Annotated in this window: 45 protein-coding genes, 2 tRNA genes and 1 pseudogene; 44 read left to right on the top strand and 4 right to left on the bottom strand. The window is 67.4% G+C overall.

Going from position 1 to position 49,505, the window contains the following annotated elements:
* Positions 1-440 precede the first annotated feature (440 nt).
* From IPJ78_19655 to IPJ78_19555, 21 genes are all read left to right on the top strand, one after another.
* Positions 441-647 (top strand): hypothetical protein, encoded by a 207-nt coding sequence (locus IPJ78_19655; GenBank protein ID MBK7908743.1) that lies wholly within the window; start codon positions 441-443, stop codon positions 645-647.
* The gene (locus IPJ78_19650; protein MBK7908742.1) at positions 644-1,687 is read left to right on the top strand and encodes a hypothetical protein; all 1,044 of its coding nucleotides are present in this window, start codon (positions 644-646) and stop codon (positions 1,685-1,687) included. Before IPJ78_19655 ends, IPJ78_19650 begins: the two co-directional genes overlap by 4 nt.
* Entirely contained in the window at positions 1,684-2,214 is a 531-nt protein-coding gene (locus tag IPJ78_19645) for a hypothetical protein (protein ID MBK7908741.1), read from the top strand. Before IPJ78_19650 ends, IPJ78_19645 begins: the two co-directional genes overlap by 4 nt.
* A gap of 11 nt (positions 2,215-2,225) precedes the next feature.
* Entirely contained in the window at positions 2,226-2,654 is a 429-nt protein-coding gene (locus IPJ78_19640) for a hypothetical protein (protein MBK7908740.1), read from the top strand.
* A 33-nt stretch (positions 2,655-2,687) separates the two neighbouring features.
* Complete coding sequence (locus tag IPJ78_19635; protein ID MBK7908739.1) at positions 2,688-3,005, top strand: hypothetical protein; 318 nt, start codon at positions 2,688-2,690, stop codon at positions 3,003-3,005.
* Positions 3,006-3,021: 16 nt separating this feature from the next.
* Positions 3,022-4,233, top strand: a complete 1,212-nt coding sequence (locus IPJ78_19630) for an acetyl-CoA C-acetyltransferase (protein MBK7908738.1) — start codon at positions 3,022-3,024, stop codon at positions 4,231-4,233.
* 342 nt (positions 4,234-4,575) lie between these two features.
* Positions 4,576-5,019 carry a hypothetical protein gene (locus IPJ78_19625; protein MBK7908737.1) on the top strand — a complete coding sequence of 148 codons (444 nt, stop codon included), beginning with the start codon at positions 4,576-4,578 and terminating at the stop codon, positions 5,017-5,019.
* Positions 5,020-5,062: 43 nt separating this feature from the next.
* Positions 5,063-5,914, top strand: coding sequence for a 3-hydroxybutyryl-CoA dehydrogenase (locus tag IPJ78_19620; GenBank protein MBK7908736.1), 852 nt, complete (start codon positions 5,063-5,065; stop codon positions 5,912-5,914).
* A complete protein-coding gene (locus IPJ78_19615) occupies positions 5,914-7,071 on the top strand; it encodes an acyl-CoA dehydrogenase family protein (GenBank protein ID MBK7908735.1) in 1,158 nt (385 codons plus the stop codon). Before IPJ78_19620 ends, IPJ78_19615 begins: the two co-directional genes overlap by 1 nt.
* A 147-nt stretch (positions 7,072-7,218) precedes the next feature.
* Entirely contained in the window at positions 7,219-8,295 is a 1,077-nt protein-coding gene (locus IPJ78_19610; GenBank protein ID MBK7908734.1) for a Glu/Leu/Phe/Val dehydrogenase, read from the top strand.
* A gap of 2 nt (positions 8,296-8,297) precedes the next feature.
* Positions 8,298-8,741 (top strand): ribose 5-phosphate isomerase B, encoded by a 444-nt coding sequence (gene rpiB / locus IPJ78_19605; GenBank protein ID MBK7908733.1) that lies wholly within the window; start codon positions 8,298-8,300, stop codon positions 8,739-8,741.
* Positions 8,738-10,015: a serine hydroxymethyltransferase gene (locus tag IPJ78_19600; protein MBK7908732.1), complete on the top strand. Its 1,278-nt coding sequence runs from the start codon at positions 8,738-8,740 to the stop codon at positions 10,013-10,015. Before rpiB ends, IPJ78_19600 begins: the two co-directional genes overlap by 4 nt.
* 90 nt (positions 10,016-10,105) lie before the next feature.
* A complete protein-coding gene (locus IPJ78_19595; GenBank protein ID MBK7908731.1) occupies positions 10,106-10,492 on the top strand; it encodes a hypothetical protein in 387 nt (128 codons plus the stop codon).
* A gap of 16 nt (positions 10,493-10,508) precedes the next feature.
* Positions 10,509-12,044: an NAD(P)H-hydrate dehydratase gene (locus IPJ78_19590; protein ID MBK7908730.1), complete on the top strand. Its 1,536-nt coding sequence runs from the start codon at positions 10,509-10,511 to the stop codon at positions 12,042-12,044.
* Positions 12,041-13,000 (top strand): thiamine-phosphate kinase, encoded by a 960-nt coding sequence (thiL, locus tag IPJ78_19585; protein MBK7908729.1) that lies wholly within the window; start codon positions 12,041-12,043, stop codon positions 12,998-13,000. Before IPJ78_19590 ends, thiL begins: the two co-directional genes overlap by 4 nt.
* Positions 13,001-13,005: 5 nt before the next feature.
* Positions 13,006-13,746, top strand: a complete 741-nt coding sequence (locus IPJ78_19580; protein MBK7908728.1) for a 1-acyl-sn-glycerol-3-phosphate acyltransferase — start codon at positions 13,006-13,008, stop codon at positions 13,744-13,746.
* Positions 13,747-13,785: 39 nt separating this feature from the next.
* Positions 13,786-15,075 (top strand): phosphopyruvate hydratase, encoded by a 1,290-nt coding sequence (eno, locus tag IPJ78_19575; protein MBK7908727.1) that lies wholly within the window; start codon positions 13,786-13,788, stop codon positions 15,073-15,075.
* A 9-nt stretch (positions 15,076-15,084) separates the two neighbouring features.
* Positions 15,085-15,474: a septum formation initiator family protein gene (locus tag IPJ78_19570; GenBank protein MBK7908726.1), complete on the top strand. Its 390-nt coding sequence runs from the start codon at positions 15,085-15,087 to the stop codon at positions 15,472-15,474.
* A gap of 68 nt (positions 15,475-15,542) precedes the next feature.
* On the top strand, positions 15,543-21,692 hold the full coding sequence (locus tag IPJ78_19565) for a hypothetical protein (protein MBK7908725.1): 6,150 nt from the start codon (positions 15,543-15,545) through the stop codon (positions 21,690-21,692).
* 50 nt (positions 21,693-21,742) lie between these two features.
* Positions 21,743-21,816 (top strand) — tRNA-Met (locus tag IPJ78_19560).
* Positions 21,817-21,919: 103 nt separating this feature from the next.
* A tRNA-Met gene (locus IPJ78_19555) sits at positions 21,920-21,993 on the top strand.
* 439 nt (positions 21,994-22,432) lie between these two features.
* On the opposite strand, the gene IPJ78_19550 is transcribed toward IPJ78_19555, so the two are convergent.
* Positions 22,433-23,086 (bottom strand): hypothetical protein, encoded by a 654-nt coding sequence (locus tag IPJ78_19550; GenBank protein ID MBK7908724.1) that lies wholly within the window; start codon positions 23,084-23,086, stop codon positions 22,433-22,435.
* A gap of 488 nt (positions 23,087-23,574) precedes the next feature.
* On the opposite strand from IPJ78_19550, the gene IPJ78_19545 reads away from it, so the two are divergent.
* From IPJ78_19545 to IPJ78_19475, 15 genes are all read left to right on the top strand, one after another.
* A complete protein-coding gene (locus IPJ78_19545; GenBank protein MBK7908723.1) occupies positions 23,575-24,831 on the top strand; it encodes an ISL3 family transposase in 1,257 nt (418 codons plus the stop codon).
* 226 nt (positions 24,832-25,057) lie between these two features.
* Positions 25,058-25,519: a hypothetical protein gene (locus IPJ78_19540; protein ID MBK7908722.1), complete on the top strand. Its 462-nt coding sequence runs from the start codon at positions 25,058-25,060 to the stop codon at positions 25,517-25,519.
* Between the two features lie 111 nt (positions 25,520-25,630).
* A complete protein-coding gene (locus tag IPJ78_19535) occupies positions 25,631-26,077 on the top strand; it encodes a hypothetical protein (protein MBK7908721.1) in 447 nt (148 codons plus the stop codon).
* Between the two features lie 346 nt (positions 26,078-26,423).
* On the top strand, positions 26,424-27,002 hold the full coding sequence (locus tag IPJ78_19530; protein MBK7908720.1) for a hypothetical protein: 579 nt from the start codon (positions 26,424-26,426) through the stop codon (positions 27,000-27,002).
* A 203-nt stretch (positions 27,003-27,205) separates the two neighbouring features.
* Complete coding sequence (locus IPJ78_19525) at positions 27,206-27,634, top strand: carboxypeptidase regulatory-like domain-containing protein (protein ID MBK7908719.1); 429 nt, start codon at positions 27,206-27,208, stop codon at positions 27,632-27,634.
* Positions 27,635-27,833: 199 nt separating this feature from the next.
* A complete protein-coding gene (locus IPJ78_19520; protein ID MBK7908718.1) occupies positions 27,834-28,316 on the top strand; it encodes a hypothetical protein in 483 nt (160 codons plus the stop codon).
* A gap of 143 nt (positions 28,317-28,459) precedes the next feature.
* Complete coding sequence (locus tag IPJ78_19515; GenBank protein MBK7908717.1) at positions 28,460-29,002, top strand: hypothetical protein; 543 nt, start codon at positions 28,460-28,462, stop codon at positions 29,000-29,002.
* Between the two features lie 143 nt (positions 29,003-29,145).
* Positions 29,146-29,565: a hypothetical protein gene (locus IPJ78_19510; GenBank protein ID MBK7908716.1), complete on the top strand. Its 420-nt coding sequence runs from the start codon at positions 29,146-29,148 to the stop codon at positions 29,563-29,565.
* Between the two features lie 268 nt (positions 29,566-29,833).
* Complete coding sequence (locus tag IPJ78_19505) at positions 29,834-30,250, top strand: DUF2314 domain-containing protein (GenBank protein MBK7908715.1); 417 nt, start codon at positions 29,834-29,836, stop codon at positions 30,248-30,250.
* A 533-nt stretch (positions 30,251-30,783) separates the two neighbouring features.
* On the top strand, positions 30,784-31,434 hold the full coding sequence (locus tag IPJ78_19500; protein ID MBK7908714.1) for a hypothetical protein: 651 nt from the start codon (positions 30,784-30,786) through the stop codon (positions 31,432-31,434).
* 170 nt (positions 31,435-31,604) lie between these two features.
* Positions 31,605-31,862, top strand: a complete 258-nt coding sequence (locus IPJ78_19495) for a hypothetical protein (GenBank protein ID MBK7908713.1) — start codon at positions 31,605-31,607, stop codon at positions 31,860-31,862.
* Positions 31,863-32,089: 227 nt separating this feature from the next.
* On the top strand, positions 32,090-32,362 hold the full coding sequence (locus IPJ78_19490) for a hypothetical protein (protein MBK7908712.1): 273 nt from the start codon (positions 32,090-32,092) through the stop codon (positions 32,360-32,362).
* Between the two features lie 157 nt (positions 32,363-32,519).
* Positions 32,520-33,149, top strand: coding sequence for a hypothetical protein (locus IPJ78_19485; protein MBK7908711.1), 630 nt, complete (start codon positions 32,520-32,522; stop codon positions 33,147-33,149).
* Between the two features lie 513 nt (positions 33,150-33,662).
* Complete coding sequence (locus IPJ78_19480) at positions 33,663-34,118, top strand: hypothetical protein (protein MBK7908710.1); 456 nt, start codon at positions 33,663-33,665, stop codon at positions 34,116-34,118.
* Between the two features lie 60 nt (positions 34,119-34,178).
* Entirely contained in the window at positions 34,179-35,237 is a 1,059-nt protein-coding gene (locus IPJ78_19475) for a hypothetical protein (GenBank protein ID MBK7908709.1), read from the top strand.
* Between the two features lie 195 nt (positions 35,238-35,432).
* Here the strand turns inward: IPJ78_19475 and IPJ78_19470 are convergent, their stop codons facing one another.
* On the bottom strand, positions 35,433-37,763 hold the full coding sequence (locus IPJ78_19470) for a hypothetical protein (GenBank protein MBK7908708.1): 2,331 nt from the start codon (positions 37,761-37,763) through the stop codon (positions 35,433-35,435).
* Positions 37,764-38,201: 438 nt separating this feature from the next.
* Between IPJ78_19470 and IPJ78_19465 the strand changes: the two genes are divergently transcribed.
* Positions 38,202-39,995, top strand: a complete 1,794-nt coding sequence (locus IPJ78_19465) for an AAA family ATPase (GenBank protein ID MBK7908707.1) — start codon at positions 38,202-38,204, stop codon at positions 39,993-39,995.
* Between the two features lie 923 nt (positions 39,996-40,918).
* Here the strand turns inward: IPJ78_19465 and IPJ78_19460 are convergent.
* Together IPJ78_19460 and IPJ78_19455 are read right to left on the bottom strand one after the other, a co-directional pair.
* A pseudogene (locus IPJ78_19460) lies at positions 40,919-42,097 on the bottom strand (IS3 family transposase).
* 417 nt (positions 42,098-42,514) lie between these two features.
* The gene (locus tag IPJ78_19455; GenBank protein ID MBK7908706.1) at positions 42,515-43,393 is read right to left on the bottom strand and encodes a hypothetical protein; all 879 of its coding nucleotides are present in this window, start codon (positions 43,391-43,393) and stop codon (positions 42,515-42,517) included.
* Between the two features lie 26 nt (positions 43,394-43,419).
* Here IPJ78_19455 and IPJ78_19450 point away from each other — a divergent pair, with 26 nt between their 5' ends.
* The 7 genes from IPJ78_19450 to IPJ78_19420 form a co-directional block, all read left to right on the top strand.
* Positions 43,420-43,857: a hypothetical protein gene (locus tag IPJ78_19450; GenBank protein ID MBK7908705.1), complete on the top strand. Its 438-nt coding sequence runs from the start codon at positions 43,420-43,422 to the stop codon at positions 43,855-43,857.
* Positions 43,854-44,519 (top strand): energy transducer TonB, encoded by a 666-nt coding sequence (locus tag IPJ78_19445; protein ID MBK7908704.1) that lies wholly within the window; start codon positions 43,854-43,856, stop codon positions 44,517-44,519. Before IPJ78_19450 ends, IPJ78_19445 begins: the two co-directional genes overlap by 4 nt.
* Positions 44,520-44,564: 45 nt before the next feature.
* On the top strand, positions 44,565-45,035 hold the full coding sequence (locus tag IPJ78_19440) for a hypothetical protein (protein MBK7908703.1): 471 nt from the start codon (positions 44,565-44,567) through the stop codon (positions 45,033-45,035).
* A gap of 275 nt (positions 45,036-45,310) precedes the next feature.
* A complete protein-coding gene (locus tag IPJ78_19435; protein ID MBK7908702.1) occupies positions 45,311-46,483 on the top strand; it encodes a 6-bladed beta-propeller in 1,173 nt (390 codons plus the stop codon).
* Positions 46,484-47,133: 650 nt separating this feature from the next.
* Positions 47,134-47,697 carry a hypothetical protein gene (locus IPJ78_19430; GenBank protein MBK7908701.1) on the top strand — a complete coding sequence of 188 codons (564 nt, stop codon included), beginning with the start codon at positions 47,134-47,136 and terminating at the stop codon, positions 47,695-47,697.
* 148 nt (positions 47,698-47,845) lie between these two features.
* Positions 47,846-48,811 carry an FRG domain-containing protein gene (locus tag IPJ78_19425; protein ID MBK7908700.1) on the top strand — a complete coding sequence of 322 codons (966 nt, stop codon included), beginning with the start codon at positions 47,846-47,848 and terminating at the stop codon, positions 48,809-48,811.
* Positions 48,812-49,024: 213 nt separating this feature from the next.
* The coding region (locus IPJ78_19420; protein ID MBK7908699.1) for a hypothetical protein at positions 49,025-49,505 on the top strand (481 nt) is incomplete at its 3' end.

The raw sequence follows: 49,505 nt of genomic DNA, 5'->3' as shown, positions 1-49,505 counted from the left end.
GTCGTAGTGCTTCTACGCCTCGATCATCACGCAACGGCACAACGACCCCAATAGCGGCCACACGAACGTTACCGACTTGTTCGGGCGGTCGGTACAGGAAGGACCGAATGGCGAAGATCCAGGACGAAGTCGCTGTTGCAGGATGCTGGTGTCTTCTGCTGCTCCACCGAGGTGAAGTAGGCGTGTCTGATAAATCGGCCGGACGAGAGCTGACACCCAGGGGTAGCCAACGGAGGGAATGACCATGACGCTGAACTACTAGCACTGCCAGGATGGAGTCCGGAGGCCTCTCGTCGTACACGGCGGGCCTTCGGCACTTGGGGCCGCGACCGCTCCGGGTCCATTGGAATCGTGGCGCCTCAGGTGGTTGGCGGGGCCACACACGCCCCGCTACTTTGAAGGCTGTCCCCTCGTGTGCGGTTCGGGCAAGCAGGCCCGCAGTGCCAGCAGCGCGCCTCGCCCCTCTCCTCTCGACCCTCCCGGTCACGCCGCAGCAACCACCCCGCACGCCCGACGCCGACAGCCCACCTCGGCCGGGCCTCGTGCTCGGTTGGGGCCTGTTCACGTCGTTCGCCCTCATCGGACTCGGCGATCGCCTTCCGGCGCGGCGGCCGGTCCCGGTCCTGCTCGACATGATGAGTCCATGAGCGCTGCCTCCGCGCCCGCCCTGCTGGTCCTGACCCTCCCCGACGGCGCGACCCGCGAGGTCGCACCCGGCACGCTCGCCCGCGACGTCGTCGCGACCATCGGTCCGCGCCTCCTCCTCGCCTCGATCGCCGTCGCGGTCGATGGCGAGGTGCAGGACCTGATGACTCCGATCCGGCGCGGCGGGGCCTTCCAGGTCATCACCGAGAAGGATCCGCGCGCGCTCGCGGTGCTGCGCCACTCCGGGGCGCACATCCTCGCGACGGCGGTGCGCCGCCTGCGCCCGGAGGCGGCGATCGGATTCGGCCCCGCGATCGACGAAGGCTTCTACTACGACTTCGACGTCGCCAAGCCGTTCACGCCCGAGGACCTCGAGGCGATCGAAGCGGAGATGCGGAAGGTCGTCGCCGAGAAGTATCCGTTCGTGCGCGCCGAGGTGAGCCAGTCGGAGGCGAAGCAGGTCTTCTCCGACGATCCGCTCAAGCTCGAGCGCCTCGAGGACTTCGAGGGGTCCGACGAGATCATCTCGACCTACACCGACGGCCCGTTCACCGACCTCTGCCGCGGCCCGCACGTCCCCGACACCTCCTACCTCAAGCACTTCAAGCTGCTCTCCGCGGCCGGCGCGTATTGGCGCGGAGACGAGAAGCGGCAGATGCTGCAGCGCATCTACGCGACCGCCTTCTTCAAGAAGGAGGAGCTCGAGGCGCGCCTGCACCAGATGGAGGAGGCGAAGAAGCGCGACCATCGCGTCCTCGGCAAGCAGCTCGACCTCTTCCAGTTCTTCCCGCACGCGCCCGGCGCGGCCTTCTGGACGCCGCGTGGCACGCACCTCTGGAACGCGCTCGAGGGCTTCGTGCGCGAACGGCAGCGCGAGGACTTCCTCGAGATCAAGACGCCGCTCCTGTACACCAAGAAGCTCTGGGAGCAGTCGGGGCACTGGGGGAAGTACAAGGAGAACATGTTCCTCGTGTGGGACAAGGAGGAGGCGCGCCGGCGCCGGCTCGACCGAGGATGCGCTCGGCATGTCGCCTGCCGATGAACTGCCCCTCGCATCATCTGCTCTTCCACTCGCACAAGCATTCGTACCGCGAACTGCCGATGCGCTACGTCACCTTCGACGTGCTGCATCGCAACGAGATCTCGGGCGCGCTCTCGGGCCTCACGCGCGTGCGGCAGTTCTCGCAGGACGACTGCCACGTCTACCTCCGCGAGGACCAGATCGCGCAGGAGGTGAAGTTCCTCATGGACTTCATCCTCGGCTACTACGACACGTTCGGTCTCACGGCGCGCCTCAAGTTCGCGACGCGCCCCGAGCAGCGGATCGGCTCCGACGAACTCTGGGACCGGGCCGAGAGCGCCTTGCGCGCGGCGCTCGAGAGCACCGGGAGGCCGTACGAGATGAAGGAAGGGGACGGCGCGTTTTCACGGCCCCAAGATCGACTTCGACGTCATGGACTCGATCGGGCGCGCCTGGCAGCTCGGGACCATCCAGCTCGACTACAACGCCCCGGAGCGGTTCGACCTCATCCACGGGCGAGGACAACGCCGCGCACCGGCCGGTCGTGATCCATCGTGCGGTGAGCGGGTCGTTCGAGCGGTTCATCGCGATCCTCATCGAGCACTTCGCCGGCGCCTTCCCGGTCTGGCTCGCGCCCGAGCAGGTCCGTGTGCTGCCGATCTCCGACGAGGTCTCGGGGTACGCCCATGCAGTGACGGCCAAGCTCCGGGCTGCCGGCATCCGTGCCGTCTGCGACGAACGCAGCGACACGCTCAACTACCGGATCCGGGACGGCGAGATCATGAAGGTCCCCTACATGGCGGTGGGACGCATGAGCGCCCCTGCGCTTCGCCGCGTCGCGCTGCGCCGCATCGTCGCGCTCGCGCTCGCCGCCTGCGCGCTGCGCGCGACCGTGGGCGCGCAGCGGTGGAACGGCCCCGGATCGAACCGCCGCGGGTCGCGGCCGAGACCGTCGTCGGCGGCTACGCCGGCATCGGCGGATTCGTGATCGGCCGCTTCGTCGCCGAGGGCACGTCGAGCCTTGGCGTGGACCACGAAGGGACGCTCACGAAGCCTCGGGTTCGTCGGCGGCGTGATCGGCGGCGGCCTCGCGACCGCCGGCGTCGTGTACGGCATCGGCAACATCGGCAACCAGACGGGCGACTTCGACGCGACCTACCTCGGCACCGGCGTCGGTTTCGTCGCCGCGCTCGGCATCGCCAAGATGATCCTCGGTCCCGAAGGGCGGCCGCGCGAAGGGATGAGCACGGCCTCGCGCTGGGCGGCGGCGAACGTCATCGCGCTGCTCCCGGCCATCGGGGCGACCATCGGCTTCAACTCCACCCTGCGGCATCGCTAGTCAGGAGCTTCAATAGATGTCGGACCGCACGCCAGTCATCGTCTCCGCCGCTCGCACGCCGATCGGCCGCTTCCTCGGCGGGCTCGCCCCGCTCACCGCGCCGGAGCTCGGCGCCGTCGCCATCCGCGCCGCGATCGCGCGCGGGAAGATCGACCCCGCCGAGATCGGCGAGGTGATCATGGGCAACGTGCTGCAGGCGGGCGTCGGGCAGGCGCCGGCGCGGCAGGCGGCGATCAAGGCGGGCATCCCCGGCATCGTGCCGGCGTACACCGTGAACAAGGTCTGCGGCTCGGGCCTGCAGGCGGTGATGCTCGCGGCGCAGGCGATCCGCGCGGGCGACGAGCAGCTCCTCGTCGCGGGCGGGCAGGAGTCGATGTCCAACGCGCCGCACTACGTGCGCGGGATGCGCAACGGCATCAAGTTCGGCGCGCAGACGATGCTCGACGGCCTGATCACCGATGGGCTCTGGTGCGCCTTCTACGACCGCCACATGGGCGGGCACGCCGAGTACACGGCGAAGAAGGCGGGCATCACGCGCGCGCGGCAGGACGAGTTCGCGTTCCAGTCGCACCAGAAGGCCGTCGCGGCGATCGCGGCTGGGCGGTTCAAGGCCGAGATCGCGCCGGTCGAGATCGCCGGGAAGAAGGGCCCGACGATCGTCGACACCGACGAGTCGCCGCGCGCCGACACCTCGCTCGAGGCGCTCGGCAAGCTCAGGCCCGCCTTCCCGAAGGACGCCCCGAAGGACATGAAGCCCGAGGAGCTGACCGTCATCGCCGGCAACGCGCCGGGGCTCAACGACGGCGGCGCTGCGCTCGTGGTCGCATCTGAGGGTTACGCCAAGGCGCACGGGCTGCCGATCCTTGCGCGCATCACGGGCTACGCGTCGGGCGGCGGCGATCCGCAGGACCTCTTCTTCGCGCCCATCGTGGCGGTGCAGAACCTCATGAAGAAGACGGGCGCGACGATCGGCGACTACGACCTGATCGAAGCGAACGAGGCGTTCGCGGCGCAGGCGCTCGCCGACGGCGACGGCCTCGGCTGGGACTGGGAGCGCGTCAACGTGAACGGCGGCGCGGTGGCGCTCGGCCACCCGATCGGCGCGAGCGGCGCGCGCGTGCTCGTCACGCTGCTCCACGCGCTCGAACAGCAGGGCAAGCGCACCGGACTCGCGACGCTCTGCCTTGGCGGCGGCAACGCCGTGGCGCTCAGCGTCGAGAAGGTCTGAGGCCGGCGCCAGTGCCGAAGCACGGCGGCGGCACGCATCGACGAGGCGCTCCGGTCACGGGGCGCCTGGTCGCGTTCGCGGACTGGCGGCGGTCGTCTTCTTCGTGTTCGGCGTCGTCCTCAAGCCGCTCTTCCCCGGACGGATTGCCGCTCGGCGAGGAAGGCCGGCAGCTGTACCTGATCCTCCTCGTGGTGGCGTTCGGGCTCGCCCAGGTGATCGTCGTCGCGGTGGGCGAGAAGTCCGAGTGGGCGCTCACGGGGATGGCGCCCGACGGGGTGGGCGCCGCTCGGCGGGCGCGATGGGATTGGTCCTCGGCCTGGTGGTGCAGGGCGTGCCCTCGGCGTGGCGGCATTCACCGGGCTGGGCGAGCCGGGGACTGCGGCGTGGGCGTGGCCGACGCGGGACCTGCTCCTGCTCGCCGTCGCCTCCACGTTCGTGGACGCGCTCGTGTTGCGCGGCTACCTGATCGGGCTCCCTGGCGGCGCACTGGGGCGAGGTCGCGGCCGTCGGGGCGACCGCGTTCATCGCCTGGCGCTGGCCGTGCTGGGCGACACGCCCACCTTCTCCGGCGGCGCTGCTGGCTGGGGGACCGCCGCCTTCCTCGGCACCGTCCGGCTCCGCACCGGGAGCGTCGCCGCGGCCTGGCTCGCCCACCTCGCGATGACCCTGCTGGTGGACGCCGCGGGGCGTGACAGCGTGCCCTTCGTCACCGCCGTCCTGTCGGGCGTGGTTAGTTTTCTCCTGTTCGTCCGTCGCCCTGGCGCCGTCGGTCCGGGGCACGTCTGACCACCGGCGTCCCCGCGCGGGCCGCCTCCAACGTGCACTCACGATGACCGACCGTTTCGCCGTCATCGGCGCCGGACAGATGGGCAACGGGATCGCCCACGTCTGCGCCACGACCGGCTTCGATGTGACGCTGATCGACGTCTCCGCCGACGCCCTCGCCAAGGCCAAGGCCACGATCGACAAGAACCTCGACCGCCAGGTGAAGAAGGGCGCGCTCGACGAGGCCGCGAAGGCGGCGGCGATGGCGCGGATCTCCACCGCCACCTCGCTCGACGCCGTGAAGGGCGCCACCGTGATCGTCGAGGCGGCGACCGAACGGAAGGAGCTCAAGCTCCAGATCTTCCGCGACCTCGACGCCAAGGCCGACGCCGGCGCGATCCTCGCCACCAACACCAGCTCCATCTCCATCACCGAGATCGCCGCCGTCACCAAGCGCCCCGAGTCGGTCATCGGGATGCACTTCATGAACCCGGTGCCGGTGATGCAGCTCGTCGAGGTGATCCGCGGCCTCGCCACCAGCGACGCGGTGAACACGCGGACCATCGAGCTCTCCAAGGCCCTCGGCAAGGTGCCGGTGGAGGCGAACGACTTCCCCGGGTTCATCGCCAATCGCATCCTGATGCCGATGATCAACGAGGCCTGCTACGCCGTGATGGAAGGCGTCGGCACGCCCGAGGCGGTGGACCAGGTGATGAAGCTCGGCATGAACCACCCGATGGGCCCGCTGACGCTCGCCGACTTCATCGGCCTCGACACCTGCGTCGCGATCCTCGAGGTACTGCACGACGGGCTCGGCGACCCGAAGTACCGCCCCTGCCCGCTGCTCAAGAAGTACGTCGCCGCGGGCTGGACCGGCCGCAAGTCGGGACGCGGGTTCTACACCTACGCCGCCTGATGGACCTCCTCGCCCTCACCGAGGAGCAGCGCGCCATCCGCGACACGGCGCGCGCGTTCGCGGACGAGCATGTGCGCCCCTTCGCCGCGCAGTGGGACCGCGACAGCCACTTCGAGCCGTCGCTCATCCCCAAGCTCGGCGAGCTCGGCTTCCTCGGCATGCTCCTCCCCGCGGAGTACGACGGCCTCGCCCTCGACGCGCGGAGCTACCTGATCGCCCTCGAGGAGATCGCCCGCGCCGACGCCTCGGTCGCGGTCATGATGTCGGTGCACAACTCGCTGCCGACGCAGATGCTCAAGACCTTCGCCAACGAGGCGCAGAAGCGGCGCTTCCTCGCGCCGATGGCGCGCGGCGAGCTCCTCGGCGCCTTCGCGCTCTCCGAGCCCGACGCCGGGTCGGACGCGAGCGCCATCCGCTGCCAGGCGGTCCGCGACGGCGACGACTGGATCCTCGACGGCACCAAGGCCTGGGTCACCAGCGGCACGCACGCCGGCGTGATCATCGCGATGGTGCGGACCGACACGCCGGACGACCGCCGCAAGTCGAAGGGCGTCTCGGCGTTCATCATCACCCCCGACCTCCCCGGCTTCAAGGTGACGAAGAAGGAGGACAAGATGGGCCTCCGCGCGTCGCCGACGGTGCAGCTGGTGTTCGAGGGGATGCGCGTGCCCGGCGACCGCTTGCTCGGGCAGGAAGGGCAGGGCTTCATCTACGCGATGCAGTCGCTCGAGCACGGCCGCCTCGGCATCGCCGCGCAGGCCATCGGCATCGCGCAGGCCGCCCTCGACGCGGCGGTGGCGTATGCGAACGAGCGGAAGCAGTTCGGCAAGGCGATCGCCGAGTTCCAGGGCGTGAGCTTCAAGCTCGCCGACATGGCGACCCGCATCCACGCCGCCCGCGCCCTGTTGCACATGGTGGCCGCCGCAAAGGACCGCGGCGAAGCGATGAGCGCGGCCCCGTCGATGGCGAAGCTCTTCGCCAGCGAGACCGCGATGTGGGTGACGACGCAGGCAGTGCAGGTCTTCGGCGGATACGGCTACGTGAAGGACTATCCGGTGGAGAAGTACTTCCGTGACGCCAAGATCACGGAGGTCTACGAAGGGACGTCGGAAGTGCAGCGCATCGTCATCGGGCGGGCGGTGGCGGCGGGGATGTGACCTCTGTGTGGGCTGAAGGATGAAGGGTGAAAGTGAACTGCCTTCGCATCCCGCCCCTCCCCGCACCCCGCATCCCGCACCTCCCCCCGCATCCCTCGCCCCGCATCACAACGCTTTCATCCTTCATCCTTAAGCCTTCATCCCAAGATGAATCTCTTCGACACCATCGCCAAACTCGGCCACGAACAGCTCGTCCTCTGCGCCGATGAATCCGCCGGCTACCGCGGCATCATCGCCATCCACGACACCACCCTCGGCCCCGCACTCGGCGGCACCCGCTTCTGGAACTACGGCTCCGACGAGGAGGCCATCACCGACGCCCTCCGCCTCGCCCGCGGCATGACCTACAAGAACGCGGTCGCCGGCCTCAACCTCGGCGGCGGCAAGTCGGTCATCATCGGGGACAACCGCACCACCAACCGCGAGATGATCTTCCGCGCGCACGGCCGCTTCGTCGAGTCGCTCGGCGGGCGCTACGTCACCGCCGAGGACGTCGGCACCGGCACCGGCGACATGGACTTCGTGCACATGGAGACCGAGTACGTCGCCGGTCTCGCGAACAAGTCGGGCGACCCGTCGCCCGTGACCGCGCGCGGCGTCTTCCGCGCGATCCTCGCCTCGGCGATGCACAAGTGGGGCTCCGCCTCGCTCGAGGGGAAGACCGTCACCGTGCAGGGCCTCGGCAACGTCGGCACCTACCTCTGCCGCGAGCTCAAGGCCGTCGGCGCCAAGCTCATCGTCACCGACATCCGCCCCGAGCGCGTGAAGGCCGCGGTGGACGAGTTCGGCGCGACCGCGGTGCAGGGCGACGAGATCTACGCGGCCAAGGCCGACATCTTCGCCCCCTGCGCGCTCGGCGCGATCCTCAACGACGACACCATCCCCAAGCTCAAGGTCGAGATCGTCTGCGGCGGCGCCAACAACCAGCTCCTCGAGCCCGAGAAGCATGGCGCGGCGCTCGACAAGCGCGGCATCAGCTACGCCCCCGACTTCGTCGCCAATGCCGGCGGCGTGATCAACGTCTACGGCGAGGTCGCCGGCTGGACGCGCGAGCGCGCCCTCCGCAAGGCGGACGAGATCTACGACACCGTCCTCGGCGTCTACAAGATCGCCAAGGATGACGGCCTCCTCACCTACGACGCCGCCGACAAGCTCGCCGAGCGTCGCATCGCCGCCGTCGCCGGCATGGTGCGCACCTGGCCGCAGTGGCCGCGGAAGAGCTGACCATGGCCGAGCGCATCCCGATCGCGTCGGACCATGCCGGGTTCGAGATGAAGGAGCACCTCCGCGCGACGCTCGAGAAGATGGGATACGAGGTGGAGGACATCGGCACGCACTCGGCCGCCTCCACCGACTATCCCGACTACGCCCACCCGCTCGCCGCCAAGGTCGAGTCGGGCGAGGCGAAGCGCGGGGTGCTGCTCTGCGGCACCGGCCTCGGGATGAGCTATGCCGCCAACCGGCATCATGGCGTGCGCGCGGCGGTGGTCTGGAATCCCGAGATCGCCACCTTCGCGCGCAGCCATAATGACGCGAACGTCCTCGTCCTCCCCGCGCGCTTCGTGAGCGAGGCGGACGCCGACGCGATCCTCAAGAACTTCCTCGAGACGCCCTTCGAGGGCGGCCGCCACCAGAAGCGGGTGGACAAGATCGAACCGGAGAACGCATGAAGCCCGGCTACAACACCTGGGAGCGCCGCCAGCCCGGCGCCGCCCTCCTCGGCACCGACCCCGAGATCGCCGCGCTCATCGCCGAGGAGACGCGGCGCCAGAGCGAGGGACTCGAGCTCATCGCGAGCGAGAACTTCGTGTCGCCCGCCGTCCTCGAGGCGATGGGGTCGTCGCTCACCAACAAGTACGCCGAGGGCTTGCCGGGCAAGCGCTACTACGGCGGCTGCGAGGTGGTGGACAAGGTCGAGCAGATCGCGATCGATCGCGCCAAGCAGCTCTTCGGCGCCGACCACGCCAACGTGCAGCCGCACTCCGGCGCCTCGGCCAACGCCGCCGTCTATCTCGCCTTCCTCAAGCCCGGCGAGACGGTGATGGGCATGGACCTCTCGCAGGGCGGGCACCTCACGCACGGCTCGCCGGTGAACTTCTCCGGCCTCACCTACCGCGCGGTGCACTACGGCGTGAACGAGCACGGCCTCATCGACTACGCCGCGATGCGCGAGACCGCGCGCCGCGAGAAGCCGAAGATGATCATCGCCGGCTACAGCGCCTACTCGCGCGTGCTCGACTACCAGCAGTTCGCCGACGCCGCCAAGGAAGTGGGCGCGATCTTCATGGTGGACATGGCGCACTTCGCCGGCCTCGCGGCCACCGGCTGCTATCCCAACCCGGTCCCGTTCGCCGACGTGGTGACGACGACCACGCACAAGACGCTCCGCGGCCCGCGCGGCGGCCTGATCCTCTGCAAGGCCGAGCACGCGAAGGCGATCGACAAGGCGATGTTCCCCGGCATGCAGGGCGGCCCCCTCGAGCACGTGATCGCCGCCAAGGCCGTCGCGTTCAAGGAGGCCCTCGCCCCGTCGTTCACCGACTACTGCAAGCAGGTCGTCGCCAACGCGAAGGTGCTCGCCGGCGAGTTGATGCAGCACGGCGTGCACATCGTCTCGGGCGGCACCGACAATCACCTGATGCTCGCCGACCTCCGCCCCAAGAGCACCACGCTCACGGGCAAGGTGGCGGAACAGGCCCTCGACAAGGCGCACATCACGGTGAACAAGAACACCGTCCCGAAGGAGACCCAGTCCCCCTTCGTGACGAGCGGCATCCGCATCGGCACCCCGGCCGTCACCACCCGCGGCATGGCCGAACCCGAGATGATCCGCATCGCCGAATTGATCGACCGCGTCCTCAGCGCCCCGACCGACGAGCAGGTGTTGGCCGACGTGCGCACAGGTGTGCGCAAGCTGGCCGAGGAGTTCCCACTTTATCTATGAGGAAGGCTGAAGGATGAAGGTCGAAAGTTGGCCTCCCTCCGCATCGCAGTTCATCTTTCATCCTTCCTCCTTCCACCTTCATCGTCCCAAATGCCCGAACTGGCTTTCCGAGACGGCGTAATGGACCGCATCAGGCTCCGCGAGCCTCGTTACGACGAGCGCGCGTACCTGTTCGTCCTTGCCGCCCTCGAGTTCTGCCAGCAACGGCTCACCGAGCGCCGCCACCTCACCGGCCGCGAGCTCGCCGAGGGGTGCCGTGACCTCGCGCTCCAGCGCTACGGCGTCATCGCGCGCGAGGTGCTCGCGCACTGGGGCGTCCGCGACTCGTCCGACCTCGGCGAGATCGTCTTCGCCCTCGTCGATGTCGGGCTCCTGATGAAGCAGCCGAACGACTCCAAGGAGGATTTCGTGGGCGTCTTCGATTTCCAGAAGGCGTTCGACCGCGATTATCCCTGGAACGCCGTCCCTTCCACCTGACGGGGAGGCGATCCCCGTGAGCGTGCGCATCACGTCGGCGGAGCAGTCCGCGGCCCGCGAGGCCGCGGCGATCGCCGCGGGGACCGAGTCCTTCGCCCTCATGCGCGCCGCCGGCGAGCGCACCGCGGCCCACCTGCTCGAGGTCATCCCGCTCCTGCGCGAGCGCGGCGCCGTCGTCTTCGCCGGCACCGGCAACAACGGGGGCGACGCGTGGGTCGTCGCCGGCGCGCTCGCCCGCGCCGGCTGCCCCGTCACCGTCGAGTCGCTCGGTGACCCGCGCTCCGCCGACGCGCAACGCGCCCGCACCGAGGCGCTCGCCGCCCTCGACACCGCGCGCGCGGCGACCGATCCAGCCTGCATCGTCGATGGCATCCTCGGCACCGGCACCAAGGGCGAGGCCAGCGGCGAGGCGGCACAGGCGATCGCCCGCGTGAACGAAGCCGGCGCGCGCGGCGCGGTCGTCGTCGCGCTCGACGTCCCGAGCGGGCTCGATGCGAGCACCGGTGGCGGCGGCGCGGTGGTGCACGCGCATCGCACCTGCACCTACGGCACCCTCAAGCGCGGCCTCCTCCTGCGGCGCGACGAAGCGGGGACGATCGTCGTGCTCGACATCGGCCTCGCGCACCACGCCGACCTCGCCGATGCCACGCCGCGGCTCGTCGATGCCGCCTGGGTGCGCGACGCGGTGCCGCCCATCCCGAGTGACGCGCACAAGGGCGTGCGCCGCCGCCTCGCGATCATCGGCGGTGGCGACGGCATGGCCGGCGCGCCGATGCTCGCCGCGCGCGGCGCCATGCGCAGCGGCATCGGCATGGTGCAGCTGCTCGTCAATCCGAACAACGTGCCGGTGGTGCAGGCCGCGCTCCCCGAGACGATGGCCGCGCGCTGGCCCGTCACCGCCGAGGACCAGGAGCGCGTCATGCGCTGGGCGCATGTGCTCCTCCTCGGCCCCGGGCTCGGACGCACGGCGATGACGCGCGCGCTCGTCGAGCGGCTCCTCGTCGCCTGGCGCGGCCCCGTCCTCCTCGACGCCGACGCGCTCAACGTCTTCGAGGGCGAGCCGCGCACCTTGGGCTCGCTCCTCGGCGCGCGCCCCGCGATCGTCACGCCGCATCCGGTCGAGGCGGGGCGCCTGCTGCGCCTGCCCGTCGCCGCGGTGCTCGAGCGCCGCTTCGAGGTCGGGGCCGAACTCGCGCGGACGCTCGGCGCGACGGTCCTCCTCAAGGGACCGCCGAGCGTGATCTCCGCGCCCGACGGCCGCATCGCCGTCTCGGCCAGCGGCGCGCCCACGCTCGGCACCGCCGGCAGCGGCGACGTCCTCGCCGGCATCGCCGCGACGCTCCTCGGGCAGATGAGCGATGCCTTCCACGCCGCGACGAGCGCCGCCTGGATCCACGGCCGCGCCGGCGAGCGCGCCGCCGAGTCCGGCTCGGTGCGCGGCTCGTCGCTGAGCGACGTGATCACCGCGCTGCGCGAGGCGTGGGCGCTCACCGATCCCGCGTCGCAGCCGCCCGTCCTCGCCGAGCTGCCCGCGGTGGGGAAGCAGCGGTGACCCGCCACACCACGCTCGGCCCGGGCGCGGAGTTCGACGCCGTGCGCGCGCTGCTCGCCGGCTGGGGCGATCGCGCCATCGGCATCGGCGACGACGGCGCCGTCCTCGACGTGCCCGCCGGCTCGCGTCTCGTCGTGAGCACCGACAGCACCGTGGAGGAGGTCCACTTCCGCAAGGAGTGGCTCACGCCCGAGGAGATCGGCTGGCGCGCGACCACCGCCGCGCTGTCGGATCTCGCGGCGATGGGCGCCGCGCCGCTCGGCGTCCTCCTCGCACTCACGGTGCCGCGCGACTGGCGCGCCTCGCTCGACGCCGTGGCGGCCGGCATCGGCGCGGCCGTCGGGGCACATGGCGCGCCCATCGTCGGCGGCGACGTCACCGACGGCGACCGGCTCGCCCTCGCCATCACCGTGCTCGGCCACACCCGCACACCGCTCACGCGCTCCGGCGCGCGCGCCGGCGACACGCTCTACGTCACTGGCGCACTCGGCGGCCCCGGGGCCGCGCTCGAGGCGTGGATCCTCGGCCGCACACCCTCGCGCGAGGCGCGCGCGCGCTTCGCGCACCCCGAGGCGCGCATCGCCGCCGGCCAGTGGCTCGCCGCGCACGGCGCGCACGCGGCCATCGACCTCAGCGACGGACTCGGCGGCGACGCGGCGCATCTCGCCGCCGCGAGCGGGCTCCGCTGCATCATCGACACCGACGCGGTGCCGCGCCTCGCCGGCACGGCCGTGCAGGACGCGCTCCGCAGCGGCGAGGAGTACGAGCTGCTCGTCGCCGCCCCCACGCTCGACCGCGCCGCCTTCGCCGCGGCGCACGATGGCCTCGCGCTCACCGCCATCGGCCGCTTCGAGGCGGCCGAGCCGGGCGGGGCAGGGGAGCTCCTGCTGGAGTCGCACGGCGCGCGCGTCCCGTTCGCGCCCTCCCATGACCATTTCGCCGTGCCCCGCGCATGATCCCGATGCTCCGCGCCCTGATCGTCGCGATCAACTTCGTCGTCGCGACCTTCGTCTTCGGTGGCATCGTGCTGCTCTCGGCGCTGCTCCGCGTGAAGGACCGCCCCGGCTCCCCGTATGACTGGTGCCCGCGCTGGTGGGGGAAGACGCACCTCTTCCTCGGCGGCGCGCGCGTGGTGGAGCACGATGTGGAGCGCAAGCACGGCGCGCAGCACATCTTCGTCGCCAATCACCTGAGCAACTTCGACGTCTTCGCCCTCGCCGACTCGTTGCCGTGGATGAAGTTCGTGGCGAAGGCCGAACTGTTCAAAGTGCCGATCCTCGGCCCCGCGATGCTCCGCGCCGGCATGATCCCCATCGAGCGCGCCAACCGGAAGTCGGCCTTCAAGAGCTACTCGGAGGCCACCGAGCGCATCCAGCGCGGCGCCTCGGTGGCGGTCTACCCGGAAGGAACGCGCGGCCACGAGTACGCCCTGCGGCCGTTCAAGAAGGGCCCCTTCGTCCTGGCCATCCAGGCGCAGGCCCCGATCGTCCCGGTGCTGGTCTACGGCGCCCTCGACCGCCAGCGAAAGGGCGAATTCAAGGTGTACCCCGGCGAGATCCACATGCACTATCTCCCGGCGATCGAAACGAAGGGCCTCACCTACGATGACCGCGACCAGCTGGCCCGGAAGGCCTACGAGTCCATGGCCGCCTGCCTCCTCACGCATTACGGCATCCCCTCCCCCGCATTCAAGGGCGCGTAGGGCAGTATCTTTCATCCTTCATCCTTCAGCCTTCATCCCATGTCCGTGATAATCGGCATCCACGCCCGCGAGATCCTCGACTCCCGCGGCAACCCCACCGTCGAAGCCGACGTCATCCTCGAGGATGGCACCTACGGCCGCGCCGCCGTCCCGAGCGGCGCCTCCACCGGCGAGCACGAGGCCAACGAGCTCCGGGACGGCGACGCCAAGCGCTACCTCGGCAAGGGCGTGCGCAAGGCCGTCGAGAACGTCCGCAAGCTCATCGAGCCCGAGCTCATCGGCCTCGACGTCACCGAGCAGATCGAGCTCGACCGCGCGATGATCGCCCTCGACGGCACCAAGACCAAGTCGAAGCTCGGCGCCAACGCCATGCTCGCCGTCTCCATGGCCGCCGCCCGTGCCGCCGCCGCGAGCGTGGACCTCCCGCTCCACAAGTACCTCGGCGGCCCCATGGCCCGCACCCTCCCGGTGCCGCTCATGAACATCCTGAACGGTGGCGCGCACGCGACCAACACCGTGGACTTCCAGGAGTACATGATCGTCCCCGTCGGCGCCGAGTCGTTCTCCGAGGCGCTGCGCATGGGGACCGAGGTCTTCCATTCGCTCAAGAAGGTGCTGGTGAAGCGCAAGCTCTCCACCGGCGTCGGCGACGAGGGCGGCTTCGCCCCCGACCTCAAGAGCGACGAGGACGCGCTCATCGCGGTGATGGAGGCCATCGAGCTCGCCGGCTACGACCCGGGCAGCGAGATCGCCATCGCGCTCGACTGCGCCGCGAGCGAGCTCTTCGCCAAGGGGAAGTACACCTTCAAGAAGTCGGGTGGCGGGACGAAGACCGCCGAGCAGATGGTCGAGATGTACGCCAAGTGGTGCAACAAGTACCCCATCGTCTCCATCGAGGACGGCCTCGCCGAGGGTGACTGGGCGGGGTGGAGCCACATGACCGACGCCATCGGCGATCGCGTGCAGCTCGTCGGCGACGACCTCTTCGTGACCAACGTCGAGTTCCTCGCGCGCGGCATCCAGGAGGACGTGGCCAACGCGATCCTCGTGAAGGTCAACCAGATCGGCACGCTCACCGAGACGCTCGAGACCATCGAGATGGCCGGCCGCAACGGCTACCGCTCGATCATCTCGCACCGCTCGGGCGAGACCGAGGACACCTTCATCGCCGACCTCGCGGTCGCGACGAACGCGGGGCAGATCAAGACCGGCTCGGCGAGCCGCACCGACCGCGTCGCGAAGTACAACCAGCTGCTCCGCATCGAGGCCGAGCTGGGGGCGAACGCCGAGTTCCCGGGCGGCGCGATCTACGGGCTCGAGAACGAGTAAGGGCTGACCGTGGCCGCCAAGCGCACGGGCAATGCAGGGGCGGGGGCCGGCAAGGCCTCCGCCCGCCGTGCGTCCGGCGGTCCGTCGGGCGGGCCGCTCACCACCAAGCAGATCATCGGGCGCGTGGTCGCCCTCACCTTCCTCGTCTCCGTGGTCGCCTTCGCGGTGCAGGGCGGGGAGTACGGCACCACCGACCTGCTGCGCCAGCGGCGGCAGTTGGCGCGGGAGCGGAAGGTGGTCGACTCGCTCGCCAAGGCCGTCGAGCAGCTCAAGGTCCTCAAGAAGGCGGTCGAGAGCGACCCGGCCACGCAGGAGCGGATCGCGCGCGAGGAGTTCGGGATGGTGAAGGGGGACAAGGAGATCCTCTACCGCTTCACCGACCCCGATTCGGTGCCGTAGTACAAGTCGCGTCCAGAGCGTGACGCAGGTCGCTTGCTGGGTCTTTTCCCCAGCGGCAACTTTCCCCGATGCACCGCGGCCCCTCGAAGCTCTCGAAGCTTCCCAAGCTCCTCACGATCGTCGCGGCCCTCGCCGCCTCCTCCCTCAGCTGCGGTCGCGAGGTCACCGGTCCGCCGGATGGCCTGCGGAGGAGTGGCCCGCTCTCGTTCACCCCGCTCTACCCGGCCGCGCTCCGCGCGCCCAACGGCGGGCTGCACCACGCGGTCGCCTTCGAGAAGGTCCGCGTGGTGTTCCGCCGCAGCGACGGCGGCGTCTCGCTCGACCAGACGATCGACTTCCCCTCCGACGCCGACTCGGTGGCGGTGCGTCTCACCGTCCCCGTCTCGGCCGGTGCGCCGGAGAGCGGGGAACTCCTCGCGCTCACGCTCTACTACGTGGACGCCGCCAACGACACCGTCTTCACCGGCGGCCCGGTGCAGCTCACCGTGCGCGGGGCGAAGCCGGGCGAGCCGCCCGCCGAGCCGGTGCCGGTCACGCTCACGTACACCGGGCCCGGTCGTGACGCAGTGCGCGTGACGCTCTCGCCCACGGCCGCCGCGCTCACCGCCGGTCAGACGCAGACCTTCACCACGCAGGCCTTCGACGCGCTCGACAATCCGCTGCAGGCGCCGGTGCTCTTCGAGAGCACCGACACCAGCATCGTGACCGTGACCGACGCCGGCGTCGCCACCGCGCGCGCGCGCCGCGGCAGCGCCTTCGTCGTCGCCAAGCTGTACGGCGGCGCGGCCGACACGTCCACGGTGAGCGTCGCGCTCCCCGCGGCCGCGATCGCCGCCTCGAGCGGGAGCGGCCAGACCGGCCCCGCCGGCACCCTGCTCGCGCAGAACGTCATCGTGCTCGTGACGGCGGCGGACAGCGTCCCCGTGGCCGGCGTCCCCGTCACCTTCGCCGCCACGGCAGGTGGCCTCCCCGGCCAGACGGTGGTGAACACCGACGCCGCCGGCTTCGCGAGCACCACCTGGACCCTCGGCGCCGCCGTCGGCGCGCAGACGATGACCGCCACCGCCGCCGGCCTCACCGGGAGTCCCGTGACCTTCACGGCGACGGCGACCCCCGGCGTGCCGACCTCGCTCGCCTTCACCGTGCAGCCGCCGACCGCGGTCGCGGGCCAGGCGATGACCCCCTCGGTGGTGGTCGAGGCGCGGACGTCCGCGGGCGGCCTCGCGACCGGCTTCACCGACAGCGTCACCATCACCCTCGGCGCGAATCCCGGCAACGATTCGCTCTTCGGCGTGATGACCGTCGCCGCGGTGGGCGGCATCGCGACCTTCAACAACCTTGCTTTCGACCGCGCGGCCACGGGCTACTCCCTCGTCGCCTCGTCCGGCGCGCTGACCTCCGCCTCCTCGGCGAGCTTCAACGTGGTGGCGGCGAACGCCAACCATCTCGGCTTCGAGGTGCAACCGGCAGGCGGGACCCCGGGCGTGGGGATGCTCCCCGCGCCGACGGTCCGCGCGTACGACATCTTCGACAATCCGGCCGCCTTCAGCGGCAACGTCACCGTCGCCCTCGGGGCCAACCCCGGCGGCGCGACGCTCGGCGGCACGACGACGGTCAACGCCGTCGCCGGCGCCGCGACCTTCCCCGGGCTCACGATCAGTGCGGGCGGCATCGGCTACACCCTCGTCGCGACCTCGCCGGGCCTCGGCGGCGCGACGAGCGATCCCTTCACCGTCGGCACCGCGACCATCGCCTGGGCCAATCCGTCGGGCGGCCTCTGGAGCGTCGCGGCCAACTGGAACCTCAACCGCGTGCCCGGCCCGAGCGACGTCGTGGCGATCGCCCTCGGCGGCACCTACGCGGTGACGCTCGACGTGAGTCCCACCATCGCGGGGATCGAGATCGGCACCGGCGCCGGCGGCACGCAGACGCTGCAGGCGACGAGCCGGATCCTCACCGTGGCGGGGGACGTCATCGTCGGCCCGCAGGGGGCGTTCGACTTCACCAACGCCTCGATCGCCGGCGTCGGCACGCTCAACAACGACGGCCTGGTGACTCTGCGCAACGGCGCGATCGCGCTCTCGCTCGACAACCGCGCGACCTTGGTGGCGTCGGGCAGCAGCGCGCTCAACGGCGGCCTCAGCACGACGCCGGGATCGACCCTGCGCGTGGCGCAGGTGGACGGCTGCTGCAGCACGGCGACGCTCGCCGTCGCCGGCGGGTTCACCAACGAGGGGACGATCGAGCTCTCCAACCAGACGACGAGCGCGTACGCGGCGCAGCTCAACGTCACGGGGACGCTGCTCAACTCACCCGGCGGGACCATCGCATCGATCGGCGGCCAGACCCCGGGCGGCGCGCGCGGCCTCGCCGCCGACCTCGACAACCGCGGCACGATGCTCGTCGCCGTGCCGCTCCTGCTCACCGGCGGCGGCGCGACGCACGAGAACAGCGGCACGATCGACGTGAGCGCCGACCTCACCGTCAACCAGTCCGGCGCCTCCCCCAGCTTCACCAACACCGGGACGCTCACCGTCGCCACCGGCCGGACGCTCGCCGTCACGGGCGGCGCGCTCACGCTCGTCGCGCCCATCGACGGCGCCGGCAACGTCACCGTGAGCAGCGCGACGGTCAACATCACCAACGCCTTCTCCAACGCCACCGCGACCGTCACCTTCGTCAACTCGGCCGTGAACGGGCCGGGGACCTTCACCAACGCGGCCGGCCGGACCATCGTCCTCTACTCCACCACGATCAACGCGCCGTTCGTCAACGCGGGGCTCGCGATCACCAACGGGAACTCGGCGATCACCGGCGCCTTCACCAATCCCGTCGGCGCGACGCTCCGCGTGGCGCAGGTGGACGGGTGCTGCAGCACCTCGACGCTGGACATCGCGAACGGGTTCATCAACGAGGGCACGATCGAGCTCTCGAACCAGACGGTGAATCCCTACGCCGCGCAGCTGAACGTCGTCGGCACGCTCGTGAACGCCGTGGGCGCGACCATCGCCGCGCTCGGCGGCCAGACGCCGGGCGGCGCGCGCGGGCTCGCCACCGACCTCGACAACCGCGGCACGCTCATCGTCGAGGCCCCGCTCACGCTCTCCGGCGCCGGCGCGACGCACGAGAACAGCGGCACGATCGACGTGAACGAGACCCTGCTCATCTCGCAGGGCGGCGCGTCGCCCAGCTTCACCAACACCGGGACGATCACCGTCGCCGCCGGCCGCACCCTCACGACGACGGCCGGCGCCTTCACCCAGGCCGGCACGCTCGGCGGCGCGGGCACCGTCTCCTGGTTCGGCGTGACCCTCGGCCTCACCGTGCCGTTCGACAACGCCGTGACCGGCCTCGCGGTGACCAACACCACGATCAACGGCCCGGCCTCCCTCACCAACGCGGCGGGGCGCACCCTGAGCCTCTTCTCGAGCACCGTCAACGCGCCGCTCGTGAATGACGGGGTGCTCATCGCCTCCGGCAACTCCGCGATCACCGGCGCCTTCGCCAACAGCGCGAGCGCCACGCTGCGCGTCGCGCAGCTCGACGGCTGCTGCAGCACCGCCACCCTGAACGTGGCGAACGGCTTCACCAACGCCGGCCTCATCGAACTCTCCAACCAGACCGTCAACAACTACGGCGCCCAGCTTAACGTCGTCGGCACCCTCGTGAACGCCGTCGGCGCGACCATCGCGTCGCTCGGCGGCCAGACCCCGGGCGGCAGCCGCGGCCTCGCCACCGATCTCGACAACCTCGGCACGCTCACCGTCGAGGCGCCGCTCATCCTCAGCGGCGACGGCGCGACCCACCAGAACAGCGGCACCGTCGACGTGTCGACCGCCGACCTGACCATCCTGCAGAGCGGTGCCTCGCCGACCTTCACCAACACCGGCACCGTCATCGTCGGCACCGCCCGGACGCTCCTGCTCCAGGGCGGCACCTTCGTGCAATCGTCCGGCACGCTCGACGGCACCGGGCTCCTGTCGCTCTTCAACACCACCCTCACGCTCGGCACCCCGCTCTCCAACGCGACGATGCAGCTGACCGCCGCCGGCTCCACCATCAACGGGACCGCGGCGCTCACCAACGCGCCGGCGCGCACCCTCGCGCTCTACTCGAGCACCGTCGCCGCCCCCTTCGTGAACCAGGGCCTCGCGATCGCGAGCGGCCCGTCGGCGATCACCGGCGCGTTCACGAACCCCGTGGGTGCCACCCTGCGCGTCGCGCAGCTCGACGGCTGCTGCAGCACCGCGACCCTCACCGTCGCCAACGGCTTCACCAACGAAGGGCTCATCGAGCTCTCCAACCAGACGGTCTTCAACTACGGCTCGCGCCTGAACGTGAGCACCGGTCAGCTCGTCAACGCCCCGGGGGCGACCATCGCCGCCATCGGCGGCCAGACGCCCGGCGGCGGCCGCGCGCTCGGCGCCGCGCTCGAGAACCAGGGCACGCTCACCGTCGCCGTGCCGCTCGTCATCGACGGCGGCAGCGCCCAGCACGAGAACACCGGCCTCATCGACGTGGGCGCCGCGCTGCAGGTCACCCAGAGCGGCACTTCCCCAGTATTCGCGAACCTCGGCACGATCACCATCGCGGCCGGACAGACCATGCAGGTCACCAACGGGACCCTGCGCCAGGACCTGGGCACGATCGACGGCACCGGCTTCCTCCTCACGCTCGGCGTCACCCTCGACCTGCTCTCCGACTTCGCGTCCGCCGGGCCGAGCTTCAGCCTGATCAACACCACGGTGATCGGCACCGGCACGCTGTTCGGCGCCACGGGGCGCTCGCTGTTCCTCTCCAATGCGACCCTCAACGTGCCGTTCGTGAACGAGGGCTTCACCCTCGTCAGCGGCACCTCCGCGATGAACGGCGCGGTGACCAACTCGAGCATCCCCGGGACGATGCTCCGCATCGCGCAGGCCGACGGAGCGACCTCGACCGCCAGCCTCACCGTGGCGAACGGCTTCACCAACCAGGGCCTGATGGAGCTGAGCAACGCGACGGTCACGAACTACGCGTCGCAGCTCGTCGTCCCGAGCGGCACCTTCGTGAATGCGCCCGGCGCGACGCTCTCCGTGCTCGGCGGCCAGACCCCCGGCGGCGCGCGCACCATCGCCGCGCAGCTCGACAACCAGGGCACCATCATCACGGACGTTCCCTTTTCGCTCGATCGGGCCGGCGCCGACCACCTGAACACCGGCACCCTCCTGCTCAACACCGGCAACATCCTCGTCACCCAGACGGGCACCACGCCGAGCTTCACCAACGGCGGCACCATCAGCGTCGGCACCGGGCGGATCCTCGCGGTCACGAACGGGGTGTTCACCAACGACGTGAGCGGCAGCGTGGCAGGGCAGGGGGCGCTGACCTTCACCAACGTCACGGCCGCCTTCGGCGGCGGCGCGCCCGCGACCGAGTTCTTCAACGCGACCGCCTCCAACCTCTCGCTCGTCAACGACGCGTCGGTCGGCACCGCGACGTGGGAGTTCACCAACACCGTGGTGGTGGACGACGGCGCGATCCTCACCATTCCCGCCGGGTCGACGGTGAGCCTCAACGCCTCGAGCCTGCTCACGCCGGTCGTGAACGCCGGCTCCCTCCTCGTGAGCGCCGCCTCGGCGATGAACGACCTCACCACCGCCTCCACCTCGTTCATCCGGGTGGGGAGCACCGCCGGCGGCGCGACGACCTTCACGCAGACCGGCGGCTTCGTGAACAACGGCCTGCTCGACCTGACCAACCTCGCGGCCGGGACCAATCTCGCCCGCGTGCTCGTGCAGAACGGGACCTTGCAGAACGCGCCGAGCGGCGTGATCCAGACCCAGGCCGGCTCGGCCGGCGGCGCGCGCGTGATCGAGACCACCGGCGGCGGCAACTTCGAGAACGATGGCACGTTGACCGTGCACGCGGCCGCGGCGGGCACGCTGACGCTGACCCTGAGCGGCGGCTTCATCACCACCGGCACCATCAACCTCGAGGTGGGCGGCCCCGTCGCCGGGACCGACTTCGACCGGATCGCCGTCTCCGGCAACACCACCCTCGGCGGCACCCTCAACGTGGCGCTGATCAACGCCTTCACCCCGCCCCCGGCGAGCAGCTACCTCCTGCTGGCCCAGAGCGCCGGGACCAGCAGCGGTGGGTTCTCGACCGTGAGCGCCCCCGGATTCACCGTCCCGCCGACCTACACCGCGGCGGGAACGACGATCGTGGCCCCATAGGCCGGGCGCCTTGTTTTTTCGCCTCCACCCGCTACTTTCCATCTCACTGACGCGGGGTGGAGCAGCCTGGTAGCTCGTCGGGCTCATAACCCGAAGGTCGCGGGTTCAAATCCCGCCCCCGCTACTGGTTCGACAGGTCCGGGCATCCCGTTCGCGGGGTGCCCGGACTTCGTTCCGGGCCCGGGGTTGGTCGGAAAAGGGCGTCCCCTTATCTTTCCGGGCCGTACGGCTGGGTAGCTCAGCTGGTTAGAGCACGGCACTCATAATGCCGGGGTCGCGGGTTCGAGTCCCGCCCCAGCTATTCACAGAAGCCCCCGCGGCCCCTTGGGCCGCGGGGGCTTCGTCGTGCGGGGGGCTCGCAGGCCGGGTGAGCGGCGCGAGCGTGCGGACGTTCGAGCCTCGTGCGGCAGCACGGGGCCCCCGCCGCACCTCCGTCCTCGACGCGGCTCGTGGTGCTCCCCGGCGGTCGTGCTATGCAGGTCTGCATAACACGGCTGCGATCAGCGGACCCGTCCCTCGCCATCACCGCGACAACCTGTTGTGGCGACTGTGCTTGCGGACTCGCGGTCCGGGCCGAATATTCGCGGCGGATGGACTATGCAGACCTGTCTAATTCAGGAAGCGAACGATTTAGGTCGGTCTGTCCAATTCACGTTATGCCGACTGAATTCAGAGGGTCGCTGCAGCGGGCATGCGCGGCCTTCAGTGAGCGGTGATGCCTAGGCGGGCGCGCCAAGTGCCTACCGCACGGTCGCCGTGTCGGGGCCGGAGGGTTCGGGTCCGCCCGGAAGAGTCGTGGTGTGCGTGAGGGCCCAGTTCCCCGTGCAACTGACCCTTCCAAACGGGGTCCCTGCCGATGCTGCTTGCGCTTGGTCGAAGGCAACGACGCACCGTCCATCCGGGGAGCGCGCGTCCGTCGCGGCGGCGGACCAGGCCGTCGTGGTGGCGCTCAGGAAGGTAACCGTCACCTCGTCCGAGGCGTGAAAGCCCAGCTGCTCGATATCACTCGTATAGCTGTTGCTATCCGCGTAGAAGCTCGCTTCGGTGTAGGCGAGCCTGTCCAGATCGTCGTGGGCTCGATACATGCGGTGGGTCGCCCGGCCCTCAGCCCCCATCGCCAACGGAGTGACCAACGGAGTGGCTACTTGGGCCAGTTGCAGCAGAAGAATCGGCGACCACGCCACGGCCAGGGACACTCGGTGCTTCCGGCGCACGAACAGGACGACCGTTGCAGCGAGCCAGCCGATTACCACTCCGATCACAACGAGGGCCCGGGTGCCACCGGATCGGCCCGTGAAGAATATCACGCCGCCGAACCCAAGGAACAGATATCCTTGCGTGAGGGTGACGACGACGGCGACCGTGCCCAGCACCGCGGTGGCGCCTCGTTGCATGAATTCCTCGGGGGTAACAGCCAAAGCCCCGCCCAGTCGGGATAGGAATTTTCAATTGGGTGAGTCGACTATCCGTCAACCATACAGCGCGAGCGCCGACCTCGTAAGGCCTCGTGGCCGGCGGCGGCGTGCCTCCATCGCGCTCGGGAACCTTGAGCGCCGTGGGAACACTTCAGTCAAGGTGGGAGCCCGAACACAGCACAACCTCACGTTATGCCGACGAAACTGATTCAGGAGGTCGAATGAGGCGTACGTGGTTTCGCCCACTCGGATGGCTCTTCATTCCCAGTTCCGCCCCGGGAGTCGTGCTCCTCTTGGGAGCGATTGCCTTCTGCATTCAGATATTCGTCGCCGTTGATCGCCGCTCGCACTCCGTGAGCGATACGCTATACGGGGCGTTCCCGTATTTTGGTTCTTCGAGGAATTCCGGGAAAGCCCCGTGACAAACGCGCTGGTCGCGCGCATGCTATCGGCATCGGAGGATGCCCATGGCGTACGAGGAGCTCAGCGCGCTGCTTGGGGGGTGGGAGGGGTTCATGATCGCGGCCGTGCGGCGCGAGCCCACCTCGACGACGCAGCCGGTGCCGCGCGTCGTGATCGTGCTGGAGCCGGTGCCGTCGCGCCCCAAGCGCTGTAGCCGCTGCGACGGCGAGGTCGTGACCGTCCATGAAGTGACCACGCGCCGCGTGCGCGATCTGCCGCTGATGGACGCCGAGACCTGGATCGAGTTTCCCCGCGCGCGCGTCGAGTGTCCACGGTGCGGGCCGACCGTCGAAGCCGTTCCGTGGCTCGATCGGTATCAGCGCATGACGACGCGCCTCGCCGCCGCCATCGCACGGCTCGCGCAGGTGTTGCCGATCAAGCACGTCGCGCAGTGGTTCGGCGTCGGCTGGGAGACCGTCAAGCAGATCGACCAGCGGGCGCTCGAGGCGCGGCTCGGCCCGATCGATCTCCGCGACGTGCGCCTGATCGCGATTGACGAGTTCGCGATTCACCGCGGCCACCGCTACGCGACGGTCGTGGTCAATCCGCTGACGCGGAAGGTCCTGTGGGTGGGCCGCGGCCGCGCGCGCGAGGACCTGCGGCCCTTCTTCGCGCAGCTGGGCCCCGAGGGCTGCGCGCGCCTGGAAGCCGCGGTCATGGATATGAGCGGCGCCTACGCCGACGAGGTCCGCGCCCACTGTCCCCACGCGGCGATCGTGTACGACCTGTTCCATGTGGTGGCGAAGTATGGGCGCGAGGTGATCGATCGCGTGCGCGTGGACGAGACGAATCGCGTGGCCGGCCGCGCCGTCGGCCGCGAGCGCGTCCGACGGGCCCAGCGGCGCATCATCAAAGGCGCCCGCTGGTTGCTGCTCCGCAATCGGGACACGGTGACGCGCCCGGCCGATCGGATCCGCTTGCGGGACCTCCTCGCCGCGAACCGCGCGCTCTTCAAGGTCTACGTACTCAAGGACGACTTGAAGCAGCTCTGGCGGTTTCGCTATCCGGGGGCGGCCCGGCGCTTCTGGGCGCAGTGGCGGCGGCGCGCGCTGGCGAGTCGCCTCGCGCCGCTCCGCGCCTTCGTGCGCCGGCTCACCCCGTACCTCGAGGGGATCATCAGCCATTGTCGATACCCGCTGCACACGAGCGTGCTCGAAGGGATCAACAACAAGATCAAGGTTATCAAGCGCATGGCGTACGGCTTTCGCGACGACGCGTACTTCTTCCTCAAGATCCGCGCGGCCTTCCCCGGTATTCCGTGAAGAACCCGTATTTTGCGCTCACCTTTCTGCTGCTGGAATGGGTGGCGGCGCGGTCTGGCGGCCGCGCGGCATAACGGCAGTTGGTGCAGATGGCCGCGCTGGGGTAGCGGTTGGGCGGCCGCGCTTTATCGTACCTAAAGGTACGGCGCGGCCGCCCAACCGCATCTTATGGAAGCGGCCACAGCACAACTTGACGTTAGACCGACGATGACCCGTCTCATCCGCGATGCCCGAAACCCACTGGAAACGCATCATGTCGGCATCACGCGAGTCGCGCGTTCGACGCGAGATTCGGTGGGTATTCGGTGCCATTGCCGCATTAGTCGTTGGCGTCCAGGCGTACGCGGCGGTGAGCCGGGACGACGCGTCGCTCCTTTTCAATCTGGGTGTCGCGTTCATCCTCGCGCTCCTTGCCGGACTTGACGTCGTCTCAGGGCGACAATTGCGACACGGCGCCCGGCACGAATTCTCGGAGCTCGGACTCAGGGTGCACCGCGGCTCGTCCGCAACGATCATTCGGTGGGACGAGATCGAGGCGGTGACCGCCGAGAGCGCTGTCATCGTCGCTTTGCGGACGCCGGCCGGGGTTGTTCGCGTCAATACCTATCAGTCCGAGACGTGGGAGGAGTTCAGCGAGCTCCTGCGGGAACGCTGGCTCGCTCCTCGACGGCTGAGCGCCTCCGCATGAGCGCGGTCTAACGATGCTTGCTGCTGACAGCCGGGCTATGGTAGCGGCCGCTGCGCGGCCGCATCTTACTTGATCGGCTGCAGCAGAAGCTCACGTTAGCCCGACCGCGTAATGCCCACACCGTTGACGCCCGCCGCAGCCACAACCCTCATCTCTCCGCACTTGCGCGGCTCGAGCGTCGACCGCCTGACTTATGGAATCACGTACTGGGATGTGCGCTTCAACAGCGGCGTGCTGCTGTCTGCAAGTGAGCTTCGCGTTTCTCCGAGCGCGCAACTCGGTCTATCAGGCTCCCGCAGTATGAACGACGAGATCCCAAGCGCGTGCTTGGTCGGCGGTCAACTGTTGGCTGTGACGAACAGCCATCCTGTCGACAACGTCTTGATAGACCCGTCGTCGGTGTTGGTGTGTCGATTTCAGAACGGGCTTGTCCTTCAGGCCCTCGCCATCGTAGACCAAGTCGACTGGACCTGGACTCTCGATTTGCCCGACGGTAGTCGGCTGACCTGCGATTCGGGACCCCTGTTTCTGTCGAATCGAACCGATGGGGCGGGCTAGCTCGGGCTTGCAGAGTGACGGTTGCCGCCGCCGATGCACGGGGGCCCGTGCTCGCGGCCTCGAACCATGATAGTCTGTGGACGTCGCGGGGCCGCGGTCTCACTGACCGGACGGCGAATGCGGCGAGTGGCCGATCCCGCTGGCTCCGATGTCTGCACAGCTAGGGACGCCACACGGTGGCACAGGAGGGTTCGGCCCTCCGTCGGGCTAACGAGAGTTGGTGCAGATGGCCGGTTAGGGTAGCGGGTTGGCGGCCCCGGCCTCATCGTACTGCAAGGTCGGCCGTGGCCGCCAACCCGCATTGATTGAATCGGCCACAGCACAACTAGACGTTAGGTCGACACCCATGGGTTTGATCCCCATCGCAGTCGTGGTGTGCGTGTTCGGATTGCTCGCTGCGCGCTTCGTCGCTGTGCGAGTGCGCGCTGCGCAAAGGCTCGTGTCCGATCGGCACTTGCGCGAGATCGCCGCGACGCTCCCGGCACTCCGTGTGGCCGCGTTTGCCGACACTGGTGTCCCGATGCATCCGCCGACCGACCGTCGAATTGCGCTGACATCTGAGGGCGTTGCCCTCTTCTTTTCGGAGCAGCGATTCTCGGAGACCGACCAGTGGCTGGCCCACATCTCCATCTCTCGGCGCGGAGGGTTCATCCCGTGGGCCGCCGCCGGTCGGTTCGCGTTTATCATCCTGCAGCACCTCGGTGTCCCGGTCCAAACCGCAGCGGTGGCGCATACTCCGGCGGGTATCGTGCACTTGGTCTTCGTCCACCGTGGCAGCGGCGACGCGCCTGCGACAGGCGAGCTGCCCGAGGATCTCATGAGACTTCGCATCGGGGCTGAGGAGTTCATGCGCACGGTTCGGCAATCCGGTACCCTGCGGCGCAGTGAACGCGAACTTCTCGCGTCGGTGCTCTGTGCGCCCTAACGACAGTTGGTGCTGATGGCCGGCTGGGGTAGCGGGTTGGCGGCCCCGGCCTCATCGTACTGCAGGGTCGGCCGTGGCCGCCAACCCGCATCTATTGAATCGGCCACAGCACAACTTGACGTTAGCCCGATGAGACCGAGATCGCGGGTTGCTGTGCCCCAAGGAGACGCAGCGCCATGGAATCACGATTGAGTGCCGTGGACATGCGCACCGCCACGCGCGGTACATCGCACCGACGCGCCGCCCGCCGTGTGTGTGTCGGCGCGTCCGCATTACTCGCGTTCGCCGCCTGTGACGCCGATCGAGTCTTCTTCGACTGCAGCTTGGAAGCGCGCGCCTCGATCGCGGTCACGGTCGTCGATTCGGTCTCGCGCGTGGGCCTGGGCGCCGGCTCCACATTGATCCTCGAGGACGGAGCATATCGAGATTCGGTGTCCTTTCCGATCGACCAGCTCATGTACAATACCATGCCGCTCTGGGCGCTTCAGAGCGCTGAGCGAGAGGGCACGTATAACGTTCGCGTGCGGCGGCCAGGCTACCAGCTCTGGGAACGACGCGGCGTGCGCGTGACGGCGGATCGGTGTCACGTGCGAACCGTGGAGCTAGAAGCACGACTGCAGGCGTCGCCGTAACGAGCTCGGCGCCCGCACGGGCTAACGGCAGTTGGTGCAGACGGCCGCGCTGGGGTAGCGGTTGGGCGGCCGTGCTTTATCGTACCTGAAGGTACCGCACGGCCGCCCAACCGCATCTTATGGAAGCGGCCGCAGCACAACTTGACGTTAGGTTGAGCGAACAGAGTTCGAGCTACCGAGAGATTCGTGAGGAGCCGACGTGGACGTGACTGACGAGTTTCGGCCGCTGCGCGACGCGCGAATCTGGGCCCTCCGCGGAGCAGGGTTCGTGGTCTTGTTCATCTTCACCAAACTGTTATTGCTCGGCCTTCCGCTCGGACTTCTGTTCGCGCTCTCGGGCGGGCGAGTCTCGCAGGTAGATCCCCTCGTCGTCATCACCGTCTTCGGCGCAGCGGTTCTCGGAGGCGCGCTGAGCGGAGCTGCCTATGGCGCGTTCGGACGTCCGCTTCGCGCTCGCGGCAAGTTCGGCGACTACGCGGCAGGTGCCGTCATCGCGACGCCGTACTTGTTCGTCATGATTCGTGCGGTTGCGTCGGCCAGGAGCGACCTCGCGCTCCTTCGCCCCCTCGACCGGATCGATCTCATCGTCCTCGCCTTCGCAGCGCTCTACATTGGCCCGCTCATCGGGCACTTCAACTTGCCGAGGCTCGAACCCGAGAGATTCCCGCGCGCGCCAACCTAACGGCAGTTGGTGCAGACGGCCGCGCTAGGGAAGCAGGTGGGCGGCCGTGCTCTTTTGTACCTTTCGGTATCGCACGGCCGCCCACCTGCATTTTATGAAAGCGGCCGCAGCACAACTTGACGTTAGACCGACGCATACACACTGTGACCGCACCAGCATTCCGCATCGAGCTGTCCCACTTGCATTGGCTCAACGCCGACGATCCGAGCTCGGATCTCTGCGCGCATGGCGGTCTTCGGGTCTCGCATGGCGAACGGGTATATGTCGATGAACCCGAAGCTGGGCACGCCGTGTCCACCGGCGCCCTGCATCTCCTACGGTCCGTCGAGCGCGACCACTGCCCAGAGGACGTGTCCTGCGATCAGCTTGTCCCGTGCTGTGGCCACTTCATGGTCTACGATGCCGACCGCCGCGAGGTGCGGAATGTAGGTTGCCCGAACGGAATCTCCTGGGTGGTGCGGCATCGACCCGACGGCCGCGTCGCGCTGCACTTCCCGCAGCACGAGGAACTGGTGCTACCACTCGCAGAGTGGCGCGAGGCGGTCATCGGCTTTTCTCGCGCGGTGCGTGAGTTCTACTTCGGCGCGGAACCCAAGCAGCCGGCCATCGAGAGCGACGACGAGTGGTACCCGCATTTCATCGCGGAATGGGAGCGGCGGCATGCTCGGGCGCTCGGCGCGGTCTAACGGCAGTTGGTGACCGACGGCCGTCTAGGGAAGCAGGTGGGCGGCCGCGCCTTGTCGTACCTTTCGGTACGGCGCGGCCGCCCACCTGCATCTTATGAAAGCGGCCGCGGCACAACTTGACGTTAGCCAGACCAGGAGCGCGGATGTCAGTGTCAGTTTCGGTGTTCTTGCGTGCACCGCAACTACCATCGCGGGACGAGTGGCAGCGGGCGATCGACGCGGCCGGATTCCGGGTATCCTTGCATCGTGAGTTCAACCCAACCGTCGATGCCGGATTCGTTGGCGCGTTGCACGATGGGCGGGCAGCGGGCTTCGAGTTCTACCTTGATGTCAGCGCAGAGGACAGCATTGACGGAAAGGAGGCCCTAACGCACCGTGCCATGTTCGTGACGCACTCGGCTTTGCGTGAGCTCGTGTCTTCCGTGGTTGCGGCGGCGACACTCGCGTCTGTTTGCAACGGCGTCCTACGCGACGACGACTCCGGTGAAACCTATCGCGGGGTCGCCGCAATCGAGTACGCGCGCAATGTGGAGCTGGATTGCGCGGCGGAGCTGCAACACTAGCTGGTCGCGTGGCCGGGCTGGCTAACGGCAGTTGGTGCAGACGGCCGCGCTGGGGTAGCGGTTGGGCGGCCGTGCTCTATCGTACCTGACGGTACCGCACGGCCGCCCAACCGCATCTTATGGAAGCGGCCGCAGCACAACTTGACGTTAGCCGGACGACACCGTCGATCGCGAAGGAGCCTTCTCATTGACACGCACCCCATCCGAACATGAAGAAGAATCCTGGAACGAACCTGTTCTCAGAGCTGTCGCGCGGTCGGATCAGGAGATGGCGGCCGCTCACAGTCGGGCGGCAGCGACGACCCAACACTTCGCGGCGCACGTAGCTCGCGCTGGTGAACACGTACGCGGCGCCAAGCTCCGCTTCCGCGACCCTGATCTGTCCGATGAACTTGGCGAGGACTGTTTCGTCTTTCTCTGGCTCACGACCGTTACCTATCATCCCGACGAGCAGCTCTTCTCGGGAGTCTTCTTCGAGGTACCGCGTGAGCTGCGGAAGTGGCATGAGATTGGCGACCGCCTGAGCTTCGAAGCGGAGGATATCTTCGACTGGATGATACTCGAGCAGGGAACGCTTCACGGCGGCTTCACGCTGCGTGTAGCCCGCCAGCGGTTGGCCGAACTCGAGCGCGCTGACTACGACCGTCGCGTCGGAGTCACGTCTTGGCACCCCTTGCCGGAGTAGACTGCCAGACACGAGCGTCAATGGCGAATCGCCGGGTCTTGCCCGGCGAGGGTCGTCGGCGCGCCGCCGGCTAACGGCAGTTGGTGACCGACGGCCGCGCGAAGGAAGCAGGTGGGCGGCCGTGCTCCTTCGTACCTTTCGGTATCGCACGGCCGCCCACCTGCATTTTATCGAAGCGGCCGCGGCACAACTTGACGTTATGCGGCGCCTCACCCGTCGCGATCGAGATCGAAGCTCGGCCGAGATTGCTTGGGGTGAACGGCAACTACGATGACGACAGCACCTCACCCGTGGAGACTGACCCGGTCCGCCCTTCGTCGCTCGTGCCGTCGGGACCTGTGCGCCTCGGCCCTAGGTAGGGCGGACGGGTCGCCGCGCGATTCGTCCGCCCCCTGAGACCGGGCGGCGGCCTCGCATAACGCCGCTTGGTGCCGATGGCCGGCTATTGATGGCGGCCGCTCCGCGGCCGCATTATTGAATCGGCCACAGCACAAGCCAACGTTAGGCGGACGGAGGAGGCTCTGGAGCGCTACATGCAGGCGGCGTTCATCGCCATGGCCGTGGCCACGATCTCTAATGCCGCGAACGCTCAGCGCGCGCGCGAATGCGTCGCAGTGCCAGCGTCGCGCACTGCATCGCTCGACTCGGCGCAGCAAGCTCTCGGGTTCCGCCTCTACTGGCCAGCAATCGCGGCCTGCGGTCCCCAGAGAACTGTCGCTCCACTCTGGACGCCCGAGCGTGATCGCGACGGTGACTTCGGTTCGCGCATTGCATTGCTTCGACCCACGGACGGGCGCTCCTTCGTCGCAGTCTCGTTCTCGCGAGGCTTCCTTGAGTCGAGCCTGCCACGCGTGCGCGCGTTCGAGGCCCGGGGCCGAGTGCTCGCACTCGCGGACCTTGGTGACGAAGGAGGGAGTTGGGGTATCGAGGCATTCGAGGTGCTCCGCGACAGCCTTCTTGCGCTCGGCCGCCTGGATGTTGGCAAATCCTCGCGTGACGATGAGAATGACGGGTCGGCCTTCAGCCACTTGGCCGTCGCGCTGAGTGCGGGAGAATGGCAGGTGAGCTTCGACACCGTTGTCGTGCTCGAACCGAACCGAGATTCTCGCTCCGTCATCGAGGCAAGTCCGCGCAGGCCGGCCCGGTTCCGCGCGCACGGCGGCACGTGGCGCCGTCTTCCGTGAGCCGCCGCCTAACGGCAGTTGGTGCTGATGGCCGGCTGGGGTAGCGGGTTGGCGGCCCCGGCCTCATCGTACTTCAGGGTCGGCCGGGGCCGCCAACCCGCATTAATGGAATCGGCCACAGCACAACTTGACGTTAGCGCGACGGACCCGGACTTCGAGCTGAGGCAGGCATGACCCTTCTCTCTGTACGTGATCGACGCATCGAGATGGCGATCCTTGCGGTCTGGGCTCTTCTGCTTGCCTGGGCCCTCGGAGCGCGCTTCTTCTCAGCCGCGCCGGCCGCGACGTCCAGCGGATCCATCACCCTACTCACCGGGATGGTGCTCGGCTCGGCGAGTCAGTTCGTCACGCAGCGCGCTCTGCGCTGGACGCTCCTCACCGGGGCGCTGTTCGCCGTGGCCGCTGGCCTCTGGATCACGCTAGCCTGACCCGTCGGGCCGAGCCGTGCGTACCGCTCGCTAACGGCAGTTGGTGCTGATGGCCGGCTAGGGTAGCGGGTTGGCGGCCCCGGCCTCATCGTACCTCAGGGTCGGCCGTGGCCGCCAACCCGCATTGATTGAATCGGCCACAGCACAACTTGACGTTAGCCTGACACCCGCCGCCCGCGTTCGCCGTAAGAAGGGGACACATCTTCGCGTAGGACGATATGGATCCAATGGCGTGGGTACTCTCGATCGCGTGCGGATTCGTCGCGGTCGGCTACATCGCGAAAGTCGTAGCGAACACCGTAGTGCGCCTCCGCAGCCTCCAGGTGTCGGCGGGCAACGCTGGGCTGGAAGCGCGTTTCGAGCGAATGGAGGCTGCGCTCGACGCGATAGCCATTGAAGTGGAGCGAGCCGGCGAGTTGCAGCGCTTCACGGCGCGACTCCAGGAAGGCGCCATAGCGGAGCCGCCGCGTTCAATTGCGCGACCACTCACGCCACAGTGAGCCCCGTGCCCGTGCGGGCTAACGGCAGTTGGTGACCGACGGCCGCGTCAGGGAAGCAGGTGGGCGGCCGTGCTCCTTTGTACCTTTCGGTATCGCACGGCCGCCCACCTGCATTTTATGAAAGCGGCCGCGGCACAACTTGACGTTAGGCCGAAGCATGAGACTTCTGATCGCACTCACATCTGCCGTCTTGCTTGGCTCCGCGTGTGCCCGAGAAGATGCGGGCGAGACGGAGATCGAGTCGCGTCCAATCGCGAGCGAGACCGCAGCGGCTGTGGAGCCCGAGACGACGCTCACGACGACGTATGTCGGCATCGACTTCAGCCTCAAGCATCCGGCGGATGCGCGCGTAGAGTACGATGACAATCGCAATGAAGTCTGGCTGCTCCCCGGCGATCGCATCATTGGGCCGCGAGTTGATCCGGACTCGAAGGGTGGCGCCTACTACGTCGCGGCGAGCAGAATCGTCACGCACGGACGCGCATCCGCTGCAGCGTGGGTGGACAGTGTCCGCCGCGCGCTAAATGATCACGAGTTCGACGAGGACAGTCTCTTCTTCGTCGGTCCTGCAACGGATACCACGCTCAATGGGCAGGCGGCGAAAGTTCTGGACCCGCCTTGCGGCGACTGCTGGGTGCGCCACTTCGTCTTCGCGCGCGACTCGACGATTGTCGTCTTGACCTACATCGCCAACGGTCTAGAGTCGTGGGATCGACAGCGGGCGCAACGAGTCGGCGAGGGAATTATCGGATCCTTCGAATGGAAAGCGGCTAGCTCGACCAGGTGAGGTCGGCATCGGTGCGCACTCGGCCTAACGGCAGTTGGTGACCGACGGCCGTCTAGTGTAGCAGGTGGGCGGCCGCGCCTTGTCGTACCTTTCGGTACGGCGCGGCCGCCCAACCGCATTTTATGAAAGCGGCCGCGGCACAACTTGACGTTATGCGGGCGGGGGACAGCCAACTGGCGTCGGCGTCACCGCGTGGGAAGTACAGCCCGAGGCATCGACGCCGCTGAACATGGGCGTCCTCAAGCCCACTGCTTTGGGGAGCGCGCTCCGCCAGGATCGAGCGCCGCCGCGGCTCGGAGCGCCTCGCCGGGCGTCCGCGCGCCGGCATTGCGTACGAGGTGGTCGGTCCGGCGCGCGCGCGAGGGTGGGCGCGCGGGGGCGAGGACGGCGGGCCGACGCATAACGGCAGTTGGTGCAGATGGCCGCGCTATTGATGGCGGCCGCTCCGCGGCCGCAGTATTGGAGCGGCCACAGCACAACCAAACGTTAGGCGCACGGAACTGAGGTCTGCCTGTGTCGATATCGATACACGTCGCGTTGCAGGCCGAGTTGCGTCGAATCGGTGACACGTCGTCCCTGACAGCGATGGGCTCAAGCGGGCGCCTGGGCAAAGCTCCGACCGCAGCGCAGATTCTCGTTCGTCTTCAGGAACTGCCGGCCGGAGCTGACGCCGCGGCACTCGTTGCGGCTGTCTATGAACCGAGTGATACCGAGGTCTCGGATGTTAGCGCCGCCTTGCGCCGAACGTTCGAGCGCTGCGAGTTGAGTGTCGAAGAGCGCGTGCTGGTCGAGGTCGACCGCATCGCCCCGCGCCTGCCCGAAGGAGTCGGAGTGAGCTTCCCAAGCGGCCCCCGCTTGGCAGCGACTCTGGAGATGCTACGAACATTGCCGAGCGGCGCAGGCGCGGAGGTTCTCGGCGCCGCCCTCGCCGCTGATTCCGATCCGCCGGCGCCTAACGATGGTTGGTGACCGATGGCCGGCTAGGGTAGCGGGTTGGCGGCCACGCCTTATTGCGAAGGACGGGTCGGCGTGGCCGCCAACCCGCATCTATTTGAACGGCCACGGCACAACCTGACGTTAGCCGGATGGCCGCCGATCGCTCGTAACGGAGGCCGCTTTCAACACTATATGCGTTGTGTGATCGTTCGTCACATTCATTGCACCCAGTGGATGCGCCGCATGACGTTGGGCGCGCTGGCAGCGACCCTTGCATGTGACGCGGAGCCTCTCGGGCCGGCCGCGAGGACCGTTTCCGCGGCCCAGCTCGCTGCGGCGGTCGTGGGGGCAGCTGCCGATTCGATCGATGCAGCCGGACAGTTCCTGCTTGCCGATCGGACGCGTCAGGACGGGACTGAGATCACCGAGCAGCGCGCACGCGAGCTCGCGATCGCGTACTGGAAGTCGCTTGAGGGCGAGTTGCGGATTCGCGGCAAGCGGGATCGCGATGGCGTCCCGTTGTCCGCGAGCCTCCAGCTCTGCCCGCGTGCCTTCTACGCTGAGAGCGGCTACGATCCTCTGCCCCCGGACTTGCCCGCGGTGCTTCGCCGAGGACTCGGACCACAGTGGCTGCTCGGCCTCTGCCACGGCACGACGCAAGAGTTGGCGATCTCCGTCTCCAGCGAGGCGACCGACCTCAGCGTCAGGGCCGACGGTACCGTCTCCATTCTGAAGGGCGGCGATTTCTGGGACGTGGGCGTTCCGGTGGGCGCGCGTATCCCTGCGTGGCCCGAGAACGCGGTGGTCGCTGCAGCGGCGCCAGGCTACCGCGTCTCCGGCGTGCCCGTCTTGCGTCGCCGGGCCCGGAACCAAGTGATGTTCATCGCCGATTGGTACTTCCCGATTGAACAGGAAGGCGAGATTCGCGGCCTCGATAGCGGTGTCCGTCGGCGCGTAGGCGCACTCCAGTTCGGGATCTACTCGTCATTCAGCGACGTGAGAGTGCTCGATGCCAATCCCGACTTCGCTGACGAGTCCCGCGTCGAAGTGGCGACGGTCAGCCTCGGTGGCGGGAACGTCAGACAAGTGCCGATCACGCGGAGAGCCGACGTCCCGTTCTGGATCGAGCCAATCGTGCGGGTGGTGCCGTGACCCGACACATCCGCCGACTCGACATAGTCGCGCCGGGATGAGCGCGGCTGAGTTCCGAGTCTCCACCGGCTAACGGAGGTTGGTGCAGATGGCCGCGGTAGGGAAGCAGGTGGGCGGCCGCGCTCTGTCGTACCTTTCGGTACAGCGCGGCCGCCCACCTGCATCTTATGGAAGCGGCCACAGCACAACCAAACGTTAGACCGACGCTTTACGTTCTCGCTCCGCTGCGAGCGCGCGCTGGAGCTGCTCTATCTCTCGTCTAAGCGCAGTATTCTCCTTCTCGCGCCGTGTGGGCACGGCCATCGCGTCTAGCGCGTCTCGCACAATCTGAGCTGAGTACTCTGGGTCGTCTGCCTTGGTCACTATCCGTGCGATCTCCTCGACCGGTCGATCGCTAGCCTTCGCGTCGCGAAGAATTCGCTCGCCAAGCTCGCGCTTTAGCGTCGTGCGGCGAGACCATGGTACGTCGTACTGCTCGGATTGAGCTACAATGCGGTACGCATACCGCTGCAGTCCAGTTAAGCGCTTCGCGAGGTTGAGATCGAAGAGAATGCCGCGCAGACTTCCAAGACCGAAGTGCACACCTGGCGTAAGTGCAAGCAGGGTTCCCACGGCACCAAGGCTCAGAACGGCGTCCGGATCTCCGAGATCAGTCCGGAATCGCTCATCCGACATCTTGATGAGTCGTGCTGACGAGACCGCCATAAGAGTCCCGTCCCTTCCCTGCTCTCTAAACGCGGCGCGCGCGGCACGTAAGGAGGCGAGCATGAGTGCGTCTCGACGTGCCTTGTCCCTGATGCGAAAGTCTAGGTCATCACTCTCGCACTCCATCTCAGCCGCGAGAGTCGTGATCATGAACTGGAGGACCGAGACGTAGAACGAGTCGGTCGACTTGTCGATCTCGGATCCGAATCCAGGAAGTCTGTCTACGCGGTACTCGTCCCGCAGCACGGCAAGCACTCTCGAATAGTCGTGAGGACGAGAGCCGCGATACTGCCCGATATATCGCTCCCATGTCTTGCGGTCCAATCGACCACGGGACACGGCACGAAAGCCGCGTACAAACGCGTTCGAAATGACATGCTCCGCCTCTAAGTCAGAAAGCTGTGGAAGGTACGAGGATGTAGCGACGTAATCACTCTCAGCGATCCACGCATGATACGCTGCCTCCTCAAGCGACGGATCTGGCGCCAGAACCGTTCCGCCGAGGGCGCGCCATCCTCCCAGCAGTTGCTCTGTCTCCTTGTGGCTCACCTCACCGTCACTCAGAAGGGAAAGAATCACATCCGTGTCTAGCAGCAGCGTGATGCCGCGCACGACGCTCGTGACGGACGCGCTGCTCTGTGGTTCGAGACCTAGCGAGCACATCATCACGTAGACGGCACAGATCTCAGACAGCCAGTCGAAAGCCGCGGTGCCCTTCTCAGAAAACAGATCGATGATCGCCTGCTGCATCGCTTCGCGCTTCTCAAGTCCTCCAAACATTGCCCCGATGCGATGCGCCAGCTTCTCTCGAATGGCCAAGGCCGCTTCGCCGTCCTCAACTCGGCGTCCACTCTCAATCGCTGCGACCATTCGAATCGTCGCGGTGCCGTGAACGAAGAACAGCTGCGCAATCCCGTCCTGGAACGTGTCCCAAACGCGATCGTACTCCTCGGGCGTCAGCTGAAAGCCGGTGAGTTTCGCTAGGGCCGCGTGGATGAGCTTCTTCCCCTCAAGCAGCTTCGGCGCCGCGTCCGATGGAAGCGTCGCGAGCCAGGCGGTTCCCGCAGCTGTGACCTCCAGCCGGCCAGTACGGTTCTCAATCAGCCCCTCAGTTTGAAGGAGTTCCACGACAGACGTCCCGTACGCACTCGAGATTGTTCGTGGAAGGTGCAACTGGCCAGAGATCGAGACCAAGACCGCGTTCTGCGTCTGAGGCCCCTTCGCGCTGAGCTGTTCGAGAATCAGGCGCCGTGCAAGCGCGTCGCGCAGAGCCTGAGCGTCGTCGCCAGTCTGGGTCAGCAAGGCGAGTCGGAGTCCTGTCTTCTCGGCCTCGACATCTGGCGTACTTACGCCGAAGAACAGGCTCTCGAGGTTGGAGAGCTCGGCCTGATAGTGCTTCCTCAGGATCGACTCGTGAGTCAGCGCCATCGTCGCCAGTTGCATCTGATACAGCACCTGAACCGATTGCACGGATGGACTCAGCTTGCGAATCTCGGCAGCAAGTATGTCGGCCGTGTGCTCCGAGAGCTCGCGAGACGTGCAGTAAACAATGCTCCGCGGGCGCGTGGTCGCCTCGAGTCGCTCGATGTCAGCAGTTACCTTCGCGTCGAGAGTTTGTGCTAGGGACGCACAGACAACGTGATGTGAACTCTCGGTCTGAAGTACCCGTCTTCCGTCGCGACCGAGATCCCAGGTACGCGAAGTCGGCACGAAAACGGCGTTCTCTTGGAGTCCAAGCAAGTCGAGGCAGAGCGCTTCGAATCGGAGCGGGCTCGTCTCGTGCTCGAGAAGCGCACCAACAAGACCTTCAAGGAGTGGCATCGACGAGTTCCGAGAACGGCAGAGCAGCCGAGTAAGTCAAGAGTGCCCGAAGTGGCTCGGACCGGACCGAGACATAGTATGCACGCCGCACCGCGCTCGGCGCTACCCAGAAAAGGGTCGCTCGCCGTCACCTGAGAGCGATTGGCGTGGCGCATCACGGGCTGGCGGAGTAGTCGCAGGGCTCGCGAGACACCTGTGAACGTTCCACCTGCGACACGACGACGTCTGCTTGGTTTGCGGTCTAACGAAGCTTGGTGCAGACGGCCGGCTAAGGTGGCGGGTTGGCGGCCGCGCCCTATCTTATGGGGCGGTCGGCGCGGCCGCGAACCCGCATTTTACATGAACGGCCACGGCACAACCTGACGTTAGGCGGACCAAGCAGCTTCAGCAGCGCATGCACCTCAAGTCACAATCGCTGCCTTTCCTCAATCAGCCAACATGCGCCTTCACTCACTTCGCATCGAGGGATACAAGCGGATGCAGTCCGCTACCGTGGTGTTCGGTGACGCCACGTTCCTCATCGGACCTAACAACTCGGGAAAAACCTCGGTTCTAAGCGCGATCGAGCGGCTTCTCTCGCCGAACAAGCAGATTCCAGACATCGAATACTTCTGCATCCGCGACGAAGCCACTGGGGAACAGAAGCCCGCTTCGGGCCGGATTGTGCTCGAAGCTGAGTTTCGAAACGTCCTGATTGAGGCGAAGGGTTGGCGCGGCTTTAAAGGCCGTGTTCGTGAGTACGAGCACGATGCTACCAAGGAGTCGGGTCTTTGCCTCACCTATCGCAAAACGTACGAGCTCGGCAAAGACGTCGTAGTTGAGGTGAAGAGTCGCACCCGCACTGTTGCCGCAGCATTCGAGGACATCAAGACGCCACAGGACCTCGTAGACGGTGGTGTCGACCCTGCGGCCGTGACAAGTCTTTATCCGGACCTGGCGAAGAAGCTCACGCAGGCTTCGCGGGCACTTCTGGAGGATCTGGATGAGATCTGGGTTCTTGGTGACGAGGAGACCTGGGTTCAGAATCCGGGCGGTATTCCGCAGGTCGTGCTGGCTCGTCTTCCTCGCTTTCTGCTAATTCCTGCGGGTGACTCGTCTCACGAGATGTCATCAAGTGGTGTTCTCGGGAAGACTCTGAACGAGCTGTTTGAGGATGTTCGCGCAGCCTCCGACAACTACAAGAAGGCGCAGGAGCATCTTGATGCGCTCGCAAAGGAGCTTGACCCGCAGGATGCCTCTTCCGAATTCGGCAAGATGCTTGCTGAACTCAACGAGGTCATCGCGGGAGTATTTCCGGAGTCCTCAATCCACGCAAATGCGGACCTCAGCGACCCAAACAAGTCCCTGAAGCCCACCTTTACGGTAACCCTATCGAGCAATGTGCGAACCCCGGTCGATCATCAAGGCACTGGCACAGTGCGCGCTGCCGTGTTCGGCGTACTCCGCTTCCGCCAGCGATGGATGGCTAAGCGGCAGCAGAATCTCAACGGACGCTCGCTGATTATCGGCTTCGAGGAACCTGAGTTGTACCTGCATCCTAGCGCAGCCAATCAGATGCGGGACACCATCTATGATCTGTCCTTGCACGACCATCAGATTGTAGCGACGACCCACTCGCCGTTTCTGATCGACATCTCACGCAAGCCACGTCAGGTCTTGAATCGGTTCGCTGTCGTCAGTGGCGGTGTTCAAGTCCAGCCCTTCTCTGTGTCGGACGCGTTCGCTGCGCTCCAGGATGATGACAAGGACTATGTGAAGATGTTGCTGCGTATCGACGACTACATCGCCCGTGTGTTCTTTGCGCGGCGGGTGGTAATTGTCGAAGGCGACACCGAGGACGTCATCATTCGGGAGTCTCTGAAGCGCCTTGACCCCGCGACGCGGCAGTCGGCCCAGGCACAGACCGAGGTGGTGAAAGCACGTGGCAAGGCGTCGATCATCGGCCTCACGCGATATCTCCGCGCTTTGGGGATGATTCCATTCGTTATCCATGACCTCGACTCCGCTACCCCGAACGCAGCCAAGTTCAACGCGCCCATTGCCGCTGCTGCGGGACCGGAGAATGTCGCCGCGCTTGCAGAGTGCATTGAGGACGTGCTCGGCTATGCCCCGCCCTCTCACGAGAAGCCGCTGACCGCTTTCCGCGAGGCGACAAAATGGGGGCAGAACTGGGCGGACGTCCCCAAGGCGTGGAGAGATGTTATGGCGCGCGCATTTCACATTCCCAACTGAGCATTGTCTGGCTACGATGGCGAGTCGGTCGCGCGGCCGCCTAACGACGCTTGCTGCCGGCGAGCGCAGCTAGTGTAGCGGTTGTGGGGCCTCGGCTCCATCTTCTTGAAAGGTTCGCCGAGGCCCCACAACCGCATTCTATGGGAGCGCTCGAAGCAGAAGCACACGTTAGAGCGACCAGGAGAGTTCGTGTCACCCACACGCAAATGCCGTGACTGCGAAGAGTATCGCAAGGCCGGACATAACTACTGCCGGATGTGCGGCTTCCACTTGACCAAGGGCTACGTCCAGTACGTGCGCTTAGCGCTCGCCTACTACACCAACGAGAAGTTCTGTGGCTATTGCGGCGAGCCTCGTCGCGATTGCGAGTGCTGATCCTGCGTCTCGTCAGTCCGCCATGTCGCTTTGCGGAGCCCCGTGCAACAAACGGGGTGTTCTGCGCCGTCACATGACGAAGAGCGGAAGACTGGACGTGCGTTTTGCCGTTGGGAGTATCACGGGGCCGAATTCGGTTTCCGTGAAGATTACTTCCTCGCGTTCAAAGGGCGATGTGTACGCGATGGTTCGCGAGATTGCGAAGGAAGTGAAGATCAGCCTGCACAAAGACGGCAATTGCTTCCCTGGTTTGCAGGAGCCCATGAAGGCTCTTGAGCCTGAATTGGTGGCTCGCCTAGGTGGGAGCCGACATCAGCACAAGTGGACGCGTCGCGCACACCTCGGCTCACAGGAATGCGGGGCCCTGCATTTCTGTTTTCCTTCGTCCGAGCTCCGGAACTGGCGAAGCTCCGCAGAAGGCCTCGACGACTGCATCTGGCTGCCAGCTCCGGCCGAAGGGAACTCGCAGGTTGTGACCGTCTACTACACTGGCTCGCACCGCGCGAATGTAGTTGCCCCGGTTTCGTGGAGCGGTGCGGCTTGGGGATTCAAGCCGCGACTGGGGTGGGAGTAAGGTAGGTCTGTTCGAAGCGAAGTGGCGAGCGCTGCCCGAGCGCGGAGTGCCGCCGATGCGGATTGTACCAGCCTTCGATGTAGCGGAAGATCTTCAGTTGTGCTTCGCCCGGCGACTCGAAGCGGTGCTTCGCGAGCAGCTCGGCCTCGAGCGTCGAGAAGAAGCTCTCGGCCATCGCGTTGTCGTAGGCGTCGCCGCGCGATCCCATCGAGGGCGCACGCCGAGCACCTCGCAGCGATGCCCGAAGGCGATGGCGCGATATTGACTGCCCTGATCCGAGTGGTGGATCACGTCCGTCGGCTGACGCTGGGCCGCCGCCATCTTCAGCGCATCGAGCACGAGCGCGGTCTGCATGCGACCGTCCATCGCCCAGCCGACGATGCGGCGACTGAAGACGTCGAGCACGATCGCGAGGTAGAGGAAGCCGCGATAGGTCGGGATGTACGTCATGTCCGCGACCCAGAGCTGATTCGGCGCCGCCGCGACGAACCGGCGATGCACCAGGTCGGGCGCCGGCGGACACTCCGGGGTGAGCCGCTTCGGGCGCGGCGGCCCCTTCACCTTGCTCACGCCGACGAGCCCTGCCTCGCGCATGAGGCGCGCGACGCGCTTCTGCCCCACCCGCTCGCCGATCTCTCGGAGATCGTGCAGCAGGCGCGGCGCCCCGTACGTCTCCTCGAGCGCGCGTGAAAGGTCCGGAGCTGCGGCAGGAGGACCGCATCGCGCTGCGCCTGCGCCGAAGGGGCGCGTCCGCGCCAGGCGTGGTAGCCGCTCTCGGACACGCCGAGCACGCGACACATCGTGACGATGGGGAACATGGCCTGGTGCGCCTTCACGAATCCGAAGACCGCTCGGCATTCGGAATCACGCCCGTCTCCCGAGCGAACCAGGCCGCGGCTTTTCCCAAGATGTCGCGCTCCACCTGCAGGCGCCGGTTCTCACGGCGCAAGCGCGTCAGCTCGGTGCGTTCGGCGCTCGTCAGTTCACCGGGACGCTCGCCGCGATCGACGGCGGCTTGCGCGATCCAGTTCCGGATCGTTTGATGGGAGGCTTCGAACTCCGCCGCCAGTTCGTGGACGCTCCGGCCGGCTTTGGCCAGCGCGACGATCTTGGCGCGGTATTCGGGGGGATACGGCTTGCGGGACTTGGGCATCGATGGATTCTCCTGACTGGAGAGTAAGGCTCCACCGAAACGGGTCAACTACAGAATGACAATGGGCCTCGACGCGATCACGGGAGCCGTCTGCTGCAGGCAGCTGTACTGTCGAATGGCGAGAAGGTGTGGGTCATCGTCGAGGAGCGGCCAACGAGCGCAATCGAGCAGAAAGCTGTTTCCGAAGCCGTGCGAAGAAAGTACGAGGAATCGCCTATCCCTTTCTCGAGTCCACTTTCTGCGTCTGAGTTGGGGCCTCGAACCATTGCGTTCGCGTGCATTCCAGGATTCGAGGGGTATGCGGTCGTGGACATCGCAGACGACGATCCGCGCGCGGCGCTCTAACGACGCTTGCTGCCCACAACCGCATTTAATGGGCGCGCTCGCAGCAGAAGCACACGTTCCGCGCGCTGAGCGCTAGCGATCGGCGCACACCCATCTTCGGGGCCCCGCGACGCTCCCGTCAGCCGCCATCAGCGCACAGCGAACAACAGCGCGAAGATGACGACGTCCTGCAGGAAGTGGATGAACCACGCCCATCGCACGCCGTTCGTCTCCGTCACGGAGCGAGCGAGCACGTAGCCGAGGAAGCCCGCGAGTACGACACCGGGTGCTCCGCCTGGCACACCGAAGTAGTGAACGGTGCCGAACACGACCCCCCGACAGCATGGCGGCGCGCGGGGCACCGAGGACATCGACGGTTCCCTCGAGGAGCGCGAGGCGAACGAGACCTTCCTCGGTCGCGGCGTTCGCGGCGGCGAACGGAAGCGCGAGCAGCAGTGACATCGGCAATGCCGCGAGTAGGCCTTCCTGGCCGCGGGCGACCTGCAGCCACACGACGACGGCGGTGACCGCGGTGGCGATGATGGCGAAGTTGCGCCCGACGACCGACCATGGCTCGCCCGCGTGCACGCCGAGCAGGCGGATCGCACCGGCGGGGGCGCGCGCATCGCCCGCGCGCAAGAACCGCTCGCGCGCGCCCAGGAAGCGGACGGTGGCGACCACGGCGATCATGATCAGTGCCGAGACGACCTGGTAGGCGATCTTCGCGTCGAGGAAGGCGTCCCCGGTGAGGCGCGGCGGCGTTTGCGCGAGCCAACGCGTCAACACCGGTAGCGACGCGAGCGCCAGGACGACCAGCGCGCAGGACGCGGCCGCGCCGACCCTGCGTGAGGTCATCGGGTGCTCCGGGACAGGAAGTGCGATCGGGGTGGGTCGACGATCCGTCAAGCATACCGCGCGATCGCCGACGTCGCCAACGCCTCGGGTCTGGCGGTCTCCCGCACGCACAGCCAAGTTCGTGCGTCACGAGCCGAGGACCCATGGCCACGCAAGCAGACGTGAGGCGCATCGCACGGGCGCTCCCGGGCACCGTCGAGGAGACCGGGCGCTTCGCCTTCGCGCTCCCCGTGAAGGACAAGCTCAAGGGGTACGCGTGGGTCTGGCTCGAGCGCCTGGCGCCCAAGAAGGCGCGGGTGCCGAACCCGAAGGTCCTCGCGATCCGCGTCGCGAACCTCGGCGAGAAGGACCTGATGCTCAAGTCCGATCCGGTGAGGTTCTTCACCGAGCCGCACTACAACGGGTATCCCGCGGTGCTCCTGCACCTCCCGACCATGCGCGTGCCGGAGCTGCGCGGCCTGTTGCGCGACGCCTGGCGGTGTGCGGGCGGGCGTGAACCGGCGCCCTCGCCACCAGCCGGCCGCCGCGCGACGACCGCGTCCAAGAAGCGCGTTGCGTCCAAGAGGTCCGACGTCGGATGACCAGGTCACGATCCCTGCTCGCCCTGTCCCTCTGCTCCCTCCTGCCGTTCGCCGACACCCCCGCGCAGGGCGTCCTCGGCGGCCGCGTGTACTTCGGCGCGACGGAACAGCCCCTCGCCTGCATCGGCGTCGCCCTGGTGTCAGCGTCGGATTCGCTGATCTCGCGCACCCGCACGCGCGCGGACGGGACGTTCGACCTGATGGGGCCCGCCGCGGCCGGCCTCTACCGGCTCTCGTTCGTCGGGATGGGGCTCGAGGTCATCGACACCGACACGCTGCGCCTCGATGCGACGACGGAGTTCGACCTCCCCTTCCGCCTCGCGCTCACCCGGTCGCGCGGGACCCTCACGTCGGCGCGGCGCGATCAACTCGGCATCGAGCTCGAACCCCGCCCGCTGCGGGGCGGCGCCTCGCTGCGGTACCCGCCGGAGCTGCTCACCGATTCCATCGAGGGCCGCGTCATCGTCGGATACGCGATCGACACCGTCGGCCGCGTCGATCCGCGAACGACAGTCGTTCTCGAGAGCTCGCACCCCGCCTTCACCGCCTCGGTCCGGACCACGCTCGGCGCCCTGCGCTATCAGCCCGCGCAGTACAGCGGCGCGCCGCAGTGCATCTTCTCGACGCAGGAGTTCGTCTTCGCGCTGCAGCGGCGCCGCTAGGGAAGCGGGTCGCGGCACCGCCCTCAACACATCCATCGCCAAGTCATGCGCACAGCCCTCAGGCTCCCCGTCCTCCCCGTGCTCGCCGCCGTCGCACTGAGCACACTCGGCTGCGACCGCCCGCGGGTAGAGGCCGCCCCGGCCCCTCCGATCGTCGGCACCTGGCTGGTGCACGATCCGAACGCGCCGTTCCCCTACCATCTGTATGTGTTCAACGCCGACGGCACCATGCATCAGGCCAATCCGGACGCCGGCAATCCGCGCACGAGCGACAGCGACGGCAAGGGCGTCTGGGCAGTCCGCGGCGACCACATCGAAGGCAAGTGGGTGGAGCTCTCCGCCGACCGTGCGACGCATCAGTACGCTGGACGCCTGGAGCTCACGATGCGGATCAGCGTGCGAGGCGATTCCCTCACCGCGACCGAGACCGTGCAGGTCTTTGACGCGACGGGGGCGCCCGCTCCGGCGCCGGCGACGCCCGAGCCCCTCAGCGGCACGCGGGTCACGCTGCCGTAGAGCGACCGAGACAGGCGTCGACTCGCGATGAGCGGCACGCGCGCCAGCCTCTTCCGGACCCGGTGCACCGCATGCACTTTCGTCCGGTCTCCACGGCACCGCGGCTGGGATGCGGATGCGCGGAGCTTCATCACCTTGTCCACGGTGGAATGATGCGCGTCCTGCTCGCGGCAGCCTCCATGAGTGCGCTGATGCTCGGCGCCTGCGGTGAATCTGTCGCGACAGCCTCGTTGCCGTGGACGACTGCCGTGGATTCAACGGGCGATACCACACGCGTGCGCATCACGGGCGACGTGCCGGACAGCCTTGTCCGCACGCTCGTGGTGGATCTCGCCGTGGGTGAGGCGGACGGCGCTGACGAACTGACGTTCGGTCGCATCGGCGGCATCGCGGTCGGCCGCGACGGGGCGATGTTCGTCTACGATGCCGACCAGACGGTCGGACTCATCCGCATGTACGCGCCGACGGGCGAGTACCTGCGCACCGTGGGCGCGAAGGGCGGGGGACCGGGCGAGTATGGCCAGCTGAACGGCTTCGCCGTCGCGAGCAGTGGCGATCTGCTGCTCTGGGACGGTGCCGGCGCGCGCGTCAGCCGCTATGCGCCGGACGGCACCTTCAAGAGCTCGTTCCGGATCCCGGTCACCGGGATGTTCATGGTGAATGGTCTGCACGTGGCCACGGACGGGACCATCTCGCTGAGCGCGGTGGTCGGCCGCCGGGAGGTCGCGAACGGTCCACCGTTCCCCATCCCCGGGTTCATCCGCTTCGATTCGCTCGGCGCGCTGCGCGATTCCGTCGAGCATCCGCAGTGGACGAGCGTCGAGCCGGCTGCCCTGCGTGTGGACAGCCCTGACGGCACCAGGCGATCCCTCTTCAATATCCCGTTCGCACCGGGCATCACCACCACGCTGCTGCGCGATGGTGGGTTCGTGGGCGGGTATGCGGATCGCTACGCCTTCACGATCGTCGATGCGGGCGCCAAGCCGCGCCAGGTGATGCGCGATGTCGCGGCCGTGCCGGTCTCCGAGACGGAGGCGACCGAACGCCGCGCGCTGATCGAGCAGAACGCACAGCGGACCGATCCGAGCTTCAGCTGGACCGGCCCCGGCATCCCCGCGACCAAGCCGCCGTTCAGCAGCATCTCGGTGACCGAGGACGGTCGCCTCTGGGTGCGCGTGGCGCAGCCCGCCGAGGTCATCCCCGAGAGCGAGCTTCCGCCGCTGCGCACCGATGTCGTACCGACGCCCGTCCGCCTGACCACGCGCGAGCCGGTCGCGTACGACGTCTACTCCGCCGACGGCGCGCTCCTCGGCCGCGTGAAGGTGCCGCCGCGGACCACAGTCCTGCGCGTGCGGGGGGACCTCGTCTGGGGGATCTCGCGCAACCAGGATGATGTGGAGTTCGCTACGCGGTTCCGTGTGACACCGGGCTTCGGGGAGCCCCGCTAGGCATGGTCGACCTGATGGCACCTTCTCTGCGGCAGCGGAGAGGACGGATGCGGCAGACCTGTATGATCCTGGGACGGAGCGAATGTGGTCGGTCTGTCCAATACACGCTAGCGAGAGCAGCAGCCATCGATGCCTGACATGCCAGATGCCCGTTTCGGACACTTGATTCGGCGGCTTTCGCTCGCGTCTGGCAAGGTGCATCCCTGGAACGCGAATCACGACACCCTCGACGTTCACCATGGTCCCGTTCCAGCGAACGCCCCCTTCGAGATCGAGCTAAACTGGCAGTCGGTGAGCCGCGGTCGCACGGTACGCGTCGGACTGTATCGGGTCTACCCGCGAGCTTTGATTGCCGCCGGTTACTGTGCTGAAGAGGGCAGGAACGCGAGAGTGCGGTTCGCGCGAAGGCCAGATGGAGTTGTGGTGCTCCAAGCAAACTCCTCGGCGCCCTACATCGAGATCGGTGAAGCGCACTTCGAGTAGGGTGCCCGCCTCGCTAACGGCAGTTGGTGCAGATGGCCGCGCTGGGGTAGCGGTTGGGCGGCCGCGCTTTATCGTACCTGAAGGTACGCGCGGCCGCCCAACCGCATTTTACGGAAGCGGCCGCAGCACAACTTGACGTTAGGTTGACGAGGGGATGGTCGGACTCGATGGCAATCGGCTGCAACCCTGAGGGATTCTTCCGCGAGACCCTCTCGCGGGTGTCACGGCCACTCGGTGCGATCCCGATGCTCGGTGTCGACGAGTGTCTCAATCGACGAGACATCGAACCAGCGCTCTCCCAGTGGGTCGCCTCGGGTACCGTGTCGCAAGTCGTCCCCCTCTGGTACCAGCGCCGCTCGGGTCCCAGTGGCGAGATGTTCGTGACCCAGGGCTCTGTCCCACCCGGTGAGGGGTCAGAGCTCTACCCTAGCCAGCCGATCAAGCACACCGCGTGGACTGACGAGGACGTCATGTGCTTTCTCCTGGCCCATTTTGTGTCTCATGACCGCATCGCATTCATAACTGAGAACACGCGCAATGATGTCGGCGGCATTCGCCGCCTCTTGAGCGCCGTGGTGGCACCAATCATGGAGCAGCATCATCGAGGCAGATTCAGTTTGCTGGCGTGCTTCAAGAAGCCTGCGACAACCTACGCGCTCTTCATGGAAGGCGTCGAGCAGCAGCTAGAGATGGGCAGCTTCGAACCGGGATTCCGGCTCGAGCTCCTCTGATTAACGGGGCGCGAGCGCAACCTAGCGGCAGTTGGTGACCGACGGCCGCGTCAGGGAAGCAGGTGGGCGGCCGTGCTCCTTTGTACCGTGAGGTATCGCACGGCCGCTTGACGTTAGCTGGATGGCAGAGGAACCCCGCGAGGAAGCGATGACGGAACCACGCGCCGAAGGGACAGATGCGCAGCCCCGGCGGATCCAGACAGATCGATGGGAGCTGGAGGACACGGGGAGGGGCTTCCTCACCATGCGCCTCCGCTCGTTCGCACACTTCGACGCTGCGCTCCGTGCACTCGATATCATTCCGAACACATTCGTGTGGCGAGGACACGCGAGACCCGAGTGGCGTCTGGAGTCGTCACTGGATCGCCTTCGATCGCGGTCCGGGTTCGCGGTTAGCGAACAGCTGACATCAACGCACCTCAAGCGGTTTCAGCGAGGCGTACGCGGTCGGCTTCCGGGAGGTGCGCCTTCCGTGACGCAAGAGAACGACTGGTGGGCTCTGGGACAGCACTATGGGCTCGCGACGCCTCTACTCGACTGGTCCACCTCACCGGTAGCGGCGTACTTTGCCTACCAGTCGCATCAACCGGCCGACCTTCGGATGCGCTGCGTATTCGGGTTGTCCCGATTCTGGTGCGAAGACGTTTCGCGCGGCCTACTTGCGGGACATTCAGGCGCGTCGCGGGCGCCGGTACTGGAGTTTGTCGATCCGCACGTGCACGACAATGCGCGACTTATCGCTCAGGACGGGATCTTCACACGCGCACCGGATGGCGTGACGGTCGACGAGTGGGTTCGGTTGCACACGAGGCCCGACGAGCGATACGTGCATTTGCTGAGGATTGAAGTGCCGGCGGCAGAGCGCAGGCCGGCACTTCACCACCTCGCTAGCATGCGCCTGGAGCATGGGGCTCTCTTCCCCGATGTCTCGGGTGCGGCTGCGACGGCCAACTACTGGTCTGGGAAAGCGAGGTCAGTATCCGCGGTTCTACCACCAAGAAGTAGTTCAGCCAGTTGTCAGGGCGAGCGCGGGCGAGGGGCGGACGATCCAGTGCAGAGTGTTGCCCGACGCGAGTTGCCGATGTTCAAAGGCGGGAAACTGACGCGAAAGTGACCTTCACGGCGCGAGATGCCGACAGACGGCAACCCTGATGGGAACGGTTCTCCTTCTCCGTCGCATCCGCGGCCCACCGCTAATCCATTCTGGCGTGCCGCGCTAAGTCGCGCCCCTTACAGCTAACGACGGTTGGTGACCGATGGCCTACTAGGGTAGCGGGTGGGCGTCCCGCCTCATCGTAATTTAGGTCGGCGACCGCCCCCCCGTGTGTTGAACGGCCACCGCAATAACCTGACGCCAGCAGGACTCCCCTTGATCCACCACGTACCAGGTCTCTTCCTGCTCGCCGCACCCGACGTGGTCGCGGCGCAAGCGCAACTCAGCGGACGCCTGCTCGACGAATCCAGCGGGCGCATCTTGGCGTGCTGGGGTGTCTTCCTCGTCGACAGCGCGGGCACCACGCGGGACTCGACGGTCACGGGCACCGACGGCACGTTCGCCTTCGCCCTGAGCAAGGACGCGGCATTTCGACTTCGGATGCATCAGTCGGGCCTCAGCGATGTGCTGAGTGATGTCGAGCGTGTCGGCGACGGCAATCGGCATGAGTCGTACGACTCCTGGATTCCGCGTGCCCCGACCTCCCGGCGCGACGCGTGGAGCCGAGAGGAGCCGGGGCCGCATTGTCGCTCGGGCTCCGCGGCTATTACTTTCGCCGTCGACACCCTTGGCCGCGTCGACGTGTCGTCCGCCT

It is taken from the genome of Gemmatimonadota bacterium (genome assembly GCA_016714015.1).
Lineage (GTDB): Bacteria > Gemmatimonadota > Gemmatimonadetes > Gemmatimonadales > Gemmatimonadaceae > Pseudogemmatithrix.
The sequence above is the reverse complement of the archived record's forward strand: the minus strand, read 5'-3'. Positions and strand labels throughout refer to the sequence as shown.

What these genes read in the sequence shown, in the direction of transcription:
- IPJ78_19650 (MBK7908742.1), top strand. Translation starts at nt 644, where the DNA reads ATGAGCGCTGCCTCCGCGCCCGCCCTGCTGGTCCTGACCCTCCCCGAC.
- IPJ78_19645 (MBK7908741.1), top strand. Translation starts at nt 1,684, where the DNA reads ATGAACTGCCCCTCGCATCATCTGCTCTTCCACTCGCACAAGCATTCG.
- IPJ78_19630 (MBK7908738.1), top strand. Translation starts at nt 3,022, where the DNA reads ATGTCGGACCGCACGCCAGTCATCGTCTCCGCCGCTCGCACGCCGATC.
- IPJ78_19620 (MBK7908736.1), top strand. Translation starts at nt 5,063, where the DNA reads ATGACCGACCGTTTCGCCGTCATCGGCGCCGGACAGATGGGCAACGGG.
- IPJ78_19615 (MBK7908735.1), top strand. Translation starts at nt 5,914, where the DNA reads ATGGACCTCCTCGCCCTCACCGAGGAGCAGCGCGCCATCCGCGACACG.
- IPJ78_19610 (MBK7908734.1), top strand. Translation starts at nt 7,219, where the DNA reads ATGAATCTCTTCGACACCATCGCCAAACTCGGCCACGAACAGCTCGTC.
- rpiB (MBK7908733.1), top strand. Translation starts at nt 8,298, where the DNA reads ATGGCCGAGCGCATCCCGATCGCGTCGGACCATGCCGGGTTCGAGATG.
- IPJ78_19600 (MBK7908732.1), top strand. Translation starts at nt 8,738, where the DNA reads ATGAAGCCCGGCTACAACACCTGGGAGCGCCGCCAGCCCGGCGCCGCC.
- IPJ78_19595 (MBK7908731.1), top strand. Translation starts at nt 10,106, where the DNA reads ATGCCCGAACTGGCTTTCCGAGACGGCGTAATGGACCGCATCAGGCTC.
- IPJ78_19580 (MBK7908728.1), top strand. Translation starts at nt 13,006, where the DNA reads ATGCTCCGCGCCCTGATCGTCGCGATCAACTTCGTCGTCGCGACCTTC.
- eno (MBK7908727.1), top strand. Translation starts at nt 13,786, where the DNA reads ATGTCCGTGATAATCGGCATCCACGCCCGCGAGATCCTCGACTCCCGC.
- IPJ78_19565 (MBK7908725.1), top strand. Translation starts at nt 15,543, where the DNA reads ATGCACCGCGGCCCCTCGAAGCTCTCGAAGCTTCCCAAGCTCCTCACG.
- IPJ78_19550 (MBK7908724.1), bottom strand. Translation starts at nt 23,086, where the DNA reads ATGCAACGAGGCGCCACCGCGGTGCTGGGCACGGTCGCCGTCGTCGTC.
- IPJ78_19545 (MBK7908723.1), top strand. Translation starts at nt 23,575, where the DNA reads ATGGCGTACGAGGAGCTCAGCGCGCTGCTTGGGGGGTGGGAGGGGTTC.
- IPJ78_19540 (MBK7908722.1), top strand. Translation starts at nt 25,058, where the DNA reads ATGCCCGAAACCCACTGGAAACGCATCATGTCGGCATCACGCGAGTCG.
- IPJ78_19535 (MBK7908721.1), top strand. Translation starts at nt 25,631, where the DNA reads ATGCCCACACCGTTGACGCCCGCCGCAGCCACAACCCTCATCTCTCCG.
- IPJ78_19530 (MBK7908720.1), top strand. Translation starts at nt 26,424, where the DNA reads ATGGGTTTGATCCCCATCGCAGTCGTGGTGTGCGTGTTCGGATTGCTC.
- IPJ78_19525 (MBK7908719.1), top strand. Translation starts at nt 27,206, where the DNA reads ATGCGCACCGCCACGCGCGGTACATCGCACCGACGCGCCGCCCGCCGT.
- IPJ78_19510 (MBK7908716.1), top strand. Translation starts at nt 29,146, where the DNA reads ATGTCAGTGTCAGTTTCGGTGTTCTTGCGTGCACCGCAACTACCATCG.
- IPJ78_19505 (MBK7908715.1), top strand. Translation starts at nt 29,834, where the DNA reads ATGGCGGCCGCTCACAGTCGGGCGGCAGCGACGACCCAACACTTCGCG.
- IPJ78_19500 (MBK7908714.1), top strand. Translation starts at nt 30,784, where the DNA reads ATGCAGGCGGCGTTCATCGCCATGGCCGTGGCCACGATCTCTAATGCC.
- IPJ78_19495 (MBK7908713.1), top strand. Translation starts at nt 31,605, where the DNA reads ATGACCCTTCTCTCTGTACGTGATCGACGCATCGAGATGGCGATCCTT.
- IPJ78_19490 (MBK7908712.1), top strand. Translation starts at nt 32,090, where the DNA reads ATGGCGTGGGTACTCTCGATCGCGTGCGGATTCGTCGCGGTCGGCTAC.
- IPJ78_19485 (MBK7908711.1), top strand. Translation starts at nt 32,520, where the DNA reads ATGAGACTTCTGATCGCACTCACATCTGCCGTCTTGCTTGGCTCCGCG.
- IPJ78_19470 (MBK7908708.1), bottom strand. Translation starts at nt 37,763, where the DNA reads ATGCCACTCCTTGAAGGTCTTGTTGGTGCGCTTCTCGAGCACGAGACG.
- IPJ78_19465 (MBK7908707.1), top strand. Translation starts at nt 38,202, where the DNA reads ATGCGCCTTCACTCACTTCGCATCGAGGGATACAAGCGGATGCAGTCC.
- IPJ78_19450 (MBK7908705.1), top strand. Translation starts at nt 43,420, where the DNA reads ATGGCCACGCAAGCAGACGTGAGGCGCATCGCACGGGCGCTCCCGGGC.
- IPJ78_19445 (MBK7908704.1), top strand. Translation starts at nt 43,854, where the DNA reads ATGACCAGGTCACGATCCCTGCTCGCCCTGTCCCTCTGCTCCCTCCTG.
- IPJ78_19440 (MBK7908703.1), top strand. Translation starts at nt 44,565, where the DNA reads ATGCGCACAGCCCTCAGGCTCCCCGTCCTCCCCGTGCTCGCCGCCGTC.
- IPJ78_19430 (MBK7908701.1), top strand. Translation starts at nt 47,134, where the DNA reads ATGGCAATCGGCTGCAACCCTGAGGGATTCTTCCGCGAGACCCTCTCG.
- IPJ78_19425 (MBK7908700.1), top strand. Translation starts at nt 47,846, where the DNA reads ATGACGGAACCACGCGCCGAAGGGACAGATGCGCAGCCCCGGCGGATC.